The 57,671-nt window shown below is 38.6% G+C and carries 44 protein-coding genes and 3 pseudogenes (1 of these 47 running past the window's edge); 19 read left to right on the top strand and 28 right to left on the bottom strand.

Going from position 1 to position 57,671, the window contains the following annotated elements; translation table 11 throughout:
- A protein-coding gene (locus tag APS80_RS09380) for a hypothetical protein (RefSeq protein ID WP_059107999.1) crosses the window boundary here: on the top strand, positions 1 to 136 show its final stretch. The gene continues 155 nt to the left of window position 1, outside the view; only the last 136 of its 291 coding nucleotides appear in the window; its start codon lies beyond the left edge, outside the window; it ends in the stop codon at positions 134 to 136.
- Between the two features lie 299 nt (positions 137 to 435).
- Here the strand turns inward: APS80_RS09380 and APS80_RS09375 are convergent, their stop codons facing one another.
- The 6 genes and pseudogenes from APS80_RS09375 to APS80_RS09350 all read right to left on the bottom strand — a co-directional run bounded on the left by APS80_RS09375 (position 436) and on the right by APS80_RS09350 (position 7,569).
- Positions 436 to 1,410: an alpha/beta hydrolase fold domain-containing protein gene (locus APS80_RS09375; RefSeq protein ID WP_059107998.1), complete on the bottom strand. Its 975-nt coding sequence runs from the start codon at positions 1,408 to 1,410 to the stop codon at positions 436 to 438.
- A gap of 42 nt (positions 1,411 to 1,452) precedes the next feature.
- Positions 1,453 to 1,791: a thioredoxin family protein gene (locus APS80_RS09370; protein WP_059107997.1), complete on the bottom strand. Its 339-nt coding sequence runs from the start codon at positions 1,789 to 1,791 to the stop codon at positions 1,453 to 1,455.
- A 280-nt stretch (positions 1,792 to 2,071) separates the two neighbouring features.
- Entirely contained in the window at positions 2,072 to 3,055 is a 984-nt protein-coding gene (locus APS80_RS09365; protein WP_059107996.1) for a D-cysteine desulfhydrase family protein, read from the bottom strand.
- Positions 3,056 to 3,163: 108 nt separating this feature from the next.
- A complete protein-coding gene (locus APS80_RS09360) occupies positions 3,164 to 3,721 on the bottom strand; it encodes a GNAT family N-acetyltransferase (protein WP_059107995.1) in 558 nt (185 codons plus the stop codon).
- A 133-nt stretch (positions 3,722 to 3,854) separates the two neighbouring features.
- Positions 3,855 to 5,946 (bottom strand): annotated as a pseudogene (gene ptsG, locus APS80_RS09355) (glucose-specific PTS transporter subunit IIBC).
- Between the two features lie 231 nt (positions 5,947 to 6,177).
- Positions 6,178 to 7,569 carry a YfcC family protein gene (locus APS80_RS09350; protein ID WP_059107994.1) on the bottom strand — a complete coding sequence of 464 codons (1,392 nt, stop codon included), beginning with the start codon at positions 7,567 to 7,569 and terminating at the stop codon, positions 6,178 to 6,180.
- Between the two features lie 349 nt (positions 7,570 to 7,918).
- Between APS80_RS09350 and APS80_RS10880 the strand changes: the two genes are divergently transcribed.
- On the top strand, positions 7,919 to 8,074 hold the full coding sequence (locus APS80_RS10880) for a hypothetical protein (RefSeq protein ID WP_169791264.1): 156 nt from the start codon (positions 7,919 to 7,921) through the stop codon (positions 8,072 to 8,074).
- 130 nt (positions 8,075 to 8,204) lie between these two features.
- Here the strand turns inward: APS80_RS10880 and APS80_RS09345 are convergent, their stop codons facing one another.
- Positions 8,205 to 9,947 carry a pyruvate oxidase gene (locus APS80_RS09345; protein ID WP_059107993.1) on the bottom strand — a complete coding sequence of 581 codons (1,743 nt, stop codon included), beginning with the start codon at positions 9,945 to 9,947 and terminating at the stop codon, positions 8,205 to 8,207.
- Positions 9,948 to 10,262: 315 nt separating this feature from the next.
- The gene (gene cidR / locus APS80_RS09340) at positions 10,263 to 11,138 is read right to left on the bottom strand and encodes a cidABC operon transcriptional activator CidR (protein WP_059107992.1); all 876 of its coding nucleotides are present in this window, start codon (positions 11,136 to 11,138) and stop codon (positions 10,263 to 10,265) included.
- A gap of 370 nt (positions 11,139 to 11,508) precedes the next feature.
- On the opposite strand from cidR, the pseudogene APS80_RS09335 reads away from it, so the two are divergent.
- Positions 11,509 to 11,744: pseudogene (locus APS80_RS09335) on the top strand (YozE family protein).
- Between the two features lie 276 nt (positions 11,745 to 12,020).
- Here APS80_RS09335 and nhaC read toward each other — a convergent pair.
- Positions 12,021 to 13,376 carry a Na+/H+ antiporter NhaC gene (nhaC, locus tag APS80_RS09330; protein WP_059107991.1) on the bottom strand — a complete coding sequence of 452 codons (1,356 nt, stop codon included), beginning with the start codon at positions 13,374 to 13,376 and terminating at the stop codon, positions 12,021 to 12,023.
- 387 nt (positions 13,377 to 13,763) lie between these two features.
- Here nhaC and APS80_RS09325 point away from each other — a divergent pair, with 387 nt between their 5' ends.
- The gene (locus APS80_RS09325; RefSeq protein WP_059107990.1) at positions 13,764 to 14,189 is read left to right on the top strand and encodes a CHAP domain-containing protein; all 426 of its coding nucleotides are present in this window, start codon (positions 13,764 to 13,766) and stop codon (positions 14,187 to 14,189) included.
- A 186-nt stretch (positions 14,190 to 14,375) separates the two neighbouring features.
- Here the strand turns inward: APS80_RS09325 and APS80_RS09320 are convergent, their stop codons facing one another.
- Positions 14,376 to 15,650, bottom strand: a complete 1,275-nt coding sequence (locus tag APS80_RS09320; protein ID WP_059107989.1) for a hydroxymethylglutaryl-CoA reductase, degradative — start codon at positions 15,648 to 15,650, stop codon at positions 14,376 to 14,378.
- A 3-nt stretch (positions 15,651 to 15,653) separates the two neighbouring features.
- The gene (locus APS80_RS09315; protein ID WP_059107988.1) at positions 15,654 to 16,805 is read right to left on the bottom strand and encodes a thiolase family protein; all 1,152 of its coding nucleotides are present in this window, start codon (positions 16,803 to 16,805) and stop codon (positions 15,654 to 15,656) included.
- A gap of 108 nt (positions 16,806 to 16,913) precedes the next feature.
- Here APS80_RS09315 and APS80_RS09310 point away from each other — a divergent pair, with 108 nt between their 5' ends.
- Entirely contained in the window at positions 16,914 to 18,083 is a 1,170-nt protein-coding gene (locus APS80_RS09310) for a hydroxymethylglutaryl-CoA synthase (RefSeq protein WP_059107987.1), read from the top strand.
- Positions 18,084 to 18,302: 219 nt separating this feature from the next.
- Here APS80_RS09310 and APS80_RS09305 read toward each other — a convergent pair whose 3' ends face one another.
- The 4 genes from APS80_RS09305 to pruA form a co-directional block, all read right to left on the bottom strand.
- The gene (locus APS80_RS09305; protein WP_059107986.1) at positions 18,303 to 19,886 is read right to left on the bottom strand and encodes a BCCT family transporter; all 1,584 of its coding nucleotides are present in this window, start codon (positions 19,884 to 19,886) and stop codon (positions 18,303 to 18,305) included.
- Positions 19,887 to 19,976: 90 nt separating this feature from the next.
- On the bottom strand, positions 19,977 to 20,495 hold the full coding sequence (locus APS80_RS09300) for a methylated-DNA--[protein]-cysteine S-methyltransferase (protein WP_059107985.1): 519 nt from the start codon (positions 20,493 to 20,495) through the stop codon (positions 19,977 to 19,979).
- Between the two features lie 45 nt (positions 20,496 to 20,540).
- On the bottom strand, positions 20,541 to 21,008 hold the full coding sequence (locus APS80_RS09295; RefSeq protein WP_059107984.1) for a hypothetical protein: 468 nt from the start codon (positions 21,006 to 21,008) through the stop codon (positions 20,541 to 20,543).
- 209 nt (positions 21,009 to 21,217) lie between these two features.
- Positions 21,218 to 22,762: an L-glutamate gamma-semialdehyde dehydrogenase gene (gene pruA / locus APS80_RS09290; RefSeq protein WP_059107983.1), complete on the bottom strand. Its 1,545-nt coding sequence runs from the start codon at positions 22,760 to 22,762 to the stop codon at positions 21,218 to 21,220.
- 457 nt (positions 22,763 to 23,219) lie between these two features.
- On the opposite strand from pruA, the gene APS80_RS09285 reads away from it, so the two are divergent.
- From APS80_RS09285 to APS80_RS11055, 4 genes and pseudogenes are all read left to right on the top strand, one after another.
- Positions 23,220 to 24,539 carry a putative glycoside hydrolase gene (locus APS80_RS09285; RefSeq protein ID WP_059107982.1) on the top strand — a complete coding sequence of 440 codons (1,320 nt, stop codon included), beginning with the start codon at positions 23,220 to 23,222 and terminating at the stop codon, positions 24,537 to 24,539.
- 408 nt (positions 24,540 to 24,947) lie between these two features.
- Entirely contained in the window at positions 24,948 to 25,682 is a 735-nt protein-coding gene (locus tag APS80_RS09280) for a trypsin-like serine peptidase (RefSeq protein WP_059107981.1), read from the top strand.
- A gap of 415 nt (positions 25,683 to 26,097) precedes the next feature.
- Entirely contained in the window at positions 26,098 to 27,612 is a 1,515-nt protein-coding gene (locus APS80_RS09275; RefSeq protein ID WP_059107980.1) for a YSIRK-type signal peptide-containing protein, read from the top strand.
- 63 nt (positions 27,613 to 27,675) lie between these two features.
- Positions 27,676 to 27,792, top strand: a pseudogene (locus tag APS80_RS11055) (LPXTG cell wall anchor domain-containing protein); the annotation flags it as partial.
- A 262-nt stretch (positions 27,793 to 28,054) separates the two neighbouring features.
- On the opposite strand, the gene trpB reads toward APS80_RS11055, so the two are convergent.
- A complete protein-coding gene (gene trpB, locus APS80_RS09270; protein WP_059107979.1) occupies positions 28,055 to 29,266 on the bottom strand; it encodes a tryptophan synthase subunit beta in 1,212 nt (403 codons plus the stop codon).
- Between the two features lie 671 nt (positions 29,267 to 29,937).
- Positions 29,938 to 30,507, bottom strand: a complete 570-nt coding sequence (locus APS80_RS09265; protein ID WP_059107978.1) for a sugar O-acetyltransferase — start codon at positions 30,505 to 30,507, stop codon at positions 29,938 to 29,940.
- Positions 30,508 to 30,683: 176 nt separating this feature from the next.
- Between APS80_RS09265 and APS80_RS09260 the strand changes: the two genes are divergently transcribed.
- The 4 genes from APS80_RS09260 (at position 30,684) to copZ (ending at position 34,803) form a co-directional block, all read left to right on the top strand.
- Positions 30,684 to 30,890, top strand: a complete 207-nt coding sequence (locus APS80_RS09260; protein WP_059107977.1) for a hypothetical protein — start codon at positions 30,684 to 30,686, stop codon at positions 30,888 to 30,890.
- A gap of 268 nt (positions 30,891 to 31,158) precedes the next feature.
- Positions 31,159 to 31,986, top strand: a complete 828-nt coding sequence (locus APS80_RS09255) for an alpha/beta fold hydrolase (RefSeq protein WP_059107976.1) — start codon at positions 31,159 to 31,161, stop codon at positions 31,984 to 31,986.
- A gap of 191 nt (positions 31,987 to 32,177) precedes the next feature.
- The gene (locus APS80_RS09250) at positions 32,178 to 34,559 is read left to right on the top strand and encodes a heavy metal translocating P-type ATPase (protein WP_059107975.1); all 2,382 of its coding nucleotides are present in this window, start codon (positions 32,178 to 32,180) and stop codon (positions 34,557 to 34,559) included.
- 31 nt (positions 34,560 to 34,590) lie between these two features.
- A complete protein-coding gene (gene copZ, locus APS80_RS09245) occupies positions 34,591 to 34,803 on the top strand; it encodes a copper chaperone CopZ (protein ID WP_059108127.1) in 213 nt (70 codons plus the stop codon).
- A 90-nt stretch (positions 34,804 to 34,893) separates the two neighbouring features.
- On the opposite strand, the gene APS80_RS09240 is transcribed toward copZ, so the two are convergent.
- The 5 genes from APS80_RS09240 to APS80_RS09220 all read right to left on the bottom strand — a co-directional run bounded on the left by APS80_RS09240 (position 34,894) and on the right by APS80_RS09220 (position 41,338).
- On the bottom strand, positions 34,894 to 35,892 hold the full coding sequence (locus APS80_RS09240; RefSeq protein ID WP_059107974.1) for a D-lactate dehydrogenase: 999 nt from the start codon (positions 35,890 to 35,892) through the stop codon (positions 34,894 to 34,896).
- A gap of 48 nt (positions 35,893 to 35,940) precedes the next feature.
- Positions 35,941 to 37,098, bottom strand: coding sequence for an aminotransferase class I/II-fold pyridoxal phosphate-dependent enzyme (locus APS80_RS09235; RefSeq protein WP_059107973.1), 1,158 nt, complete (start codon positions 37,096 to 37,098; stop codon positions 35,941 to 35,943).
- Positions 37,099 to 37,358: 260 nt separating this feature from the next.
- Complete coding sequence (locus tag APS80_RS09230) at positions 37,359 to 38,123, bottom strand: aggregation-promoting factor C-terminal-like domain-containing protein (RefSeq protein WP_059107972.1); 765 nt, start codon at positions 38,121 to 38,123, stop codon at positions 37,359 to 37,361.
- Positions 38,124 to 38,627: 504 nt separating this feature from the next.
- Positions 38,628 to 40,061, bottom strand: coding sequence for a phosphate--AMP phosphotransferase (locus APS80_RS09225; RefSeq protein ID WP_059108126.1), 1,434 nt, complete (start codon positions 40,059 to 40,061; stop codon positions 38,628 to 38,630).
- Between the two features lie 233 nt (positions 40,062 to 40,294).
- Positions 40,295 to 41,338 (bottom strand): PTS sugar transporter subunit IIC, encoded by a 1,044-nt coding sequence (locus APS80_RS09220; protein ID WP_059107971.1) that lies wholly within the window; start codon positions 41,336 to 41,338, stop codon positions 40,295 to 40,297.
- Between the two features lie 292 nt (positions 41,339 to 41,630).
- On the opposite strand from APS80_RS09220, the gene APS80_RS09215 reads away from it, so the two are divergent.
- Positions 41,631 to 43,223 (top strand): solute:sodium symporter family transporter, encoded by a 1,593-nt coding sequence (locus APS80_RS09215; RefSeq protein WP_059107970.1) that lies wholly within the window; start codon positions 41,631 to 41,633, stop codon positions 43,221 to 43,223.
- Between the two features lie 720 nt (positions 43,224 to 43,943).
- Here the strand turns inward: APS80_RS09215 and APS80_RS09200 are convergent.
- Together APS80_RS09200 and APS80_RS09195 are read right to left on the bottom strand one after the other, a co-directional pair.
- On the bottom strand, positions 43,944 to 44,639 hold the full coding sequence (locus tag APS80_RS09200) for a hypothetical protein (protein WP_059107967.1): 696 nt from the start codon (positions 44,637 to 44,639) through the stop codon (positions 43,944 to 43,946).
- A 126-nt stretch (positions 44,640 to 44,765) separates the two neighbouring features.
- The gene (locus APS80_RS09195; protein WP_059107966.1) at positions 44,766 to 46,133 is read right to left on the bottom strand and encodes an amino acid permease; all 1,368 of its coding nucleotides are present in this window, start codon (positions 46,131 to 46,133) and stop codon (positions 44,766 to 44,768) included.
- Positions 46,134 to 46,400: 267 nt separating this feature from the next.
- On the opposite strand from APS80_RS09195, the gene APS80_RS09190 reads away from it, so the two are divergent.
- Together APS80_RS09190 and APS80_RS09185 are read left to right on the top strand one after the other, a co-directional pair.
- Positions 46,401 to 47,102, top strand: coding sequence for an SDR family NAD(P)-dependent oxidoreductase (locus APS80_RS09190; protein WP_059107965.1), 702 nt, complete (start codon positions 46,401 to 46,403; stop codon positions 47,100 to 47,102).
- 78 nt (positions 47,103 to 47,180) lie between these two features.
- Positions 47,181 to 48,029: an alpha/beta fold hydrolase gene (locus tag APS80_RS09185; protein ID WP_059107964.1), complete on the top strand. Its 849-nt coding sequence runs from the start codon at positions 47,181 to 47,183 to the stop codon at positions 48,027 to 48,029.
- A gap of 119 nt (positions 48,030 to 48,148) precedes the next feature.
- Here the strand turns inward: APS80_RS09185 and APS80_RS09180 are convergent, their stop codons facing one another.
- Positions 48,149 to 49,024, bottom strand: coding sequence for a fructosamine kinase family protein (locus APS80_RS09180; RefSeq protein ID WP_059107963.1), 876 nt, complete (start codon positions 49,022 to 49,024; stop codon positions 48,149 to 48,151).
- A 369-nt stretch (positions 49,025 to 49,393) separates the two neighbouring features.
- Between APS80_RS09180 and APS80_RS09175 the strand changes: the two genes are divergently transcribed.
- The 3 genes from APS80_RS09175 (at position 49,394) to APS80_RS09165 (ending at position 52,681) form a co-directional block, all read left to right on the top strand.
- Positions 49,394 to 50,464: a quinone-dependent dihydroorotate dehydrogenase gene (locus APS80_RS09175; RefSeq protein WP_059107962.1), complete on the top strand. Its 1,071-nt coding sequence runs from the start codon at positions 49,394 to 49,396 to the stop codon at positions 50,462 to 50,464.
- A gap of 66 nt (positions 50,465 to 50,530) precedes the next feature.
- Positions 50,531 to 50,953: a universal stress protein gene (locus tag APS80_RS09170; protein ID WP_059107961.1), complete on the top strand. Its 423-nt coding sequence runs from the start codon at positions 50,531 to 50,533 to the stop codon at positions 50,951 to 50,953.
- Between the two features lie 318 nt (positions 50,954 to 51,271).
- Complete coding sequence (locus APS80_RS09165; RefSeq protein ID WP_059107960.1) at positions 51,272 to 52,681, top strand: APC family permease; 1,410 nt, start codon at positions 51,272 to 51,274, stop codon at positions 52,679 to 52,681.
- A 495-nt stretch (positions 52,682 to 53,176) separates the two neighbouring features.
- Here APS80_RS09165 and APS80_RS09155 read toward each other — a convergent pair whose 3' ends face one another.
- From APS80_RS09155 to APS80_RS09145, 3 genes are all read right to left on the bottom strand, one after another.
- Positions 53,177 to 54,253: a YkvI family membrane protein gene (locus APS80_RS09155; protein ID WP_059107958.1), complete on the bottom strand. Its 1,077-nt coding sequence runs from the start codon at positions 54,251 to 54,253 to the stop codon at positions 53,177 to 53,179.
- A 264-nt stretch (positions 54,254 to 54,517) separates the two neighbouring features.
- Positions 54,518 to 56,143: a hypothetical protein gene (locus tag APS80_RS09150; protein WP_059107957.1), complete on the bottom strand. Its 1,626-nt coding sequence runs from the start codon at positions 56,141 to 56,143 to the stop codon at positions 54,518 to 54,520.
- Between the two features lie 268 nt (positions 56,144 to 56,411).
- A partial coding sequence (locus APS80_RS09145) for an LPXTG cell wall anchor domain-containing protein (RefSeq protein ID WP_157064351.1) occupies positions 56,412 to 57,671 on the bottom strand: 1,260 nt, incomplete at its 5' end.

Raw genomic sequence — 57,671 nt, 5'->3', positions numbered from 1 at the left:
TATCGACTCTAGAAATGACCGCGCTGATACGCCTGAGCCGAATGCAAACGAGATACACTTATTCAACTCTAAATCAAACATGCTACCTTCCACTCTTCATATCATAACACCTGCAACATTGAACAACAAACAGTAACAATCTACTCAGGATTGAAAATTTTCAACTTCATTTTTATCATATATCGTTTCAGAAAATGATTTGTCGCTCCCCTCCCCCTACACTTAAAATGAGCTACGCACCCTCACAATAATCATCTATGCATGCGTAAGTGGATCTCTCGCCAAGCATCCACATAGAATAAGCCATTCAATATGCGTTTCTCTCACACATTGAATGGCTATGAGTCACACCAAACTGTGCCTGACTCAAATTTTTATTTGTAATTCTCAAAGTATTACCATATTATTATACTTCTTTTTTATTATTTTTAAAGCCTAATGCTTATGAATAATTTGTTTGAGTTGATTTAATATACGTTTACGCTCTGGAATCGGGAAAATTGGAAATACATGGAACAAATTGTAACCGATAATAAAATCGTGTGGAATCATTTGTTCGTTGAGTTTATGAGAAAGGCGCTCTGCATCTGGGTAGAGCGTTTCTTTTGTGCCGATTATGATGGTCATATGTCCAAGATGCGTTAAATCACCATTAATTGGTGATAAACGCCAATCTTCTAATGGCCGATCTCCAGCCCATAGGTTTAAGAAGAATTTACCACCAGGTATCGCAATCATTGGATCATCACATTCATACCGTTTGGCTTCTGGGTTTGATAATGTAGCGTCGAGTAGCGGAGAAATCATCACAATATTACTCGGTTGTGGTAATTGTAATGTCTTCAAATACTGTGCAAAAGACAGCGCCATTTGTCCACCTGCAGAATCGCCCATAATCGTTAGTTGATGTGCACTTTCAACTTGACTTAATAACCGTTTATATAGCGTTTCTAATAACTCAAAGGTAGTGCGATAGTCTGCGTGTGGTACTTTCTTGTAGATAGGCATCACAATTTTAGCATCTAGGGTAGCTGCTAAATCATCGACAAATGAAAAGTGTTGATCGCGTGGATCTCTAAACCACGCGCCACCATGAATATATAACACAGTTGATTGTTGTCGATCATTTTGATTATTAATGATATAAACAGTTTGGCCTTGTACATCATAGACCTCGACTTTATGTTTAAAATGATAAGATGTGCCTTTAAACGGACCTTTGGTAGACGGGCTCACTTTATCCATCATGCGCTGCGCATTTTCAGCGGTCACAAATGTCTGTTTCACTCTCGTTACTCTGAGCATCATTTCAAAAAGAAAACTAGGATAACTTCTTTTTTCAACTACTTTAGAATATAAATAAGATGAAAGTACAGTACCTGCAGTCACAGCAGTTAATCGTTTTAACACGTTCTGTTCCTCCTAAAACTTCATTCACTCAATTGAATCGATTTATGATTCGAGCTCGCTGTGCAAGCTGTCATACATCAAACTGAGTTGATGCTCAAATGCCTGCATATCGATAAATCGGCCTTGTCGATGCATCTCTTTACCACCATAATAAATTAAATCTACAGGTACGGTGAAAATAGATAATTCTCCCGCAATGGCTTCAAGCTGTGATTGATTAATCACACCAAGTGGCACGCCATCATATTCATCTACTAAATCGGCAATCTGTGGCAGCACCGCATGACAAACACTACAGTGGTCTTTCATGACGTGAATCACAGCAAGCGGATGTATCTCTACAAATTGGTGGAAAGCTTCGATTGTTGTTAATTGTTCCATGCTTTACCCTCCTTTATGTTTGCGTCTAAATTCGTGCGCTACTGATTAGAGCGTCTGTAGTAAGACGCTTGCTATACAACGGCGCTATTTTAGATACAACGTGCATCGTGATAAGACATAGACGTTAGCCGCTTCTATAGATGTACAAACACTGGCTTCTTATGGATCGACAGTCGTTTTCGTTGCTATGTTCATTATAATAAATTAAATTGCTTTTTTCATATATTACTGATTCATATCGCTTGATGTTGACGCACCTATTTAGATTAGTGCTATTATTTTATCGGTCATTTTTACGTTGATCTAATAATCCTTCGATTCGATCTCTAATCACTTGTGTATACCCTTGTAGTCCGCCTGTATGCACAAAGAGGATACGATCATGGTGCTCATAATGACCTTTCTTGATTTCATTCACCAATCCGCGGAAAGCTTTTCCGGTATAAGTTGGGTCTAAGACAATGCCTTCGAGTTGTGCGATATCAATATAGAACTGTAATTCTTCATCCGTCGCAATACCATAACCTTCACCGATGTAATCATCCACAATGCGGAGCGTGTCAAAATCCTTTACCGTATCATCCAAATCAAGAATGATATCTTGCACCTTTCTTTCAAATGCTTGCGTACTCTGATCGACAGCATAACCAATGACCTGTGTCGCATGTTGTTCAGTATGCGCACCGTACCATAATCCCGCATAACTTCCACCAGAACCGACTGCGACATGGATAGAGTCGAAGTTGATACCTAATTGTTGTTGCTGTGTGACGATTTCATGATAAGCATCAATATAACCATGTGTACCTATCCAATCCGATGCACCTACTGGAATGAGTAAGGGATTGTGTTGTTGTGCTTTCAAATCTTCTGCTACGGCTTCCATCGCTGACTCTCGTGATTCATCTGGACCAATTAAATGTACTGCTGCACCTAGTATGCGATCTAAAAATAGATTCCCTTCAAATTCATCATACTCACCACGCAATACAAGATGACAAGGTATTTGATATTTCGCACAAACGGCTGCTGTTGCACGTGCGTGATTAGATGTGATGGCACCCGTTGTAATGACACAATCAAAGCCTTGATCGAGTGCATATTGAATCGTATATTCTAATTTACGTATTTTATTACCTGAAACTTCTGTGCCAGTATAATCATCTCGTTTAATATAGATATCTTTACCAAGTTGCTCACTTAAGTTTTCAAGTTTGTGTATAGGTGTTGGTAAATGCGCAATATTTAACTTACGTGATAACATAGCCCCTGCCTCCTTATTCTTAGTGCCATTATAGGCATTTCATTGTGTCCCCACAATCGATATCCCTTTCACTATGACCATTTTACTAAGCTTTATTTGAAAAATATATCACTTTGATGATGCTTGCCATTCTCGCTTTAATAATTCATATCGATGCATATCTCGGAGTTCGCCTCTTAAAATGTGTTCTTCTCTATCCGTATTAATGAATTTAAATCCAGCTTTCATCGCTACTCTATTGCTGCTATGATTATCAACATCACAATAAATCAAGATTTTGTTTAAATCGAGTGACGTGAAACCGAAGTCACATAAACGTTTCACACATTTAGGCACAATGCCTCTCCCCGCGTATGCCTCGTCTATCCAATAGCCAATCTCCCCTTTTTTAAATTTAGGATTGATTCCATGAAGATCGATCGTACCGACTAACATGTCGTCGTAATAAATGATGAATAATCGCCCGGTGCCTTCCACTTGTTGCGTCAACATTTCTTTGATAAATGTCACATCTTCTTCGACGGTCATATCATCATGAATAAAATCAAGATATCGTGCTAAATGTTGTTTGTTCCGTTCTTTAACTTCAAAGAGTTGTTCAGCCATGACATATTCAGGTTGTACCATAGAAATATGTTGATCTACTGAAAGTTGTACAAATGTCATCAAATCACCCGCTCTATTTTTAAATTAAAACAATATTACCACAATTCAATTAATTTACAACATGTATTTATTTTTAAATCCATAAAAATACGCGTCATTATCCGGATGATAACGACACGTATCAACTTAAATTTTATTTGACTGTAACAATCGGTTGCCCTAATTTCACTTGGCCATATTGAATGTCTGCCAATGTACGCTCATTTAAGTTTGTAAACACGAGTGGTGTTACTATACTTGGTGCATGCTCTTTAACATAGTGTAAATCGATTTGCATCAACGGTTGACCTTGCGCTACTGTTTCATTTTCCTCAACTAAGCTATCAAAGCCTTCACCTTGTAATTTCACGGTATCGATTCCGATATGGATTAACATTTCGACACCTGACTCGGATTCAAGACCAATCGCGTGTTTCGTCGGAAATACCGTCTTGACGACACCATCAAACGGTGCAACGATGGTTCCTTTTTCAGGTATGATAGCCACACCATCACCCATCATCTTCTGCGCAAACACTTGATCTGGCACTTCACTAATCGGTACGAGTTCACCTGTCGCAGGTGCGTGAATGATATCATCTGTCACTTATGCAACTTTATCCGCTTCTGCTTTGTCGACTTCAACGCTTGTATCTTCATCTTCTTCTACAATCGTTGTTTCACTCGGCTTGGTGATTTCACCACTCATGATTTTAGCCATATCGTGTTTAATTTGATCTGATTTAGGACCGAAAATAGCTTGCATGTTATTGCCGACTTCGAGCACACCTGAAGCACCGAGCTCTTTCAATCCAGACACATCAACTTTTGCTTTATCAACGACCTCTACACGTAAACGTGTGATACAAGCATCTAAATGTTTAATGTTTTCCTTACCACCCATCGCATCAAGCACATCAAATGGTAATTTCGCGACAGATGTATCGCGCACTGCCGCTTCTTTATCTTCACGACCAGGCGTTTTCAAGTTAAACTTCTTAATTGCAAAACTAAACAAGAAGTAATAAACAACTGCATAAACTAAACCAACTGGAATAACGAGTAAGGCATGTGTACGATCCCAGTTTAATAGACCATATAAAATATAATCGATAAATCCACCAGAGAATGTCATACCAATTTTCACATCAAGCAAGTGCATGACAAGGAATGATGTTCCTGCTAATAACACGTGGATGACGTAAAGAACTGGAGCGACAAATAAGAATGAGAACTCTAAAGGTTCTGTAATCCCCGTTAAGAATGATGTCAGACCTGCCGATAACATCAACCCACCAACAACTTTCTTACGCTCTGGACGTGCATAACGATAAATTGCGAAAGCGGCAGCTGGTAAACCAAACATCATAAATGGATATTTACCTGTTGTGAATGAACCTGCAGTAAATGGTACACCGTCTTTCATTTGCGCCATCCAAATACGTTGGTCTCCACGAACGATTTCTCCTGCTTGATTCACATATTGACCAAATTCAAACCAGAACGGTGCATAGAAAATGTGGTGAAGCCCAAATGGAATCAATGAACGCTCAATAATCCCAAAGATAAATGTCGTCAGTGCTAAGTTTTTATCTAATAAGAAGTTTGAAAGGCTATTTAACCCCCTCTTGAATTGGCGGCCATACGAAACTTAAAACTACCCCAGCAAGAATTGCGACTGCAGACGTTACGATAGGTACAAATCGTTTTCCTGCAAAGAATCCTAAAAATGCGGGTAACGTAATATTAAAGAATTTATTGTAACACCATGCAGCTAAAGCACCCATAATGATACCGCCAAACACACCGGTTTGAAGTGTCGGTATACCAAGGATTAAGGCATGTGCAGGTGCTCTATCCGCTTGTGATAACTCTTTAGCCCCTTGTGCATAGCTATAAATGTCATCAATCGTAATATTCATCACTTTACCCATCGTGGCATTCATGATTAAATATCCGACTAATGCGGCAAGTGCGGCTACCCCGTCACCACCTGCAAGACCGAGTGCAGTACCTACTGCAAAAAGTAACGGTAGATTATCAAAAATGATTTGACCTGAGGACTCCATAATACCTGAGATCATCACAAAAATTTGATGGTTTAACCATGGCGCAAGCTCGACGAGTTGGTCGTTGTGCATCGCATTCCCCAAGGCAAGTAGTATCCCTGCAGCTGGTAAAATGGCTACAGGTAACATCAACGCTTTCCCAATACGTTGCAACTGCCCAAAAGCTTTCTTGAACATAAAACAAAATCTTCCCTTCCTACAACTTGAAAGCATAAAAAAAGGCATGAGCAAACAAAACTACTTTTTACATAGCTTTTATGATTTGCTCATGCCTGCATAACCAGTAACACGCTTCAAGTATGGATTTTTTCTTAGTATACACTGAACCCAACTCAAGCACAATAGGAGATTGCGATGCATGTATGTTTTTTCATACACTTCAGACTTTGTCTATATTGTGCTCCCATTTTAAATGACAAGACGTGCAATGTTCATGGCTATGGCACAAATGATGACCCATAGGAGAATGATTTTCCAAGCGAATTTAATCCACTGAATGTAACTAATTTTCGCAACAGCAAGTGCCCCCATTAACACGGCTGAAGTCGGGAATAGCACATTACTGATAGAGTCACCGTATTGGAATGCGAGCACGGTGATTTGACGATTGATATCTAGCAAATCAGAAATAGGAACCATGAGTGGCATCGTCGTCAACGCTTGTCCTGATCCAGACGGGATGAAGAAATTAAGCATGAATTGCAAGATAAACATGAGGACGATCACGATGTAAGAAGGCACATCTGTGAGTAAGGTCGTCATCCCATGGACAAGGGTATCGATAATTTTCCCGTTTTCTAAAATGACGATAATCCCTTTCGCAAAGCCGACGATCATCGCACCAAAAAGGATCTCTTTCATCCCATTAATCATCGCATCGAATGTACCGTTAAAACCAAGACCTCCGATAAAGCCTGATAGCAGACCGGCGAGGATGAAGTTCGCACTCATCTGATTAAAGCTCCAACCATATGAAAAGATTCCATACACATTGAGTAAAATCGCTGCGATAATGAAGAGGAGACTGATCATTTGTCTTTTCGTAAAACGTTCTTGTTTCACCTCTTGTTGATGGTGTGCATCTTCTTTTTCTAAGTTTAGAACGACACTTCGCTCAGGATGGCGTTTAATTTTAGCAGCATACCACATTACTGAACTGATTGCCGCAATAAGGATGAATATGTAGATCACAGATCTCAGTTCCCAACCTGAGAACATCGGTATTTCGGCGACCTTTTGTGCGACACCGACTGTGAACGGATTAAGCATCCCACCGATAAAACCACTCGCAGCACCTAAGATAACCATCGCCGCACCTGTCATCGCATCATAGCCTAATGTACGTGCGATAAGGATGCCAATGGGTACAAATATGATGGTTTCTTCGGCGAGTCCTATCGAGAAACCTAAGATAGAGAAAACGAGCATCGTTAACGGAATCATCAATATTTTCATATTGCCCAATGCACGCATTGCTTTGTGGACGCCATTTTCAAAAGCTCCGGTTTGATGCACAATACCGAACGCGCCACCGACTAAGAAAATATAGAATACAATTTCTCCACCGCTTAACAAGCCTTCAGGTATTGCTCTGAAGATGTCTAAAAATGAGGCACCCTGTTGTGCCACCTCATGATAAGAACCATCCACGACGACAGTTTGCCCATCTCGTTGTTCTCGATCATATTCCCCAGCAGGTATGATGTATGTCAAAATCGCAGATACTGCAATAATACACATCAATAACGCATAGGTGTGTGGTGTTTTAAACTTAAATTTAGCTTTGTTCTTTGTTGACATGAATATCCCCTCTTTTATGTATGGTTAGGTTTGATTCAAACAAACGACGTTGTTCACCTTAACACGTGGATACGTGAAATGACGAATCTTTCCCATGATATGTTGAAAACATCCTAACCGTTATCTTAGGTATATAGCCTATTTTTCAAATCTTTATACATATTTTTCTGTAAAATTGGATAATTGCGACATTTGTGCGACTATTATTTTAATTTATTTTCGTAATGCAATATTTATTCTATTTATAATTTATATTTTGTTTGATATTATAATGCTGTCACAATATCTTTACTTTGTCCCCAGTTATTGTTATCTTTAAATTGATTTTATCGTGTTCGGAGGTGTTATCATGAAGTTTATTTCATTTTCTGCGGCTACATCTCGTGGCTTAGACAAAAAGGTGAATCGTTTTTTAGAAGATAATCCGTACATCACTATTATAGAAACGAAGTTTTCAGCTGCATACGGCGGTGTTTATGTTGGGATTTTCTATAAAGAGAAATAACATCCCACACTTCAGCTTTAAATCAGCTTGCTACCTCGCCAATTCAATATCACCGTTTCACATACAAAAAGAGCTATGAAGTCATCTTCAAATGATGACCTCATAGCTCTTATTTTTGGCTTCAACTGAATTAGAAGAAGCGTTTTGCTGCTGTAGTTAATGGTGGGATTTCGTTGTAGTCTAATTTTTTATCTTCTGTAATTGAACGATATGCCCATTTACCATAACCATAAGCTTCGTCTTTAACGATTTTACCTGGTAGTGGTGCAGCAGTTGAATCGACGTAAACATTCACGATAGTTGGTTTGTTTTCAGCTAATGCATCTTCAACCACATCGTCGATTTTGCTTGAATCTGTAAGGTTGTAACCTACACCACCACAGCTTTCAGCAAATTGAGCTAGGTCAATATCTGTAAAGTCGATGGCGTATTCTAATTCACCTGCTGATTGTTGTTCGTATTTAATGAATGATAATTGTTCATTGTTTAATACGAAGATGACCATTGGTAAGTCATATTGGATTGCAGTTGCGAAGTCTTGCATTACCATTTGGAATGCACCGTCACCTGCGATACCGATAACTTGGCGGTTAGGGTAAGCACGTTTTGCTGCAAGTGCACCTGGTAACGCACAACCCATTGTTCCTAACCAACTAGAAACGATGAATTTGTTACTTGTTGTTAGGTTTAAGTAACGTGTACTCCAAACTGTAGAAGTACCTACGTCTACAGAGAAAATTGCGTCATCTGTAGAAGCTTTATTAATCGCATCCATTAAGCGTTCTGGACGGATTGGGTTACTGTTATTTGATTTATCTTTTCTCATCCAAGCATCCCAAGTCGCTTTACGTTCTAGTGATTTATTTAAGAATTCACGTTCAGTTACGTAGTTAATTGAATCTGTAAGTAATTGAAGTGCGAGTTTGCTGTCGCCTACAATACCTACGTTGACGTCAAAGCGATGACCGATGACTTCTGGATTTGTATCGATTTGGATGGCTTTGATATTTTTCTTAGGTAGGTAGTCTACATATGGGTAGTTTGTACCAAGCAAGATGAGTAAGTCAGCTTCTTGCATTGTTTGGTAAGACGGTTTAGTACCAATTTTACCTAAGTTACCTAAGTTGTATGGATGTGAATCTGGTAAGATCCCTTTCGCTGGTAAAGTGAAGATCGCTGGAATTTTAGCTGCTTCAATAAATTCACGAACTTCATCTTTAGCGTGTTGTGTACCTTTACCGATTAACACAACGGGACGTTTACTTTTATTAATGAGTTTTGTTGCTTTTTTAATGTCACGTGGTTTTGGAGTGACACGTGCTGGTGGTGCTGTGTCAACTTTAGTGTTTGTTGTGTCTTTCACTTTGCGTGTTAATAAGTTGTTCGGCAAGATTAAGACAGAAACACCTTTTTTCTCATAAGCAGTGCGGATGGCTTCATTGACAATACCGAAAATATCTTTGTCATCTTCACTCACTTGGTGACTGTATACTGCAACACCGTCGACCATTTTTTTAATATCTGTTTCTTGGAATGCTTTTGTACCTAATGCTGTACTGTTAGATTGACCTGCTAAAATCAATTGAGGTACACCATCTAATTGTGCATCGTACATTCCGTTAAGTAAATGGATCACACCAGGGCCACCGATACTCAAAGCGACACCGATTTTACCTGTTAATTTTGTATAACTTGCTGCAGTTAAACTTGCAACTTCTTCATGACGCACATGGACGAAGTCGATACTTTCTCTTTCAGTACGTAAATTATCGACTACAGCATCGATAGAATCACCAGGGATGCCATAGATATGATCGATATCCCATACTTTTAAAGCTTTAACGAGAGCTTCATTTGCTTTAATTTTTGCCATGTTCAGAAAAACCCCTTTCATTAATTTAACCATGATATGATTACTTAGCGTGAAACGCCCTTCACTTTGAACTAGTAGTCATTGTATTGTGTAGCCACAGCCGTAGACTTGCATATTGGTATTGATATGAAACGTTCCTCAATTGCTGTCGACCTACACTTTAAGCCCTATATCATTTTTAAATCCGTATAGATTTACTACAATACTTCAGTCTAAGCTACACTCACTTATAATAAAAATATTCATTTTTAATAGCACCTATTACTTTTTTCTATGGATAAGTGCTTTTTTATATACTTTGCCCTTTTTCTCGTTTTACAAACGTACTTTCATGAAATCGATCCACTTTCTCGTCGCATGACTTAAGTATTTATCCTTGCGCCAAATGACACCGAGCTCCCAACGCATCGCTGGATCATCAATATAGACGTTCGCAAAGTTATGATCTAAAATCTTAATAATATTCTCTGGTAAAATGCTGACACCAAGATGAGCATTTAATAAGTTTTCGATAAAGTTCCATTGTGAAATCTTAGAAATGGTTTTAGGCACAAAGCCTGCATTTTTAGCCGCTTCAATAATTTTGTCATTTAAGTAAAAGTTCTCATTGAATAAAATGAAGTCCTCATCTTCTAAATCTGCCATTTTAACAACATCTTTTTGTGCCAAGGGATGTTCTTGATGCAAGATCAATCTTAAATCTTCTTGATAAAGCGGCATCGAATGAAACATCGTTTTATCTACGGGTAAGGTGGTGATTCCGATGTCGATTTCATCATTCGCGAGTTGCGCTTCGATCGTCTTACCCCCATTTTCGATAAAATTAAATGTGACCTTTGGATATTGTTGATGGAATTCACCTAAGATTTGGATGAATTTATTCATATTCATGACCGCAGATAATCCTATACTGATATGCCCTGTTTCTAAATCGAGAATGTGATTCATTTCAGTCGGCAGATTATGATAAAGTGCTAAGATTTCTTTACTTTTTTGGTAAAATATTTGTCCTGCATCTGTTAGGGAGAGTTGTCGTTTACTGCGATCAAACAGCGGCATCCCGAGCTCTTCTTCGAGATCCTTAATCGCTTTACTAATGGTAGGTTGGGCAATATAGAGGTGTTTTGATGCATTGGTCATACCGCCTTGATCTACCACTTCCACAAAATAATTCATATGTTTAATATCCACGTCACTTGCCTCCAACTTCATTCTATAACCTATCTCTCATTTATATGATAAAACGAATCATGACCCATGTCACCCTCCGATGTTAAATGAGTGCTCTTGGAGGTCACCTAACCATCTCAATTTCACCTTAATATTAAATTAATATCATAGGGGTATATAAGGGGTAATTCCACCTCTATATATTTAAAATAAATGAATACTCATTCATATATCTACGAGTATTATGACCTGATTTGTCAGGAATTGAGACAATTTCGTGATAGAAGATAGCGCTCCCATCACTTATATCAATAGGTTTCAGTGTATTTATAACACGCGAATTCAGCTGTTTTATGATATAATACAAGTGGCTCGAAATAGAGGTGATATAGTGACTTTTTTTGAATTTATGCAAGATTTTGTTGGTGATGATACACCTTTAGGTGAATTGGCTCAATACATTAACAATGATGTCAACTTCCCTAAATCTGTCTCAGACACTCGACTCATTTTGCTATATTTTCACGATATTTCAATCGAAAAAATATAGCTGTTAGTACAGTTAAACGAGCCATAGACTTATTTAGTCAATTCACTACATATAACCAATCAGCGGTAAAAGCGTAGGTTATTATCACTTCTAAATTCAAAGGGAAACGTCGCTTGTCCTTGGGCGAGTGGCTGTTTCTCTTTTGATTTTTTGTGTTCTATCATGTATCGAAGGGGTGCGTATATGCCCCTGTTTCACCCTTTGGATAGATCATAGAACGACAAAAGGAGTAGCACAGTATAGATATCGCTGTGCTACTCCTTTGATTATTAAGCCTTGTGATATGAGAGGCTAGATAGATTCATTTATTTTTTCACATTATTACAAATATTCATACTATTACCATGTGCTTTTTAAGACAATGTTGTATTTGGGCCTGTCGGTGTTTGATCCAATTTAATAATTTTAAAGCCAATAAAGCCATAGATAATGGAAATAATTGGAACTACATAGTTAAGTATCGCAAATGGTGCATACTCTGCAACGGATACCCCTAGTGTCGATGCGATAAAGACCCCGCATGTATTCCAAGGTACAAACACACTCGTTAGTGTCCCACCATCTTCTAAAGCACGTGACAGATTTTTAGGATGGAGCGCCTTTTCTTTAAAAGCTGAAGCATACATACGTGAAGGAACAATAACTGAGATATATTGTTCAGAACATGTCACATTCGTACCGAAACATGAAACAATGACAGAGGCGATTAATGTACCAGTACTTTTCGCAAACTTCAATATGACGTTAATCAATGCAGCAAGCATACCTGAATATTCGAGCACACCGCCAAAGGTCATGGCTACAAGTGTCAGTGATATCGTGTAAAACATCGATTCTAAACCACCACGATTAAATAACTCATTTACGAGTTCATTGTCCGTTTCAATCTTGTACCCTGTTTGCAGCGCTGTCATCGATTCAATGAGCGTCCCCCCCTGTACAAAGATCTGAGCGAAGAAACCGAGGATGATACCGACTGTGATGGCAGGTACAGCAGGTACTTTCATCATAACTAGGGCGATGACAATCACCGGAACGATGAGGAGCCACGGAGTGATGACAAAGTTGTCCTGTATCGCAGTTAATATGCTGTCTATCTTTCCTGTATCGACATGGTTTTTACCATAACTCTGACCGATAAAGAAGAATGAAACTAAAGCAATCACTAACCCTGGTATCGTCGTATACAGCATGTGCTGAATATGTTCGAACAACGGTACGTCTGTCAGACCGGATGCGAGGTTGGTCGTATCAGATAATGGGCTCATTTTATCCCCGAAATACGCACCACAGATGACTGCTCCTGCAACCATGCCTGGTGACATCCCCATGCTGATCCCTATCCCCATCGAGGCAACACCGACTGTAGCCATCGTCGACCAACTACTTCCAATCGCTAACGATACTATGCCACAGAGGATGATGACGACCACTAGAAAGTAACGTGGGTCGATGAGTTGAAGTCCATAATAAATCATCGTTGCTACGATACCGCTACCAATCCACGAGCCGATGATGAGTCCGACTAACATAATGATGACGACAGCGGGTAAGGCATGCCGAATCCCCTTGTACATCATTTTTTCGACTTCCTCAAAGCGATACCCATGATACATCGTTACGATGATTGCTGTTGCTGTCCCAATCATAAGTGGTATATGTGGTTCTTTTTCAAGGACGGCGACGGTATAAAGCATCGCTCCAATCATAATGGCCAACGTGAATAATACGGATTTCAGTCCAAGTGGCCGTTTTGGTTTTCTCTTTTACGCTTCTTTCATGAAAACACCCCTTTTTCTTTTATATTAATCAATTGTGTAACCGCTTTCAATCATTTGTATACATATTTATTAAACTTTATTTAAAATTATTTTCATTTACAATTTTAGTTATCTTTGAATTTATGATATTAAAATTGGACGTTTTTGCAACAATTTTAACGCCCAAATAAAAATAGGACGACATTTGCACGCTAATGTTTCAGATGGGTTACATTTCGTTGTATTAATGATGACGAATATTGTTATCTGCACCTTTTCCCTGTATGATGCTATTGATCAAATGAATCCATCGATTTAACAGAGGAGCTTTATTTCATGAAGTCATTTTTATGTCGTGTCGTCTTAGCTACCACAGTCTTATTATCTGGTACATTTACATATGAAACACTACAACAAACGCAAGTTTCCCATGCAGCTGTGAATTACTATTCGAAAAATAGTTGTGCGTGGTATGTATTTAATCGAAGAGCGCAATTAGGTAAACCTGTCTCTAATCAATGGGGCAATGCGAAACACTGGACTGCCAATGCAAAGCGTGCAGGTTATCGCGTAGGAAGAAAGCCAGCTCGTCATGCAGTGATGCAGTCACCTAAAGGGCGCTATGGCCATGTCGCTGTCGTCGAACACGTTTATAGAAACGGAAGTATCAAAGTCTCAGAATATAATTATAATCGACCATATGGTTATGGTACGCGTATTCTCAATCGTGCTATCGCAAGACAACATCACTTTATTTATTAAAGCAACTTAACCCATTTCACATAAATAAAACCACCTTAACGGGAGTGCATAGAGACGCCCATACTAACTTACATGTATATGGTGTTACCCTTCCCCCATTAAGGTGGTTCTTTCATATTGGTTTTATAATGAAATGTGTACCGGTCTGTCTTTTACAACTCACAGACACCATCTTATATAAAGTAGTTAGTTACGTAACCCTTCTAGAATACGCTTAGCTGCGGCTGTATTAGCACGTGGTTCTTGTTTCAACGCATTCGCTACTTGTGCAATTTCATCACCTTGCGCACCCACAACAATGGCAAGGGATTTATATTGTAAACTCATATGGCCTTGTTGAATACCTTCAGACACAAGCGCACGACATGCAGCGAAGTTTTGTGCTAAGCCGACTGCAGCGACCACTTCACCTAGCTCTTTCGCTGTTTCTACATGCATGAGTTCTAACGCTGCTTTAGCCATCGGTAATACTTTCGTACCTCCGCCTACTGTAGCTAACGTCATCGGCACTTCAATCGTACCAATAAGTCTTTGACGTTCACTATCATAATGCCATGTGGCTAACCCTTTATAATGACCATCTTTACTAGCATAAGCATGAGCACTCGCTTCGGTACCTCTCGTATCATTACCTGTAGCGAGTACCACTGCATGAATCCCATTCATTACACCTTTATTATGTGTAGCAGCTCGGTGGATATCGACTTGAGCAAGGTCTGAAGCACGGGCCATACGCGCAGCGACTGCTTCACCGTCTTTATCCCCTTTTGTTAGATCGGCCACATCAATTTCACCGGTTACGCTCACTACAGAGGCAGTCGCATGATTAGATAGAATACTCATCAGGATCTCTCTATCTGGCAACTCTTGGCTTAAAAATGCGGCAATGCCTTCTAATATCGTATTCAACATGTTCGCACCCATGGCATCCTGTGTATCTACGTACACTTTTAAAGAAACAAACTGTGCAGATTCAAATGTATCCACATCCATTTTACGGTAGCCGCCACCGCGTTCGATGATAGATGGATAAGCTTCATCCGCAATTTGTTTAATTTGGGGAGCTAAGTCTATGAGTTGTTGTTTTAACGCAGCTGTATCCGCAACATGGTCAAACACAACTTGACCGATCATCAATCGTTCACTAGAAACGACGTGGAAGCCGCCTGTTTTACCAACTAATTTTGCCCCGTAACCGGCAGCTGCTACAACAGAAGGTTCTTCAACCATCATCGGTACGACATAGTCTTTACCTTCAACCGTAATTTGAGGTAGTAACCCAACCGGCAAAGCACCTTGCGTGATGACATTTTCAATCAGACTATTTGCGACATCCTCATCGATTATTGCATTGTTTTCCAAAATGGCTTTGGTCTCTTCAGATAACCAGCCATGTGAGACCAGTTGCTCCAGTTTCTCTCGTCGTGGAAGATGTCGAAATGATTTATCTAATGATTGCATGGATTATTCCCCTTTCTTAACGTGTAATGCGAGACCTAAACCACCGCCGATACAACAAGTCGCAATACCAGACTGTTGTTGCTCTTGGTTCAAGATGTTAACCAATGTGGTAACAAGACGTGCACCACTTGCGCCGATAGGGTGACCGAGTGCAATCGCGCCACCATATAGATTTAATTTATCATCTGGAATACTCAAATTATTTTTCACTGCTAAACTTTGAGCTGCAAATGCTTCAGTCATTTCGATAACATCTATATCTGATAACTGTTGATTGGTTTTATCCAATAGTTGGCTTACAGCGTAATATGGCGCATAACCCATATAATCAGGTTCACAGCCCACTTCTGCGTATTCACCAAGCACACCTAAGATGTCATAACCTTGGGCTTTCGCATAATCTAATTCCATTAAAATCACTGCTGAAGCGCCGTCGTTGATACCTGACGCGTTACCGCCTGTCACGGTACCATTTTCTTTGAAGATGGTTTTTAATGTGCCTAATTTTTCAACATTACTATTAGCACGTATCCCTTCATCCGTATTCATTAATTCTCCATTCACATCTTCTAATGGCACAATTTCATTGGTGAATTTGCCTGCTTCTGTTGCTTCATGCGCTTTGTGTTGAGAGGCGTTCGCAAATTCATCTTGTGCTTCACGTGTAATGCTGTATTTTTCAGCGACCATTTCCGCTGTCACACCCATGGGTTCTTGTCTAAAGGCGTCCATTAAACCATCATGCATATGACTATCCACGGGTGTTTCTTTATCATCAAGCAATAATTGAGGCGCATTCGTCATACTTTCTGTGCCTCCGACTGCAACGACTTTCGCTTGGCCGAGTTGGATGAGTTGTTGACCTAAAATAACTGCTTTCAACCCAGAGCCACAAACTTCGTTCACCGTCATGGCTGGTGTAGTGTAAGGTAATCCTGCTGCGACACCAATTTGACGCGCTGTATTTTGTCCATTTCCTGCTTGTAAAACATTACCGAAAATGACGTTTTCAATGTCTTCTGGTTTGAGGTTGATTGCTTCCATAGCAGCAGATAAAGCATGTGTACCGAGTTCAACTGCTGAATAATTGCTCAATCTACCTTTATATCTTCCAATCGGTGTACGTTTTGCGCTAACAATTGCTATTTTATTCATATTAAAAAGTAAACTCCTTTATTGTAATTTGTAAAATTATTGTAAACATTCGTTGTATTTTGGTATGATACAGGTGCTATTCTAATAAAAAGAAAGGTAAGATACATCATGTCAATTGGTATTGATAAACTCAATTTTTACGTTCCACAGTTCTATGTAGACATGGCTAAATTAGCCAAAGCAAGAGATGTTGACCCAAATAAATTCTTAATTGGCATCGGCCAAACTGAAATGGCTGTCAGCCCAGTTAACCAAGATATTGTAGCGATGGGCGCTAATGCTGCCAAAGATATTTTAACTGAGGAAGAAAAAGAACAAATCACGATGGTGATTGTAGCCACTGAATCTGCTATCGATTCTGCAAAAGCTGCAGCCGTTCAAATCCACAACTTGCTCGGTATTCAACCGTTCGCACGTTGCTTCGAAATGAAAGAAGCTTGCTATGCAGCGACACCTGCTATTCACCTTGCTAAAGATTATCTTCAATCAAGACCGAAAGAAAAAGTGCTCGTTATCTCTAGTGATACTGCACGCTATGGAATTCAATCAGGTGGTGAACCGACTCAAGGCGCAGGAGCGATCGCGATGTTGATCTCTCATGAACCACGTATCCTTGAATTAGCAGATGACTCTGTCGCATTTACTGAAGATGTTTACGATTTCTGGAGACCAACTGGCCATAAATATCCACTCGTGGCTGGTGCGCTTTCTAAAGATGCCTACATCCACTCATTCCAAGAAAGTTGGAACGAATACGCGAAACGTTATGACCGCTCACTCAGTGACTTTGCGAGTCTATGTTTCCATGTACCTTTCACTAAAATGGGTAGAAAAGCCTTAAACTCAATTTTAACAGATGAAATTGATGATGAAACAAAAGAACGTCTTACAGAAGGTTACGATAACGCAACTTACTATAACCGTTATGTAGGGAATGTCTATACTGGATCTCTATATCTCAGCTTAATTTCACTCCTTGAAAACCATCACTTACAAGGTGGAGACACATTAGGCCTCTTCAGCTATGGCTCTGGTTCTGTGGGTGAATTCTTCAGCGCTAAAGTCGTTGAGGGCTTTGAAGAAATGCTAGATACTGAAGCACATCAAACAATGTTAAATCAACGCCGTGAAGTTTCTGTTGAAGAATATGAAACATTCTTCAAACGTTTTGACAACCTTGAACTCGATCATGACACTGATTTAGCTGGTGCGCAAAAAGGCATTTTCTACCTCGATAAAATCGAAGACGACATTCGTTATTATTCTACCTTAAATTAAGTGTTAAATCACTTGAAAATAATGTACAATTGACCACTTTTTCAGCGGGTCACATCATCCCTTTTTCAACATGCGTAAACGAATCGATGAAGTTTCTTTATGCGTTTGACATGCTTGGGACGCACATATTTTCATATCTATAAAGTACACCCCTTATCAAAATCATGATAAGGGGTGATTTTTACTGCGATCAAAGTATTGACCGCTTCAATTATTGAGTTATTTATTTTCATGTTGCTGAGGTTGTTCATCATAAGCGTGATCTACGTATTCCTGATAGCGCTTAGGATCTGGTTTAATCGTTAATCCTAAATCTTTACGCTCTCGGTTCGCATCTTTGTAAAATGCGATCATCATCAGAGCGACAACAAAGCTAAAGGGTAAGGCTGAAACCAATGCTGCAGATTGCAGTGCATTGAGTCCTGTATCGCCGCCAGCCAATAAGAGCACGTATGCAATCGCTGAAAATGCAACGCCCCATACAACTTTAACGATACCTGAAGGATTTAATGTGCCGAATGACGTTTGCATACCTAATACATACGCTGCTGAGTCACCTGATGTGACGAAGAAGCTGACGATAAGCGCAAGTGCGATAATAGATAATAAGAACCCAAATGGTAGATGATCAAATACACCAAACAATTGGGTTTCTGGCGGTAATTTAAAGATAGATTCGTGTGCTTGTCCTGTTTTAATACCTGTCGCACCAAATGTACTAAACCAGATAATACTGAAGACAACTGGTACACCTAAAACGCCGATAATAAATTCTCTGATACTGCGTCCTTTAGAAATACGTGCAATGAAGATACCGACGAACGGACTCCAGCTCATCCACCAGCCCCATGAATAGATCGTCCATTGTTGTAACCAATCCGATTTTTGCTCATTTAACGGTGCCACGTCTAAACTTTCAAATAAGAAGGTATTGAGATAAATACCTGTGCCCGTACTCATCATGTTTAGAATTAATAACGTCGGTCCAACAATAAAGATGACGAGCAGTAAGATAATCGCAAGTACCATATTGAGGTTACTGAGGTATTGAATCCCTTTACTCAAACCGCTCCATGCACTGTATAAGAAGAGGATGGTAATTAAAGCAATAATGATTCCTTGAACGAGTGCATTGTTCGGAATGCCAAATAAGTAATTGAGGCCTCCGTTGATTTGGATTGCGCCGACACCCAGCGTAACCGCGACACCAATAACTGTCGCAAACACTGATAATGTATCGACAATGTCACCCCAAAAGCCATCGACACGATCACCTAAAATCGGTCTCAATGTTTTAGAAATTAAACCATTTTCTCCTCTACGGAACTGAGAATAAGCGATGATTAATGCCACAATCCCGTAGACGGCCCATGTGTGGAAACCAAAGTCCATAAAGGCTGAACGAAAGGCTTGTCCCATGGCCTCTTTCGTTTGTGGATCTGCAGTCGGTGGTGCGAGATAATGTGAAATCGGCTCTGCAGTACCGTAGAATACAAGCCCGATTCCCATTCCTGCACTGAATAACATCGCGAGCCATGAGAGTGTATTAAACTCTGGTTGATCTGTCGGTTTACCTAATTTCAACTTACCGATTGGACTCAATAGTAAAAAGACACAGAAAGCTAAAATAACGGTAAATAGTAACATATAGTACCAACCAAATGTATCATTAATCCATGTTGAAATAATGCCTGCTACTTTGCCAAATTGTTGTGGAAATACTGCCCCTAAAATCACGAGTACAACCACGATAGAGATGGCATATATAAATACATTAGAAAATTGACGTTGATGTTTCGCCAATTGAAACGCCCCCTCAAAAAATTCAATAAGACGTTAAGTAGCATATCACACTCGTCAAATAATTCAATGTTACAAAAATAACGTGGACCATTAGTGCGGTTGATGTAAACCGCGCATGTCCACGTGTTCATAGGTTAATAATTTAATTTTATTGTCTATCCCGCCACCATAACCAGTTAGATTCCCATTGGCCCCGACCACACGATGACACGGGATGACGATGGATATAGGATTACGACCGACTGCACCACCTACTGCTTGAGCTGACATCCGGTCCTTCCCTGTTTCTTTAGCAATGCGTTTTGCAATTTCACCATAGGTCCATAATGTGCCGTATGGAATTTCCTGTAAGATACGCCATACCCGTTCTTGAAACGGGGTGCCAGAGGGTTTAACTGGTAAGTGTGTTTCAGGTTCTTGACCTGCAAAATAACGGTCTAACCAGCGGCGTGACTGTTGAAATATGGGAAGTGACGCTTGGTTTACGAATGCATCAGCTTCAGTATCTTCGTTGGTTTGATTCGGCAAGTAAAGCCCCGTTAACGCTTCACCGTCTGAAGTCAGCGTCAATCTCCCGATAGGTGCGTCATAATACGTTTGATAAAGCATTAGATCATCTCATTTTATTTTCATTACATACGCGTAAGTTGTGTCTTATTTAAAATTATAAAGGTCAATGTCTTTAGATTTCGCATATTCTAGCGCTAATAATTCAAGAATATTAATAAATGTTGGATTGCCTTTTACTTTTATAAATTGTACATTGAGCTCATAGTCAATCGCACGAATTTCTTTCGCTTCTTCAGGATCTAACCCTTTATCTTCTGCAAATGCTCTTTTAAATTTGTTCGTACTTGCATCAGATTTTAAATTGAATTGACCTAATTTTTCATATAAATCTTTTTGCGTTGGTCGGTGTCCAGTGCTATAACCCCCTGCTTGGCCAACATAGACCGGTTCATCTTCTTCATCAAAGATAACAAACACACCGTTTTTACCTAATACTTTTTCTCTGTCTTCTTTTTCGAATGATATAGCATCTTTTTCATTGTATTTAAATACCTTTTTTAAAGGCTTTTTGTAGTCTTCTAAAAGTTCTTCTATTTTCTTATCTGCTTTCACAACGATCTTCCTCTCAATATTATAGAATCAATACCCTTTACCCTGTTACGATACGTTCCAATCACTCAGTGATGAACTCTTCTATATAAAATATGTAAATAGTGATGCAGCAAGACGTTTGAGCTTTGCTACACCACTGTTAATCATCTCTATAAGGCCTGCATATAGCCTTATGATACCCCTTTTCAAAAAGTATGCTTTTATCGCTATTAAAATTGTTCAGAAGTCACTTTTTGATGTAAGAAGTTTAATAAATAATCTGGGCTACCTGTTTTTTGATCGGTACCTGACATTTTAAAGCCACCGAATGGATGATAACCGACCACTGCTGCTGTACAGCCTCTATTTAAATAGAGATTACCTACATCGAACGCTGCTTCTGCTCGGCGCCAATGACCACGGTTATTCGTAATGACTGCTCCCGTTAAACCGTAATCCGTATCATTCGCAATTCGTAACATTTCATCAAAGTCTTTTGCGCGTATAAATCCTACCACAGGACCGAAAATTTCTTCTTGCATCAACTGGTCTTTGGATTGTAGTTCTGAAAAGATCGTAGGTTCAACAAAATAACCGGTTGAGTCATCGGTACCTCCACCATAAACCAGTTGCCCTTCTTCCTTACCAATCTCGATATAGCGTTTAATTTTATCAAATTGTTTTTGATTAATCACAGGGCCCATGTCTGTATTGTTCACTGTATTACCGAGTGTTAAATTTTCAGTGAGTGAGACCACTTTATCTAGCACTTCATCATGCAGAGATTCATGGACAATAGCGCGAGAACATGCTGAACATTTTTGACCAGAAAAGCCAAATGCCGATGTGACAATCGCTTCAGCAGCTAGGTCCGTATCAGCACTTTCATCCACGATAATCGCATCTTTACCACCCATTTCTGCGATGACGCGTTTCAAGAATGCTTGTCCTTCTTGAACTACGGCTGCGCGTTCCACGATGCGTGTACCGGTTGCACGAGAACCTGTGAAAGTAATAAAGCGCGTATGCTTACTATCAACGAGCGCATCTCCAATCTCTTTAGGATCCCCAGGAACAAAGTTAATCACCCCTTGAGGGAGACCTGCTTCCTCTAAGATTTCGATTAATTTAAATGCGGTAAGCGGCGTATCTTCGGCTGGTTTTAGTAACACTGTATTCCCTACAATAACGGGTGCCACAGTGGTGCCAGTCATAATTGCAAATGGAAAGTTCCACGGCGGGATTGTTACCCCAGGGCCGATGGGTTGATAGAAATATTTATTATGTTCGCCGTTTCTATCTAATACCTCTTTGCCATTCGCTAATGCCATCATTGAACGCGCATAATATTCGATAAAATCGATGCCTTCTGCGACATCACCGACTGCTTCGTCCCACGGTTTTCCTGCTTCATAAACCATGATAGCTGCAATCTCACTTTTACGACGTCTAATCAGTGCAGCTACTCGAATGAAGAGTTGTGCACGGTCTTCATGCGACCATGTTTTCCATGTTTGAAAGGCTTCCGTTGCGGCTGAAAATGCTTTTTCGATATGTGTCAAATTTGCTTTAGAGACATGTGCAACAGTCTGTGATGTATCTGCTGGGTTAAGTGATTGAAACGTCTCATCAGTATAAATGTGTTCGCCTTGAATGACTAAAGGGACGCGTGTACCAAGTTGCTGTGCCACGTTTTCAAGTTCAGTTTGAAACAATTCGTTTTGCTTAGCGTCAGTAAAATCAATGCCTGGTTCATGAGTGTAGTGAACGACCATGGTATAACCCCCTATGTTTTAATTAGTGAAAATAAGAAGTCTGAACAAAACGGTTAACAGTGTCTCACATCGACGGCTAAGCGAAATCATGTGATACATTTCGTCGAAGTCATTCGATGTCAGTCGATAATCGTAGTTCAAACTTCGGTATGAATTTCCCATCCCTTTTCATTTTTCATTTTAAAGATAAAAATACTTAATTGCAAACACTTTCCTTTACCTTGTTAAATTATTTAAATAGTAACTATATTTAATAGTTATTTACTGTTTTGTTGTATAAATAAGCGGTGTGATTTTTATTATAAATATAGCTAATTAACGTGATAAGCTTTTGTGAACTTTCGTTGACTATAGGTAGTATCTTCTATAAACTGTAAATAATACATATTTTACAATATTTTCTATATTTTTCAGCATTTTTCAACGCAATATCACGTTATATTTTGGAGGCATATATATGAAGTTCAAACCACTCTTATCTACCTTACTTATCGGTTCGCTCGTCCTTGCTGGTTGCGGCAATCAATCTGACGATGCCTCAGATAAGGATGAAGATAGTAAAAATTCAACATCTCAACAATCAGATAAACAAGACCAAGAAAAAGATAAAGACAAACAGTATAGTAATATTTCTTACCCTAAAGATGGCGTTAAAGGGATTTACGTTGCGCCTGGTAATGTGACTGGCGACAATTTCGATGAACTCATAGATTTTATTAACGACACAGAACTTAACGCAATGGTCATCGACGTTAAAGATGACGAAGGGAACATCACGATTGATTTCCACACAGATGACAAACTCATTCAGAAAAATACGGTAGAAACCATCGATGCGAAAAAACTCATTAAAGAAATGGAAAAAAATGACATCTACCCTATTGCTCGTGTCGTAACATTCAAAGACAGTAAATTATCTGAAGAAAAACCAGAATGGTCATTTAAAGATCAAAACGGCGAAGTTTGGCAAAGTGATGGCGGGGACAGCTTCTTAAACCCATTTGAAGAAAAAGTATGGGACTATGATATGAATGTGGCAGAAGCAGCCGCAAAAGCCGGATTTAAAGATATTCAATTCGACTATGTGCGTTTCCCTGAAGGTTTTGAAAATCAAGACTCAGAATTACAATATTCTAAAGGAAAATACGAAAATAGTGATATGAGTAGTACGGATCAACGTGTGGACACTATTACTAAATTCTTAGAACAAGCTAATAAAAAATTAGATAAATACAATGTCCAAACATCGGCTGACGTCTTCGGTTATGCAGCTACAGTTGAAGAAACACCAGGTATTGGTCAAAGCTTCAACAAAATTGCTAAAAACGTAGATGCGATTTCATCTATGATTTATCCATCACACTGGAGCCCAGGTGACTTTGGTCTTGATGCACCAGACTTAGAACCATACAAAACAGTCGACAACTATTTAGATAAAGAAACAGACCTATTAGATGATTTAGGTAAAAACAAACCGAAATCACGTCCTTGGTTACAAGACTTCACAGCTTCTTACTTAGGCGAAGGTCAATACAAAGAATACAACGCACAAGAAGTTCAAGATCAAATCCAAGCACTGAAAAATCATGGTATCGATGAATTCCTACTTTGGGATGCATCAAACGAATACTCTGAAGGTGTCGATTACACACCAGAAAAACAAACCAAAGATAAAGACAGCGACAACGATAGTGAAAGCGACTCAGACAGTGATGACAACAGCAGCGATGATAGTAACAACGATGGTGGTAACGAACAAGCCGAAAATGAACAATAATGAGACAATAATGGAGACAGCATTGCACACGCAGTGCTGTCTTTTTTTATGCATATATTAGTGAACCTTTAAAACTTTCCTTTATATATAAAAGAAAAAATTATCTGTGCGCTCATTTTTATAAATGAAACGTGTCGAACTAAATTATAAGACATATATTATTATGATAACCTAATTTTGTTATTTCTTTTATTTATATTAAAATACATTGATACTACATACTCAATTTTAAAAGACTTTTTAATATATATTGGTATAGGGGACACGGAAATAGGTATACGAAATAAGAAAGGATGTTGAAAACATTAAAAAGGATGACATGTGTTACTTTATCTGCAGGTATCCTTGCTACAGGATTAGCAGTACCACAATGAAGCACAAGCAGTCGGTAGCCACTATTACAATGGTATGCACGAACCGAGCCAAAGCACAGGTTATGAAAAAGCGCGTAAAATAAGTAATAATAACATCTCAATGGAACGCTTTAAATATAATAAAAAGACAAACTATTGCGCAGTGGGTCGTGTAAGCAATCGCGACGGTTGGAAAGGTAAAGGTAAAGACAGTATGGGTACTGGCTTTATGATAGATGATCACACCTTCCTAACCAACAGTCATGTTGTAGAAGATAGTAGTGAGAAGAAAACCAAACCCAAACACGTCAAACTCCAATTGAAACGTGACGGTAAAAAAATCCCATATGAATTTCAAGCCACTAAAATTACTAAAGTCCCTTCTTATGACATCGCAGTGGTAAATACAAAAGAAAACATGCGTAAAAAAGCAAACGCCAAACCACTTAAATTAGCAAGTGATAAAAAAATCAAAAACTTAAAATATAGAAACAAACTTTATTCTGTGGGTTATCCAAAACTCAGTGGAGATAATACAAAACCTTATAAATATCATCTGTGCTATTTACAACATTCCAGTAACCAATCAGAATTGATGACCAAAGATTTCTTCCGTTCAGGAAATTCAGGTTCACCCATAATCAATAACGGCGGCGAAGTCTTTGCCCTTCGTACATACGGTTACAACCTTGACGGTAATGCTACCGATAAATATGGCAAAGCAGAACTTGCGGGCGGAGAATCTATCCAAGGTAAACCTAAGAAAACCATCCGCAATCACATGGAATAAGGTGAAAACAGTCCCATTAAAAAAGGGGGCTGTTTTTTATTACTGGTCACAAAATTTTATTTTCATATGCATTTAAATTTTAAAATTTTATATAGCTCATTTTTTATTCACAATCAATTTTGGTTATTAATCTCCCCCAAATATGCCCTTAAAATATCACTTTTTATTTATATTGGTAAAGCATATAAATTATAGTCATTAGGCGTATTACAATATTGTTTTTTTACAATTATAAAGAAACACATTTAAAATTTTTATTTACTTTTAAAAATAGCAAAAGGCCTATTTCTATTTTGTAAATACAAAGTATGAATTTTGTAAAATTTATTAATTATTGTTGCAAAAAGATTACTAAAGCGTTTTAATAATAGGTGGACGATGTTTTTAATTTTAAGAAACAGAGGGGTTTTAATTTATGGATAAGAATTTTAAACGTAACTACGGAATTAGAAAACTTAGCGTTGGCGTTGCCTCTGTTTCATTAGGTGTATTAGTTGCTTTAGGTGTTAACAACGATGCACAAGCTGCTGAAGAAAACTTAGACAGTCAAGCTCAAAACGTTCAAAATCAAGCTGAAGCCGTTCAAGGCCAAGCTCAAGATGTTCAAGTTCAAGCTGATCAACTTCCTAACTTAGACGAAGTTGCTGATCAAGCTAACGCAGTTCAAGATCAATTCGAAGCTACTGAAGCTCAAACAACTGCTGCTCAAGATCAACTAGAATCTACTCAAGAACAAGCTGAAGCTGTCCAAGGTCAAGCTGAAGCTACTCAAGAACAAATTAATAATCTTCCTAATTTAGATCAAGTGGCTAATGATATTAACGCAGTTCAAGATCAATTTGGTGATGTTGAAGCACAAACTGGTGCAGTTCAAGACCAATTAGAAGCTACTCAAGAACAAGCTGAAGCTACTCAAGGTCAAGCTCAAGACGTTCAAGGCCAAGCTGAAGCTGTTCAAGAACAAATTAATCAACTTCCTGACTTAGAAGCATTTGGTGGTCAATTAGAACAAGTTCAAGGCGAAGCTCAAAATGTTCAAGGACAAATTAGCCAACTTCCTGATTTAAATGCGCTCACAGGACAAATCCAAGATGTTCAAGCTCAAATTGCTCAACTTCCTGACTTAGAAGCACTTGCTGGTCAATTACAACAAGTTCAAGGTCAAATCGAACAACTTCCTGACTTAAACGCACTTGGCGGTGATGCTCAAGACGTTCAAAATTCAATTAATCAATTACCTGATTTAGAGGCACTTGCTGCTGACTTACAAGCAGTTGAAGGTGAAATCAACAGCCTTCCAGATTTAAACGAACTTGGTGAACAAATTAAAGCAGTTGAAGAACTAATTCACCAACTTGAAAGTGGAGGTTATTATGATCCTTCTATTGAAGGTCCAACTGTAGGTGAAGGTTCAAGTTGGAATCAAGATTTATATGATGATGGTCAAGATGTAGCTATAGGTTCAGAATTCGATCCAAATCTCATTGATGGTGTAATCGCTAAAGATTTAACTCCTAAAGAAAATGAACCTGATCCTGTTCCAGAACCACCTGCTCCTGGTGAACCTGCTCCTGGTAATCCTATTGATGGTCCACATCATCCTGGTGACGGTATGGGTGTAGGCACAGCACCAGTAGATGATCAACCACCTTATCCTCAAGATCCAGATGATCCTAACAAACCTGGTCAAGATCCAGATGATCCTAACAAACCTGGCCAAGATCCAGATGATCCAAACAAACCTGGTCAAAACAATCCTGGTGATAACGAACAAGGCGGTAACGACCAACAAGGTGGTAACGGCGTAGTTGCAGGCAATAACGAAAACGATGGCAACAATGGTAACAATGGTCAAGCTCCTACCAACAGCGGAAATGTAGAAGGTGCTAATAACGGTGAAAATGGTGTTGCAGTAAGCGAAAATGGTTAAAACACTAATGGCGAAGCAACATCAAATGCACAAGATTCTGCCAAAGCTGACAACGAAGCTAAAGAATTACCTGAAACTGGTCAAGAAGGATCAGTTATCGGTACTACAGTATTCGGTACTTTAGCATTAGGACTTGGCGCTTTACTTCTTGGTACTCGTCGTAAACAAGAAAACAAATAATCTCTTATAAAGTCTTAACAAGATCGGTTAGTCAAACAAATTATAAAACATACACTCACCCTTTAAACTAACTGCTCAAATGCATATCATATTAAACATGTGATAGACGCCCTTCAAAGGTTTTCACTGACCTTTGAGGGGCGTATTTTTTATACTACAACTCATTTTTCTCCCTCAACATATAAAAAAGAGATTCACATGTCTAACTCAACGGTTAGTCATATCAATCTCTTCTTATTATATTGATTATTTCAATCGACTTTCATTTACCTTTTTTATTCTTTTCATAGTTTCTCAACGTTTCCATATCTTTATCACCTCGGCCTGATACAGTTGCGACAATGATTTGGTCTTTGTCCATCTTAGGTGCTAATTCTAGTACGTAACTGATCGCATGTGCACTTTCTAATGCTGGGATAATCCCTTCTAACTTACTCAATGTAATCAATGCTTCTAACGCTTGTTCGTCTGTCGCTGAAGGATATTCTGCTCTACCTATATCATCATAGTAACAGTGTTCTGGCCCTGCCCCTGGATAATCTAATCCTGCAGAAATTGAATATGGTAATAATACTTCGCCTGCTTCATCTTTAATGAGTTTCATTTTCGTGCCGTGAAGAATACCTGTCTCACCTTTATTAATCGCAAGAGAGTAGCGATCTGTCTCATAACCTTCTCCAGCTGCTTCTACCCCGTACAATTTAACGTCTTCATCTTCGACAAATGGATAGAATGTACCGATTGCGTTAGAACCTCCACCGATACATGCGACAACTGCATCTGGTAAACGTCCTTCTTGTTCTTGAATTTGTGTCTTGATTTCTTTACCAATCACACTTTGGAAATCTCTCACCATTTGTGGGAATGGATGCGGTCCTAATGCTGAGCCTAGTAAATAATGTGTATCTTCTGTATGTTCCGCATAATATTTGAGTGCTTCATCCACTGCATCTGTTAATGTCGCTTGCCCTTCTTCTACTGCAACGACTTTCGCCCCTAGTAATTCCATTCTATACACGTTAAGCGCTTGTCTCTTCATGTCTTCTGCACCCATGAAGACCGTCATTTCCATATCGAAGAGTGCTGCTACAGTTGCACATGCAACCCCGTGTTGACCTGCCCCTGTTTCAGCTACCATTTTCTTCTTACCCATCCGTTTTGCAATGAGCGCTTGGCCTAACGTGTTATTAATTTTATGGGCACCCGTATGATTTAAGTCCTCTCTTTTAAGGTAAATTTTTGCGCCACCCAGTTTTTCAGTTAAACGTGCAGCATACGTTAATGGCGATTCCCTACCCACATAATTTTTTAAATAATAATTTAATTCGTCATGAAAATCTGGATCGTTTTTAAATTTTTGATACGCCTCATTAAGTTCGATAATCGCTGGTTTCAATACATCAGGTATAAATTGACCCCCGTATTCTCCATAAAACCCGTCTTCAGTTGGTTCCAAAATAATATCTTTAACCATGTCAATCATCCTTTCAATTTAAATTATTTGAATTTTTAGATATTTTTTACAAAAATATCTCTTTCTCATCTGATGTCTCACTGCGTATGTATAGATCACTCTAAGTTGTCGATACTCAAGATGTGGTATGATCTTTAATCTGAATACATTTCATAACTTTACTCAAAATTCTCGTCGTTCACATTTTAACCACCTCCACTACTGTCAAAATTAATTCCTTTATACAAAGAAACCACGCGAAAACGCTCTGCAAACACAGGACGCTTCCGCGCGGTACCACCTTGACTTAGTTAAAAACTCACTCTTATTATTCAATTGTCTCCGAGATATCCCAATTCATCCATACCTTGTATCAGTTCACATCAACCACTGACTTTCTGCTTGCTACAAACGGTATACACTACTTTAATATCAAGCACTAAAAAACACCACAATTACGCGCTGCAATAAGGACGCGTTACCGTGGTGCCACCTTAGTTAACAAATCTTGTTCACTTTTGTATATTCAACTCGCCTTAAAAGCCCAATTCACACATAATCATGTGCTAATTTGCATCACCCATTAGCTTTCTGAAACTACATCAATCATGTGCTACTACTATCTTCTAAGATTTATAGTTGTTAGTATATAAAGAATTATCCTAATTGTCAAACTCTTTTTTGAGAATTTTCTAATCCTCATCTTCTTCGAGTGATTGAACGACTTGTGCGGGTACGCCGACTGCTAACGAAAAGTCTGGAACATCTTTCGTGACCACACTCCCAGCACCTATAACCGCACCTTTTCCAATCGTCACGCCTGGTACGACTACAACATTCGCACCTAACCACACATCATCGTGAATGGTGATAGCTCTCGCTTGTTCAATCCCTGCCCGACGTTTCGATGGATTGAGTGGATGATGTGCAGTATAAAGCCCACATCTCGGCCCAATCAATACGTGGTTTCCAATCGTAATCGGTGCACAATCCATGAAATAACAATCATGATTGATAAACACACCCTCCCCAATTGAGATATTACTACCATAGTCTACTTGAAACGGTGCCAATAGCTCTAAATCTTTGGGTTCATCTCCGAACAAACGTGCCAGGATCTCATTCCGTTTTGAAGTATGACTCGGCTTGGTTTGATTGTATTCGAAGCAAAGATCTTTTGCTTTATGTCTAGCCTGTTGTAATGCAGGATCTCCAGCTGCTTGGTACCATTCGCCATGAATCATCTTTTGCCATTCTGTCATAGCTTTTCCCTCCTCATCGCACTGTTTACTTTTATTTTAAACTATTTCGGCACAAAATGAATTTAAGTCGATTACAACTAAAGTACGAAAGGAGATTTCTCCCTAGGCCTCATGCAATCTAACTTCATTCAATATACGATAGAAATATCAACAAGATCACGAAAGGAGCTTCTTATATGAAAGGCATTCTTAAAGGTATTTTCGTGGTGTTAATCGTCTTAGGTATTGTCAAAACGTTTGAAGACCATGATTTAACCCAACATTTCAGTCAAATGTATGATGAGTTTACGCAACGTCATGATGTTGCAGAGGTGAAAGATCTCAATCCAAACCTCTCCAAGATTAAAGATACAGATGAACTGTTACCAGCTGATTTCTTCTAATCGCTCAAATACAGTTTATCGTAATGAGAACTAATAAAGACATTTTTCATTTAAAGGTGAGCCCTTTGTCAAAGATGATTCGAACTGAACCGCAATGTCAAAACCGATTTTCAGTTCAATCATCTCAACACTTTTTACACTCAACTTACCCATTTTAATATGTCTCGTTATATTTAATCCTAAAATAACGTGTAATTCACCTACATTCGGGAATAATATAATTGTAATTGTTGAAAAATATTAAAGATTAAATAAATGAGGTGAGTTTATGATAGTGAATTTAGAAGGTCTAGATATCAATGTCGAAGTAAGCGGTGAAGACAATGAAGAAAGTGTGCTACTGATTCACGGATTCCCGGATTCTACAAAACTTTGGCGTGAAGTCGCACCTAAACTTGTAAGTGAAGGTTATCAAGTCATTGCGTTTGATTTACCTGGCTTTGGTGAAAGTGCCATTCCAAATGACGGCAAAACATCTCGTCTCGATAACATTTCAAATATCATCGTCGGTTTATTAAAACATCTAGAAGTTGAAGAAACACATGTCATCGGCCATGATTGGGGTTCAGTCGTAAGTTGGTACTTTACATATAACCATCCAGAATATGTAAAATCATTTACAGCTTTAAGTGTCGGCCATCCAAAAGCTTTCTTAAATAGTGGTTTCAGTCAACTACTCAGTTCTTGGTACGTGATTTTAATTCTTAATGAAGAACTCGCTGAAAACCTATTCACAGCCGATGGTTGGTCATTATTCAGAAATTTCTTCGTTGCAGATGAATGTGAAACAAACTGGATCCCTGATTTAAGTAGAGATGGCAGACTCACTGCTGGTTTTAACATTTACAGAGCGAACTTAAACCCAGATTACAATGACGACATCATGAAATCTGTAGACGAAATCACTCGTCCAGTACTTGCCATTGCAGGTGACAGTGACCCATCTCTCACAACTGAACAAGTGGATACGTCTAAAGAATATGTAAAAAATGATTTTGATGACATTACAATTGAAGATGCTGAACACTGGTTACCACTTTATCAAGTGGATGAAATCGTCCCACCTATCCTCGATTTTTTAAAAAAACATAGCTAAAGATCTAGAATACCACTACGCGATAACGACATTTATTTTCCTATCAATAGAGGCTGGAACATGCAAGTTCCAGTCTTTTTTTATGCGAAAAATGCTGAGTTCAATGATTGACTTTTATACCCTTAGGGGGTACATTGAATGTAAAGTTAACCTATAAAAATAATCTAACCTGTATTAAAGGAGGTGATGACATGTCAGAACAACAAACGACATTAGGGATTACAGGGATGACTTGTGCGGCATGTTCTACACGTATTGAAAAGCGTTTAAATAAAATGCCTACCGTAGAAGCCCAAGTCAATCTAGCAACAGAAAAAGCGACCGTTCACTATGATAAAAGTGAAACCGACCTTACAAACGTCACAGAAACGATTCAAAAGCTTGGTTACGACGTACTCACTGAAACACTCGAACTGAATGTATTTGGGATGACTTGTGCGGCATGTTCTGGACGCATCGAAAAGGTGTTAAATCGTATGCCAAGTATTAAAGAAGCGACAGTTAATCTAGCTACAGAACAAGCCACTGTCACTTATTATAGTTATGCCGTTGATGAAGCACAGATTATCGACCGTATTCGTCAACTCGGCTATGATGCGGAGCCTAAAACTGACACTCAAGATAAAACGTCACATAAAGCACAAGAACTCAAGCACAAACGTACCAAACTCATCATCTCTGCAGTGCTCACCTTGCCTTTGTTACTGACAATGGTCGTTCATCTGTTTGGCATGCATCTACCTGACTTACTCATGAATCCATTGTTCCAATTCGTCTTAGCGTCCATCGTCCAATTTGGTATTGGGGGACAATTTTATGTCGGCGCGTATAAAAGTCTTCGTAGTGGCGCTGCAAATATGGATGTATTGGTCGCATTGGGTACAAGTGCTGCTTATCTTTATAGCGTGTATGAAACAGTACGATGGCTCACTGGCATTGAAGCTTCGCCTAACCTTTATTACGAAACAAGTGCAGTATTAATTACCCTCATTTTATTTGGAAAATATTTAGAAGCTAAAGCGAAATCTAATACCACACAAGCACTTGGTTCATTACTCAATTTACAAGCAAAAGAAGCACGTGTAATACGTAACGACGCTACTGAAATGGTGCCAGTTTCACAAGTTAAGGTAGGCGACCACATATTAATCAAACCAGGTGAAAAAATTCCTGTTGATGGAAAGATTGTTGAGGGACAAACGACGATAGATGAATCGATGTTAACGGGTGAGTCATTACCCGTTGGAAAAGAAAAATCTGATCAAGTCATAGGCGCAACGATCAATCAACACGGTTCCATCACAATACAAGCTACTCAAGTCGGAAAAGATACTACTCTAGCCGGTATTGTCAAAGTCGTTGAAGCTGCGCAAGGGTCTAAGGCTCCCATACAACGTATAGCCGATCATATTTCGAACTATTTCGTTCCTATCGTTGTAGGCTTAGCGTTGTTAACCTTCCTGATCTGGTTGTTACTCGTCGATCCTGGCGCTTTTGAACCCGCACTGGATGCAGGTATTTCTGTTCTTGTCATCGCTTGCCCGTGTGCACTCGGTTTAGCGACACCCACATCAATTATGGTAGGAACGGGTCAAGCAGCAGAACATGGCATCCTGTTCAAAGGCGGCGAGTTCATTGAAACGGCAGGTAAGGTCGATACGGTCGTCTTAGATAAAACAGGGACACTCACCCATGGTAAACCTGAAGTCACTGATTATGATGGCTCTCATGAGCTACTACAACTTATCGCAAGTATTGAATATTATTCTGAACATCCGCTTGCGAACGCCATAGTGAACCATGCTGAAGCTCAAAATATGTCACGTACGAAAGTAGACGATTTCAACGTGTTGCCTGGACTTGGTATCCAAGCAGCTGTAGAAGGTCATGAAGTATTAATCGGAAATCGCCAATTACTCACACAATATGGTGTGAGCTTCAGCCATGCTGAGTCCCATCTACAACAATTAGAAGCTGAGGGTAAAACTGCGATGTTGATTGCTATCGATCATCAGTATCAAGCTACACTCGCTGTCGCAGATACGATTAAATCATCTGCTAAAGCAACGATTGAGACATTGCATCAACAACATCTGAATGTCATCATGTTAACCGGAGATAACGCACGTACAGGTGAAGCGATTGCGCAACAATTAGGCATCGACCGTGTCATTGCGCACGTTTTACCTGATCAAAAAGCCGCAGAAATCCAACAGTTACAACAACAAGGTCATCGTGTAGCGATGATTGGAGATGGGATCAACGATGCACCAGCACTCGTTCAAGCAGACATTGGTATTGCAATCGGTACTGGCGCAGATATCGCTATCGAAGCAGCCGACATCACCATTTTAGGTAACGATTTAACACTACTTACTAAGGCGCTTACCGCAAGTAAGAAAACGATTCGCAATATCCATCAAAATTTAGGCTGGGCACTCGGATATAACGTGGCTGGCATTCCGATCGCCGCATTCGGCTTACTCGCACCTTGGGTAGCCGGAGCTGCAATGGCATTTAGTTCAGTCAGTGTCGTCGCAAATGCGTTGCGCTTAAAACGCATGAAGTTATAATTAAATTAAAGACTCAGGAGGAGGAATTATGATGACAAATCAAGTGATACAAGTAGACGGGATGAGTTGTGAACATTGTAAAAGTGCTGTAGAAAACGCATTAACCGCTTTATCAGGAGTGGATCAAGCAGAAGTCAATCTCGAAGCAGGCAATGTGACTGTAGACTATGATTCTGAAAAAGTAACCACTAATGACATGAAAGATGCGATTGAGGATCAAGGATACGACGTGCCTCAACTTTAAGACTTTAAGTCTCTTATTTATTTCAATTTCATAAATCGCATAAAAGTGCCGGAGCATGATTAAACGCTCCGGCATTTTTTATTGATTGTCTCAGTTTACACGTAATTCTGTATCTCCAGTCTGAATGACATCTAATGTTGCGTCTAACGCATAGACGATGAGATTTTCAACGGCTGCATCTGTATAGAATGCAATATGAGGTGAGACAATCACATCTTCACGATCAATCAATTGTTGTAATAAATCATCTTGAAAATCTGTATTGCGTTGATCACTTGGATAGAGACCTTTTTCCCCCTCATATGTGTCTAACGCTGCACCTAAAAGACGACCATTATCCAAATATTTAAGTAATGCTTTCGTATCTGTGACAGATCCACGTGCACAGTTTACAAACACCGCATCTTGTTTAAAGTGAGAGAATACATTTTCATCGAATAAATAATTTGTCTCAGCACCACCAGGCACATGAACGGTCACAATATCTGCTTCTTCCACCGCTTCAATCAACGTATCTTTGTACGTCACTACCCCATCTAAACGTTCATTTTCAACAATATCATAAGCCACGACTTTAGAACCAAAGCCTTTCGCGAAAATGTCAGCTACGATAGAACCAATGCGCCCAGTGCCCACGACTGCGACTGTTAGATCTTTGATTGAACGTGACAAGATAGACGGTTCCCATCTAAAATCATGTTCTGCCGTTTTACGTTGCACTGCATTAAAATGACGCACAACGTTAATCGCTTGGCCTACTGTATATTCAGCAATGGAATTAGGTGAATAAGAAGGTACATTGGAAATAATCACATCATATTTTGATGCTAAATCTAAATCATACATATCAAATCCGGCACTACGCTGCGCAATTTGTTTAATGCCGTATTGATTTAATTTTTTAAAGACGATTTCATCTAATGGCAATTGTTGAGAAACAGAAACCCCATCAAACCCTTCCACTTGATCAACTGTATGATTTGTCAGTAACGCATTGGTTAACGAAACTTCGACATCATGCGTCTCTGCCCACTGTTTAATAAACGGTTTATCCTCTTCTCGAACGCCAAATAATTTTATTGATACCATGATATCAACCCCTTGATTGAATTTAACTCAATAATTGTTTCTTACCACTTAGTGATAGAGCGAGGAGAGTGATTGAAAACGTTTAGCAGCTGTTTCAAGCGCTTCATCATCTAAGGCTAAAGAGATACGCACATAATTCCGCCCATTCTCACCAAACGGCAGACCTGGCGCGACCAATATCGATTGTTCTCGTAATAGATAGTCGACGAAGGTTTCACCATCCATAGACGGCGGCGTAGGAACCCATAAAAAGATACCACCCGTCATCGGTTCATAAGGAATATCAGCCTCGTCTAACAACGATGTGAAACGATCTCGACGGCGTTTAAATGTACGACCTTGCTCATCTAAAAAGTCATCATAGTGATTGAGTGCATACGTTGCTGCATCCTGTAATGCACCAAACATGCCGGCATGTGTATGAGAATGGTATTTCTTCATCGCTGCGATGATCTCTTTATTACCAACTGCAAACCCTACTCTAAATCCAGACATATTATATCCTTTAGAGAGAGAGAATATCTCGATTGCAACATCCTTTGCTCCAGACGATTGTAAAATGCTCGGATTCTTCGCATCTAATCCAAATGCACTATATGCAAAATCATGTACAATCTTCGTCTGTGTACCTTTAAAACGTTCAATGGCTTCGTCAAACGTCTCTTGTGTTGCGACTGAACCTGTCGGGTTATTCGGATAAGTAAGGTATACGAGTTTGGTATCGTTTAATACGTTTTGATCTACGCGATCCCAATCAGGAAGGTAATGTGGTGGCTTTAACTCAAGAGGTACAGGTTTTGCATCCGCTAACATTACACCTGCTAAATAATCTGTATAACCTGGGTCAGGTAATAACACGGTTTCCCCTGGATTTACGATACATGAAGGCAACGCGACGAGTCCATTTTTCGTCCCATATAGAATGCAGACTTCTTCATCCTTATCGAGCGTGACATGATACTGGCGTTGATAAAAGTCTACAATGGCTTGTTTAAAGCTATCTTTGCCATGGAATGCACCATATTTTTGGTTTTCTGGCTCTCGTATTGCATCAGCCATGGTTTCTACAATGCCGCTCGGTGTTTCTCCGTCTGGAATACCCACTGCCATATTGATGAGCGGTAACGGACCATGTTCCACCTTTCTCCCCATCGTCTTCCCAAAATAACTCTCCGGAATTGCTGCAAGTCTATCTGAAATAACCAACTCAAATCACACCCCTAAACACATTTATCCAGATTTACATATCCTCTCTATTGGCTACGGTCTCTATTTAACTCTATCTCCATGTTAAATGATGCTAACCATCTAGTTGTGTCTTCCTCTAACATATAATTGAATTATATTTATATTATCAGAAAATTCCAACATGTCAAAATATCATTTCATTTAAATAAAAAGAGGTTAAAACCTATCAAAGGCTTTAACCTCTCAAAAACAATATAATTCGCGTTATGGTTACCGGCTTACCACCAACCGTGGTTAGCGCGGAAAGCAATTGCTGCATCAACTGAACCATAACGTTGTTGTACATAGTTTAGCATACCTTTAGTTTGATTTGCTACTGAACCAGTTCCCCAAGATTCCATTGTTTGACCTAAACCTCTGTAACCAGCAGGGTTAACTGCATTTGGATTACCACCTGATTCAGGTAAAACGATTGCGTTCCACATTGCTTCGTTACCACCAGCAGCTAAGAATTGAGATTTAACAGAACCGCCAGTTGAAGCTGGTGCTGAAGTTTGTGCTACTGAGTAACTTCTTGTTGCTGGAGCAGCAGTTTGTGTTGTTGAGTAATTTCTAGATGAAGTATATGAAGATGTAGATTCAGGTTGTGTTGGAGCTGATACTGCTTCTACATTGTAATTGCTAGATTGTTGTTGTCCTTGAACATCAGCTGCAGTGTTTTCATAAGAAACAGTTGAAGCAGCTGTGCTTACATCTGCAACATCATTTGATGCAGAACCTACATAGTACCATTGCCATTCCCAGCTGTGGCCATCAGAAGTAAAGTTATAAGCGTTACCATTGTATACAAAGTGGATATCATAAGCGCCTTCTTGAATTGGTGCTGCATTTAATTCTGAAGGGTGGTTTTGAGCTAAGTCAGCTAAATGTGCATAGTCCACATTTTGTTCAGAAGCTTGTGCTTCGTTGCCGTCAGTTGCTAATGAGTATCCTGTTACGCCTAATGCTACTGCTAATGATGAAGCTAAGATTGATTTTTTCATAATAAAAATTCCTCCATTAAGTTCAGTGATCATATTTATACGTTACTTTATATTCAAATTTGCAAACTACAAAAAACTTTTATATTGACTGATCTATGTTGTTGATCGTGTTCTCTTTTTTCGACAAACATAATATAGCACATTTTTTGTACAGTAATATTACTCTTCCTTTACAATTCTTTACAGTTAAAATTCTATTTTGTAATAAAGATATCGTTTTGTTTCATTCTGTAACATGTTATTCATAGCGCTTTATCACAATAAAATCGAATTTTATAAGATATAACACTGATTTGTCAGTTCTTAAAATGGATTATTTTATACTTTGAAATATTACATGCCATTTTTCTGTAATCGTTTTGTAATAATTGAATTCGTACAAAAAGATTATTCAATAGAGGTTCATTTGACAATGATCATAGTTATTTTACATAAAAAAGGTGAAATAACTACTAACCGTATAGGTAAATCGTTATTTCACTCATTGTTTGGACTGTTATTTAATTAAGATTGATGTGTCACACCCCATAATGCCGCTTCACATTGTTTAATAATATGTTGTAAGGCCATGATGCGGGCTGTCTTTTTATGGTCAGCAGGAATGACGAGCCATGGCGCATTTTCGGTATGTGTTTTTTCAATCATGTCTTCACTTGCTTCTAGGTAAAGCGACCATTTTTCTCGATTACGCCAATCTTCATCTGTAATCTTCCATTGTTTATCTTTATTTTGTTCTCTGTCTTCAAAACGTTTCAGTTGTTCATCTTTATCGAGTGTAAGGAAGAATTTCAAGATGATGGCACCTTCTTCAGTCCACATTTTTTCGAACTGATTGATTTCATCGTAAGCGCGTTGCCACTCTTGTTGGGTAGCAAATCCTTCCACACGTTCCACTAAGACGCGACCGTACCAACTGCGGTCAAAGATTGCGATATGTCCGCTCTTCGGCATGTCATGGGCAAAACGCCATAAGTAATGATGATTTAACTCAACATCGGTCGGTGCACTCACCGCGTGAACTTCATAACCCGTCGGATCTAACTTTTCCCTCACGCGCTTAATGTTACCTCCCTTACCTGCTGCATCCATACCTTCATAGACGAGCACTAACGGAATCTTTCTTTCATATAGCGCAAACTGGATTTCCAACATACGTTGTTGTAATTGTGCGAGTGTCGTTTTGTAGTCCGATTTTTTAACTTTCGTCACTTCTCGGTTAAAATAATCCGTTTCAAAGTCAGATGTGAACTGTCCATCTCTTTGATCCTTACGTGCTTCATGGCGTTGAATTGCGCGTTCTAAACGGTCGATGAGATGTTCATACATTTGTTTCATGGCATCTTCACGTTGTGTATAATCAATCGTTTGCCATTCACCTTTTTGAGCGTGCTTCAATATGTCTTTCATTTCTGCTGAGTATACTTCAGGTGGAATCAACGCTTCATATTCTTGTGCCTTCCACCTCGTGAGTGGATTATCTTTCGTCTGACGAATATGAGCTTGTCGTTTTTCTTCACTAATTTCAATGTAGAATTTAATGATTTCGTAACCATCTTTATCCAACATATGTTCAAAATCATTAATCTGTTGTTTCAGCGTGTCATAACTATTTAACTGTTCACGCTTTAATTCATGTGCTTTGTAATCAATATACTGTGCATACCAACTTCTAAAGTATACATTGATTGCACCTTTCGCTGGGATGGTTGACCAATAGTGCTGTAAAAATGTGTAACGTAAATCCGCTTCAGATGGCGGTTTTGTAGCGATAAATGATGTGTATTTCGCGTCTAATGTCAATAATAACTCATTAGCCAGACGCGTTTTCCCTGAAGCAGGGACGCCTTCAAATACGACCATGATTGGGATGTGAAGCTGATGTGTTTTCCGTGTGAGCGCTGCTACCTTTAATGCAAGTTGTTCTAGTTCTTTAGCCATTACAATCACCTCTGTTACGCTTATTATAGCAAGAAACCGGCCTAACACAATCTCATTTGCATCTTTTTTATAAAATTTATATTCCATACAACTCACCTTTATAATTATACATTTCTGTATGTTATAAACGATAGCTTATTTTCTTCATATATGACATCACTTTTTGATGAAATAAATAAACATACCCGTACACCATCGTGTTGATGTGCGGGTATGTGAGTTTAGCCCATATCTTATGCTAAAAACTTAAAGATTTTATTATCGTATATTTTCAAGACGCGCATTAATAATGTATTCACGAGATAGCCTGTGATAAATGGTACGACAAAGAACGCGACGAAAATCAATAACAATGACATCCAGAATGAGGTATCCATAAAGCGAAACGCATTGATCGGTCCGACGAGCCCTATGATTCCAAATCCTGCAGATTCTTTCGTACCGCTAATCCCTATCAAACTACCGAAAAAGCCAGTGACCGCTGCTGTGATCACTATCGGTAACAAAATAATCGGATAGCGTAACATGTTCGGCATCATCATTTTTACGCCACCTAAGAAGATGGTAATCGGTACGCCGATACGATTCACTGTCACAGTACCTGCAACGAGTACCGCTTCACAGGCCACAATCCCAAGTGACGCGGAACCTGCAGCGAGGCCCGCAATACCAATGGCGAGTGAAATCGCTACGGTTGATAACGGAGAAATAATAATCATGCTATAAACCATCGCTATAAGGATAGACATGAGGACCGGTTGTAATTCTGTAAACGAGTTGATCATATTGCCAATGCCAGTTGTAATTAGGCGCACGTAAGGTAATGTAAATACACCAATCAACCCTGAAACACCACCGATAATCGTTGGTAATACAATAATACTCATACTACCAAAACGATCTCCAGCTAATAAAATTAGCGCTACTGCAATACAGGCAGTCAACACAGTATTGATGATATCGCCGATACCTACAAGTTGCCAGGCGCCATCTTTAAATTGGGCTGCCCCACTCCCAACAAAGGCTGCACTGGTCACGACTGCCACTGCGAGTGGTGCTAAATTAAACTTATACGCGATCAATGCGCCGATCAATAGTGGCACAGTAAATTGAATCCCTTGTGTGACATATAACAAGGTCTGAAAAATTGAAAAGTGTGGGACTAATGCTTTAAATAATTCCCCTAATATCGCATTCGGTATCAAGCCTGCTACAATGGCAATAGCGATTCCCGATAGTACGTTGTTGATAAATTCTCTTGGACTGACTCTCTCCATAATTATTCCTCCTAAAAAAGTACAAAAGATAGTTATTAATATAGCACAAATTCACAATTTTCTGAATATTTAAAGTTATATTTTTATGTTCTATTTTATACTTATTGAGGAAAGAATAAATATGTAATATAGCGTATTTCAATCAAAGCTTATTAAAATATAAAGAACTGATACTATCAATTTACACCGTAACTAAATGATACGGGGTTAGGAATGTGGACACATATCATCCTGACCTCCTTTTTTAGTCATTTGACGAGTCGTATTTTTAGTTAAAGGAGCGCGAAATACATTGATTTGGTTATCAATTTTTCTATTTTTATTTGTCGTCATAGGTGTATCCGTATATGCCTATATCCGTGCAAAACGTGTAAATACAGATAGTGCAAGTGGGTTCTTCATGGGAGGAAGGTCCCTCACAGGTTTCACCATAGCTTCAACAATCATCATGACAAACTTATCTACGGAACAAATCGTAGGACAAAACGGACAAAGTTATGTTGTTGGTATGGAAGTCATGGCGTGGGAAGTCACTGCAGCCATTGCAGTTGTCCTTCTCGCTTGGGTATTCTTACCTAAATATTTACGTTATGGTGTATCAACTGTATCAGAATTTCTAGAAATACGTTATGATACGTTTACTCAACGTATGATATCAATACTATTCATAGTAACTTATGTGATTTCATTCTTACCTGTTGTACTTTACTCAGGTTCACTCGTTTTTAATAAAATGTTCCACATAGGTGAATATTTAAATGTCAGTGACAAAACAGCTGTCATCATCATCGCTGGTGTCATTGGTATCTTTGGTATTATTTACTTGTACATAGGCGGATTATCATTAAGTGCCTACAGTGATACGTTATATGGTATCGCGTTAATTGTGGGAGGACTTGCGATCACCTTACTCGGACTTGGTCATCTCGGTGATGGTCACGTTTTACAAGGGATTGACCACGTCGTCCAAAATACACCTGAGAAGTTAAATGCATTCGGTAAAATAGATTCTGATGTTGTACCATGGCCAACACTATTTTTCGGTATGCTATTCAATAACTTATTCTTCTGGTGTGCGAACCAAATGATTGTGCAAAAAGCACTCGCTGCTAAAAACTTAAAAGAATCACAAAAAGGTGCCATTTATCTAAGTTTATTCAAAGTCTTTGGCCCAATTTTCACAGTTATCCCTGGTATCATCGCATTCAATATGTTTGGTGGCAACCTCAGCAACTCTGATAATGCTTTCCCAACCCTATTGAACGAAGTATTACCTGGATGGGCTTACGGCTTATTTGGAGCAGTCATCTTTGGTGCGATCTTAAGTTCATTTGTAGGTTCATTAAACAGTACAACAACACTCTTTACGATGGACTTATACAAACCATTATTTGCGAAAAATAGAAGTGATAAACACATCGCAATTGTAGGGCATATTGCTACTGTAGTAATTGGTGTGATTGTTGTTTGTCTTGCACCTGTCATTTCACTTTTCCCAAGTGGTCTTTACGCAGTCGTACAAGAATTTAATGGCTTGTACAGTATTCCACTCATCGTATTGATACTTGTTGGTTTCTTTGCAAAACGCACATCAAGTTTAGGTGCAAAAGTAACATTAGTCGCACATATCGTGCTATACATCTTACTTAACATCTTCTTACCAGATGTTCATTACCTATACTTCTTCAGTGTGTTATTCTTTGTCGACTTAGCGATCATCTTACTTTTCAACCATTTCAAACCTTCCAATACGTTCGATATCCACTCCAACTACGCTAAAGTGGATATGACACCTTGGAAATATCGCTATGTCACAGGTATTATTGTGTTAATCTTAGTCGTTATTTGCTATATCATCTTCTCACCGATCGGTATCGCAAAATAACAATATATATGCACGCTTGTTCAGTGACCTCGGGGGTTATTGAGCAGGCGTGCTTTTTATATGGAATCAATTATTAAATATAAATTTTTTGTTAATTTTAATAGGAATTACATATTTATAAATTATTTAATGTTAAGCTATAGTTAAACAATCAAATTCAAAATGGAGGCGCTTATGAATTTTTTAGTTACGCAGACAACATTTTCTTTTTCCACGATGATTGTCACCGTGCTGAATATATTATTGTTCGTTCTCGCAATCTATCTCATTTATCGTGCCATTAAACACTTTAATACAGTCGAACGTATCGATAAACATCTAGCTCAACTCATTAAAATACAGCAACGTGAAAACAACGGCACCAGGGACAAGAAAGGATGCAACAAGAGACAAGTACAACGAAGACCAATCGGCGCAAAAATGAATCGTAATATGCATGGCTGTCATAGCTTCATTTTCAGCATAAAAAGAGAGACCTTATTTCAGGTCTCCCTTTTTATTTGATTGATTATCTTTTAAAACAAACATGTTGAGAAATAATAACAGCAGCGGTGGAAAGATAAAAAATAATGAAAATAACCCAATCACAAACGGTAATGTGAGACAAGCTAACACGATACCAAATGTAGATAGTAAAATGTAGTTATTATTTTTTGAGCGAATCAACCACAATGCCTCCTCTTTCTATAGCGGATACAACGTTTTAGTCACGTTGCATTGTTACTGTTCATTGTCTCCTTGTTGTTTAGAAAAGAATTCATCGATTTTATTTTTAATTTCGCCGAGTTTGCTATTCACATCTTCTAAGATTTGGTCCATCTTAGAATCATCATTATTTTCTTTAGCTTCATCGGCTTGATTGAGCTTATTCACTGCATCTTGATATTCTTCAGCAATATTTTGTGCATAATCAGAGTTAACTTGGTTTTTCAAATGATCGACTTCGCCTTGTACTTGACTGATCAGTTGTTCACTATTGTCCTGATTATCTTTGATACTCGCTTTAGCTTCATCAATTTTCTCTTGAATTACGCCTTCTTTTTCTTTAATCAAATCATCTGACATCGCTTGTTGCTGATTATTTTGTTGTTGCGTATCATTTTTCTGTTGTTGATTTGCCGCTTCATTCGTATTTGAAGGCTCATCGTTCATACACGACTTCAGCCCAAAAATCAGTGCGATAACAAATAATATTAAAGCTAAAATGCCAAGGAAGTTTTTCCAATTTCTATTTCTTCTATTCTCCTCTTCTAACATGCGCATGTGTTCTCTTTCATGTGCACGTATTTCATCGTATCTCATGTAGTCATTGTCATGTCGATACGCTTCATCATATTCATATGCATCGTCACGATGTCGTTCACTTCTACGTAAAGGCAGACGATGCGGTCGTGACCTTTTATCATGTTCTGTCATTTCATCTCTCCTCTTTCTCAGTGACATTTTTCTAGATCATACCATTTTATTAACATTCGCCATAGCACCACTGCGTATTTAGAATACATTTTCCAAAGCACTCAGTAATAAGAACTATCTTAGCCGTTAAGACTGCGCTTCTTTTTGTAAATGTTTGTTATATGAACGATACATGAGTAATAAGCTAACTAACCATACAGGTGCGAAAATGACGCCGATACGTGTTGAAGGACTATATAACAACACGAGGAAAATAAAGACAAAGAACGCAATGATCGCAACTGAGACCGCACGGCCACCTGGTAGTTTAAATTGACTTTGTTCGTGTAAATCTTTGTGATGTTTTGTATAACGATAGTACGCGATAACTATGAGTGTCCATAAGCAAATGTTTAATACCGTAGAAACGGTTGAAATATAGACGAATACACGTGTCGCATCCGGAATAATGTAATTTAATAATACCGCAAATAATAATAGTCCAGAAGACGCGAGTAATGCGTTAAGTGGCACACCACGGCGGTTCGTTAATTTGAATAATGGTGGCGCTTGTTGACGGTCTGCAAGCCCATATAGCGTACGACTATTTGAGAAGATACCACTATTACAAGCTGATGCTGCCGCTGTTAAGACAACAAAGTTGATAATGCCCGCAGCAAACGGGATACCTACTAATGCAAATAATCTTACGAACGGACTTTCATCTGGATCTAATTGATGCCAAGGAATTATTGAAATCATCACCGCAATGGCACCTACATAAAACACAAGAATTCTAAATGGTAAATTGTTGATCGCTTGTGGAATCGTTTTTCTTGGATTTTTTGTTTCCCCAGCGGTAATCCCTATCAGTTCAATCCCTATGAATGAGAAGATCGCCATTTGGAATGACATCAAGAATCCTGAAATACCATTTGGGAATAAACCACCGTGACTATAAATATGTTTGACAGAGGCTGTACCATACGGTGTTTTAAACGCCATCGCAATAAGCACAATACCGACAACGATAAGTGCAACAATTGTCGCGATTTTGATGATTGCAAACCAGAATTCTAACTCACCAAATATTTTCGTACTCAATAAATTAAGTGACATGAGCAATAACACACAGGCAAGTGAAGACAGCCAGTTTGGTATATTCGGGAACCAGAATGACACGTACTTCGCTACCGCTGTGACTTCCGCCATCCCTGAGATAATCCATGTGAGCCAGTATGTCCAACCTGTGAAGAATCCAGCAAATGGTCCCACATATTCATTAGTAATATCGGCAAAGGAGTTAAACTTTAAATTTGATAGCAACATTTCTCCCATTGCACGCATAAATAAAAACATGACTAAACCGACAATAATATATGTAAGTAATATAGACGGACCAGCAAGATGAATGGTTTGTCCAGCACCTAAAAAGAGTCCAGTCCCGATTGCACCACCGAGGGCAATCAATTGGACATGTCTATTACTTAACTCACGTTTTAAATCATTAACCATAAAACGTCCCCTTTAAATCTAACTTCTTTAACTTATTATTAAGTATACCCATTCCTTCATATATGTAATAATATACTATTATCCTGCTAAATATTCTATATTTTTCGAAAAATAATTGTGAAAATTTTGATATTAATACAGGGTTATCCAATATCTTATATATGTGCTATCAATATGGTACGCATCTCCTTAAGCATATTCATCGATAAAATGGGTAAATATAATCAAATCTTTAGTTTGAGTTTTACATTTTAAGGAGGAAGACAAATGAGAGTCGCACTCATCACTGGGGGCAACAAAGGATTAGGTTATGAAACCGCTCGCCAGCTCAAAGAACAAGGATATAAAGTTTATATCGGTTCACGAGATACAGCACGTGGGGCACAGGCTGCTGAAGCGCTTGATGTCACTTCTATTCAACTCGACGTCACCGATGAAGACTCCATTAAACAAGCAGCAGAGGCCATACAGGCAGAAGAAGGTCGTTTAGATATTTTAATTAATAATGCAGGAATTTCTGGAAGTATGAAACCACCTGAAGCGATTACTGCTGAGGTTATGCAGCAAGTGTATGACACGAATGTATTCGGTATCGTGAGAATGATGCATCATTTTGTCCCATTATTAGAACAATCCTCACAACCTGTTGTCGTGAACGTCAGTAGCGGACTTGGCTCATTTGGCATGGTAACAAACCCTGATACGGAAGAATATCAAGTTAATTCACTCGCCTACTGTTCTTCTAAATCAGCTGTGACAATGTTGACCGTTCAATACGCGAAACGTTTAACACACATGCAAATCAATGCGGCTGATCCAGGTTCAACTAATACAGATTTAGTAGGTGATTTCAGCAACCAAGCTAAACCAGCAACTGAAGGCGTGGTGCCGATTGTTAAGCTTGCCACTATTGATAAAGAAGGGCCAACTGGTACATTTATCAACGCTGATGGTCCAATGCCTTGGTAATAATAATAACGCAGTTTAGAGACACTTTTGGTGCATACATTGATATGTATAAACAAGAACATAAGGAGGTCCTTGTGAATGGAAAGTATTGAATTACAAGGTGCTAATGTCAAATATCATAAAATAGATGAAGGTCCGATTTTAATCTGCATTCCTGGCGCGAATGGTACGGGCGATATTTTCATGCCACTCGCTCAACAACTTGCTGATCAGTTTACTATCATAGCAGTAGATCGTCGTGGCTATGGCGAAAGTGAATTAACTACGCCGTTACCTGATTCTGTATCCGACCCACATGATGCTTACCGAGTTAAACGTGATGCAAAAGATATCGCTGAAATTGCACAAGCTGAAAGTGATCAACCGGTTTACGTTTTAGGTTCTAGTTCTGGTGCTATCGTTGCGATGCATGTACTTAAAGACTATCCAGAAGTGGTTAAACGCATTGTCTTTCACGAACCGCCTATCAATACATTTTTACCTGATCAAGCTTACTGGGCTGATAAAAATAATGAAATCGTTGATATTGCACTCAATGACAGCATGCCAGCAGCAATGGAAGTCTTCGGTAAGACCTTAAATATTGCTGAAATTGATAAAGAAGCCATGTCCAATCCATCAAATATGGGCGAAGGTGTCGAAGCTGAAAAACGTTTAAATGAAATGCTCAATTGGTTTAAATACGAAATCAGACAATATACAACGTCTGATATTACAATTGATGACTTCAATCCTTATTTAGAGCGTATCACTTTACTCAACGGTACGGATTCACGTGGTTCATTCCCACAAAGTGTAAATGCGTATATTTCAGACCAAACAGGGTTAACAATTACTGACATTCCAGGCGGTCATTTAGGTTACGTTCAAAAACCTGAAGGCTTCGCACATGTATTAGCAGATGTACTGAATAAGGCTGACAATTAATTTCTTCACTATATGAATATAAAAAAAGTGGGATGACGAAATCAATGTGAATGATTTGATTTCGCTCCCACTTTTTTTGTCTAAAATGTAGTTTTTGAGTGACAATGTCCACGAAAACATCACAATGATGATTCATTCGCTTGTGTTAAAATGCGGTCCATCGCACGATCGACTTGACGTGCATAGATACTACCAAATTTTAATAAATGGAACATAAGTAAGTATAATCGATAGAACTCTAATCTTAATGAAGCTCCATTAGCTAATGGATATTGGCGGTCATATTCATCATAAAAGTCTTGGTTGAACGCGCCAAATCCAAGGGTGACACCTATATCAAATTCACGATCACCATAAAATGGCGCTGGATCAAACAATGCAGGACTCCCATCAGTTAAGAACATATGATTGCCGCCCCACATATCTCCATGGACTAATGATGGTTTACTTTCATGTTCAGCTAAAGCTTTTACCATGACTTCACGTACCGCATCGTATTGTCGTGCGTCTTCAGTTGTCCATAATCCCTGCTCAACAATCCTATCACGTAAGACATCCATGCGTTGATTAATAAAGAGTTGTGACCAGGAGTCAGTCCAATCATTATCAAAGTTTATATCTTTCCCACTATGTGGATAGTCAAAACCGAACTGTCCATCAGGTTGTTTCATTTGATGTAAACGTGCCATTAATTTAGCTAAATCACGTTGGTCTCCGCGTCCACCTTCTTCAAGATAAGTGATTAATAAGTACGCATCGCCATCAATCTGACCATTAGCAATGACCCGTGGCGCCAGAATATCTGCTTCTTCAAATGCGTTTAATCCTGCTTGTTCTGCTGCATAAAAATCTGCCTCTTGATTGCGTTGTACAAGTAGAAAATATGGCTCATCATCGGTGATCACTTTGAACGCTTCATTGACATCGCCCCCACTGGCCGGGCGAATGTCTTTGATGTGATCGACCGGGAGTTCTTCTTTCCATTGATCTTTCATTCTTATCACTCCTATGAACGATGTTGCTTATATTATTGCCGATTTCGCTCACCCTTAATCAATATATTTCCAAGGAAATTTGTGTCACTTATTTAAATTTGCAGGGATACATCTATGAAAGCATTTCTGAAAATGATAATCTATTAGTGATAATATGAAATAAATAATGAATCATACGAGATTCAATATGCATAAGCAATTGCTATCAAACTCACGTGATTTCTCACGTTTCATTTTCCTAAAATGAACAAGAAGTCCCGTGCAAAAGGACGATGTAGATCAGTGATATACCGCTTCATTGTCGTAGCTTCATACTGCTACACCGTCTACGTTAACCTAATAAACTATTTATAAATGGAGCGACAAACGATGTATAAATTAATTAAACCTTTGTTATTTCAAATGGATCCAGAAGAAGCACACGGTAAAACCATCGATGCTTTGAAAATCTGCCAAAAATATCCTTTATCACTCTCTATGGTGTGCCGGATATTCACTTATGAAAACCCTGTGTTGAGTCAACGTATCCACGGCATCACGTTTAACAATCCAGTGGGCCTTGCTGCTGGATTCGACAAATCATGTGAAGTACCTAAAGCGCTTGAAATGGCTGGCTTTGGTTCACTTGAATTAGGAGGCATCACACCGCTACCACAACCTGGGAACGTTAAACCGCGTATGTATCGACTACCAGAAGATGATGCGATTATTAACCGCATGGGCTTTAACAATATAGGTATGAATAAAGCACTCAGCAATTTACGCAAATTTAGCTATAATTTACCCGTCGGCATTAATGTCGGTGTGAACAAAATCACTTCCTATGACGAACGCTACACAGACTATATTAAAGTCATCGATACATTTAAACACGATGCAGCATTCTTTACCATTAACATCAGTTCACCGAATACCGCTAATTTGCAGAACTTCCACAATAAAGATGAATTTGCGTCATTAAGCCAAGCGATTGAAGACTACAAATCACAACACAACTTGAATACACCTATTTTCATAAAATTAACGTCTGATATTGAGCTTGAAGACTTTAAACAAATTTTAGAGCCGATTACACAGACGTTTGACGGCCTTATTTTAGCGAACACAACGCAAAAACGTGAAAATTTAAATTCTCCAAATCGCGAACAAAGTGGCGGCTTAAGTGGTCGCCCGTTATTCGAACGTAATCTAGAACTTGTGAAATGGGCTTACCAACAAACAAAAGGCAAAATGTTAATCATAGCCACTGGTGGTATCTTCACGACAGACGATGTCATCGCAATGATGCGTAACGGTGCCTCACTCGTGCAAATTTATAGTGCGTTGATTTATCAAGGCCCTGGTTTAACAAAATCACTTAATAAAGGGTTAGCTCAATACCTAAAAGAAAATGGCTACGAACATATCTCTGACATCATCGGCTTAGACGCGATTCAATAATTAATAAGTTAAATTATCATTACTCGCAATATTTTAGGATATAATAAGAGTGAAGAGGTGATTAATATGTATAATAATATTTTACTTGCATATGATTTTGATAATTCATTTCATAACGTGCCAAAAGAACTTGCCAATTTAACTGCGAATAACACGCAAGCGACTGTCACAATACTCAATGTCATTCCTGAAATCGATTTACAAAAATCTGTGCGTTATGATAACAAACACTACGAAGAACTCGTTGAAGAAAAAGCTGACCAACTTCGCCCCTTTGTTAAAGAGCTTGAAGATATTGGTTTAGAAGTGAACATCCGCTTCACTGCTGGTTCTATCAAGCAAGGTATCTTAAAAGAAATTGAAGATAATGGTTATGATATTATCGTCATGAGTAATAAACGTCCTAAACCAGGATTGAAAGATGTGTTAGGCAATGTCACACATAAAATCGCAAACGCCGCACCAATCCCAGTATTGATCATCAAATAACGCAGCTTTACATGAAATTTATAGAAAGTGACGTCTGCACAAAATAACGAAAAAATGAAGGCTTTTGTCCCTCGAAAAATGAAAAATAAGAAGCGAGATTGACATGATATCCTACGTCGATCTCGCTTTTTTGTATGCGTGCTTTTTCTTTAATTCAATTCTAGCACGCTTTGTACACATTATATTCAAAAAGTTACAAAATTTTATATTAATTTTTAGAATTATCTAACTATTACACCTCGTTATGTGGTATGATAATTTTTATCTAATGATACAACATATTATAAAAGTTGTATCCAAAATTTGGAGTGATGATTAATGAGTAACTTTTTCCAAAAGATCTTACGAAGGGAAGATCCCCGTGTTTATCAAGATAAAGATTCACATTTAATGCGTACATTGCGCGTACGTGATGTGATGGCACTCGGTATAGGGACATTTGTTTCAACATCTATCTTTACATTACCTGGTATCGTTGCCGCGACACATACAGGGCCTGCCGTCGCACTGTCGTTCTTATTCGCTGCGATCGTCGCAGGGCTCGTGTCATTTGCCTATGCTGAAATGGCGTCTGCTATGCCATTTGCGGGTTCAGCTTATTCCTGGATCAACGTTGTCTTCGGTGAGCTTTTCGGGTGGGTAGCCGGTTGGGCTCTCCTCGCTGAATACTTTATCGCAACCGCCTTTGTAGCGTCAGGATTCTCTGCTAACCTACGTGGGTTAATTTCACCTTTAGGCATCAAACTGCCGGACGCATTATCCAATACATTCGGCAATCAAGGTGGCATCATCGATATCGTTGCTGCTATCGTTATCTTACTTACAGCTCTATTATTATCCTTTGGCTTATCAGAAGCAGCACGTATTGAAAATATCTTAGTTGTCTTGAAAGTGTTAGCAATCGGTTTATTTATTGTCGTAGGGCTTACAGTGATTAAACTCGACAACTACGTTCCATTTATTCCTGAATATAAAATGACAGACGCAGGTGCATTTGGTGGTTGGCAAGGTATTTATGCTGGGGTCTCTATGATTTTCTTGGCTTATATCGGTTTTGACTCTATTGCAGCGAATTCAGCAGAAGCAATTAATCCTCAACGCACGATGCCACGTGGTATCCTCGGTTCACTGCTCGTAGCGGTCGCCCTTGTACTCGTTGGTATGTTCCACTACTCTGAATATGCGAATAACGCAGAGCCAGTAGGATGGGCTTTACGTGAAAGCGGATTTGATGTCGTAGCAGTGATTGTACAAGCCATTTCAGTGATCGGTATGTTTACAGCGTTAATCGGTATGATGCTCGCAGGTTCACGTTTACTTTATTCATTCGGCCGTGATGGTTTGTTACCTTCTTGGTTAGGAAAATTAAACGACAAACACTTACCAAACCGTGCATTAGTGACGATTACAACAATCGCAGTGATTATTGGGTCAATGTTCCCATTTGAATTCTTAGCACAATTAATTTCAGCAGGTACGTTAATCGCCTTTATGTTCGTATCGATTGGTGTGTTAGCATTACGTCGTCGTGAAGGTAAAGACATTCCAGTACCAGCATTTAAAATGCCACTCTTCCCAGTGTTACCAATCCTTGGATTTATCAGTGTAATCTTTGTATTCTGGGGATTAAGTACAGAAGCTAAAATCTATACTGCTTTTTGGTTCTTATTCGGTTTAATCATTTACTTTGTATATGGATTACACCATTCTAAGAAACATTTGCGATAATGAATAAAAAGAGACCAAACATGAGTTGTTTTAACTCGCGTTTGGTCTCTTTAATATGTCTTTATTGTTTAGTGACTGAACGATTGAGGTATCTCTTTAATGATTTCTGTTGTTCTTGGCATTTTCCTTTAAAAAATTTGCTACTAGGAGCGCTGCAATAATTATTAAAATGATACTAATCAACGCGATGATATAGCCATTTGGACTGGCAGAACTTATGTAAAGTATTAAACCAATCAATATTAAAACAAGCATCGTAGTCAATGTAATTGAAACATTCGACTTCATTAAATCCTCCCCTTTTTTAAAACAACTTAACCTTAAATAATTTTAATTTTTAAGTTTAGCATTTTATTCTTACACTTATATGTATATCACAGATTGTTAAATTATAAAAATATCTTATAAAATGCTATATTTTTAAATTTCTGTATCACACAAATAAAAAGCATGCTAAGCGATTATTTTCACTTAACATGCTTTTATAAATTTTTCTTAGGCGCGGGTACTTTTACTTAATTTCAGCTTAATCGGTGCATACACAAGTAAGATCATGAGGAGTAAGCCCATGTATCCAATAATTGGATAAAGCGTAGACATTAAGTCTGTAAATCCAACAAAACTGATGATAAAGCCTACAAAGATAACCGCTGCATAAACGAGTTTGAATGAAGTTGTTCCGGCTGTCGTAAATCGTGTCGCAAACGCGTAAAACATACCCAAACATGTATTGAAGATCATGAGATAAACAACGATTGCCATGATGAAACCGAGAATCGGAGACAATTCATTGACAATACCTAACATAGGTAGTGGTAAATCGCCGACAACTGAAATTTTAGAAAATATAGCTAAATGGCTGAGCATAATCATTAAACCTAACACAAAGCCACCCACTAATCCGCCGATTGCTGCGACTTTGCCATCTTTTTCATTACCGCCCATCACAAAGGTCATTGATGCACCGAGGCCTACATTAAGAGAAACATAGTTCACGCTTGCTAAGAACCAGTTAGACAATGCAGATTGATGTCCACGTGCGATGTGGTCCATATCAGAAAATGAACCTTTCATCGTAAAGACACAATATACGGCCACTAGAAGGATGAAGATGATAAGTAACGGCGTAATATTACCGATGACTTTAACCACACCATCAATTTTCAACATTCCCGCTAGCAACACGAGCACTGCCATTAACAATGTACCGACAAATGGTGGAATCCCAAATTGTTGTTCTAAACTTGAGCCACCGCCAGCTAACATTACGACACCAAATCCAAAGACTGTGATGATGAGAATCACGTCCACAATCCAAGCGATTCCTTTACCGAAAGGATTGTCTCCCGTAATTTGATGGATGACGTCATTATGCCCCGTCGCTTTAAATTGATAACCTAACCACATCATCATCATACCGACATACGCGAATAATACTGTGGCTACAAATGCTGCAATAATACCTAATGTGCCAAAACTCGTAAAATACTGTAAAATTTCTTGTCCAGACGCGAAACCTGCCCCGACAATGAGCCCGATAAACGCACTCGCAATTAATAAAATTCGTTTCATGAAATTGCCAATCCTTTCATCTCTTATGACTAAAATGCCCATATAAAAATTTATTCGATCCGCAACTAAAACATTTAGCAATGATCAAATACTTGCACTTAATTTATACTAAAAGTATTCTGTAACTCAATAGGAAATTGTACATTTTAAGTGCATTTTATTAAAGTAAGCGCTTACAAAAAGTATTATACGATATTTTTTAATTATAAGAAAGCAAGGGAGCAAAATTTTATTATTTGTTCCCTTGCACAATTGGTTTTTATTTTATTTTGATTCGCCTTTAAATGCGTTTTGATATTGTACATAACCTGAAAGATAGTGTTCAATATCATCGATACGTACACGATAACCATGGTGTTTAATAAAGAACGCACCTAAGATACGTTTCGGATTTTTGAAGTACATCGCAATTTCCGGATAGAAATAACCCGTACGTTGATAGTCCGCACGTAAATGCAATGTTTCCATGAAATAGTCTTCATTTATGAGAGATTCCACTAAGTCTTCGTGTCCCGTTTCTTTTGCTTTTTGAATTAATTTGTATGTCGCCATTAACATTTCTAAGAATGTTGGAAATGTGGTTTCACGGTTATGAATATAATCTAAGTATCCTGAAACATTTTGAATACCAAATTTGAAATAACGTTCATCATCTTCATATTTTACTAATTCATTTGTACAATAACCGAGCCAGTGGTCGTGATATTTCCAATAATCTTCAGCAATGAATTTTTCGAATAATTGTTTAACTGTTTTTAGCCATAATGGATCTTTATCTACTTGGTATAAACGGAGTAATGCGAGCGCAGCTTCCCCATCATAATAGACAATTCTAAATGTTTCTTTCACAGATAAATCAGGATAATTTAAAACGTGTGTGGTTTTACCTGATTCTGCATCAATCATGTTTAAAATTCCTTTTGCCACATGTTGTGCAGCTTTTAGATATTTCGATTCATCAGGATGATGTTTTAAATATTCCACGACCGCAAAAATAAATGATGCGTTTTGTCCAAGTTTTATTTCATTCACGTCATTTGTGTCATCAAAGACATAACCTGCACCATCTTTTTCATAAATATGTTGATCAATCACATAATCAATTGCTGGCGCTACTGCAGAAGTATCCTCTCCTAAGTACGCTAAGCCTTCTATTAACGCATAAGCAGATGAGCTATGTCTCAACATATTATAGTTACTAATTTTTTTATCAAAATGTGGGAAATAGCCGTAGATAAATCGTCCATTTTCTTGAATTTCATTTTTTAAATGATGCACACTTGTCGTAATGAGTTTATCAATTTCGCTATGTAAATCCTCAACTTTACGCAGTGTTTTTCTATAACCACGTTCGCCTAACGTATGCACACCCTCTTCATCGCTAATATAGGACTGAGTGTAAAATTTGGTAACGTTTTTGCCTTCATAAGTGTCATGTTTATACGCTACTTTATGAGACGTATATTTTCTTAGATAATTATTAATATTAGCTTCAGAGAGCATCATTCCGCCATTTTGCTTATCTGGTCGAACAAAAGCATTCGCATTAATTTCTTCAGGTAAAAAAGTTAAATTCCAATTATCATCAAATGCAAGACCAAAATCGATATAATTGCGTCTTGTTTCTATCAATTGGCGTTTTATATCGTGAAATGGCACAGAATCAGTTTCAGTCACAATGTCCAGTTTTATCCATTTAGGATAGGACCCCGTTTTCTTTCTAAAATTTTGACATTGTTTAATCACATTTCTTTCTAAGTTACGTAAAGTTTTCAATAACTTCACAGTCGCTTTGATATTTTCCTTACCTAAACTTAGAAAAACGTAAGTCGCATCCTCTAATTCTGTCGCTGTTTCTATTAATTGCTTGATATTCGATTCTATAGTCATTGTTTACCTCCAAAATTTGAAAAAGCTTAAATATCAATATTCTCATTGTGTTTACTAACTATTATATCAAACATTTATACAAATTGTATTTTACACTGTTAATTTTGTGAATATCATTTTTAAAAGAAGCTTGAACATCAACTTTATCGTTAAAAATATTTAATTGTAAATGAAGAAAATAAGAGTTGTACTACGTTTACTGAGGAGGATAATTTTTATTATAAAAAACTAGACAGCAGAAAAATCTGCTGCCTAGAAATTAAATGTATTATGATTCATCCTCTTTTTTACGTTTGTATGCTAGGAGAAGTGCACCTAAACCTGCAAGTAAGCCACCGTATAAAGCGCCATTGTGTGATTGACTCTCACCTGTTTCTGGTAACTGTGTCATTGTTTGCATTGATGAATGACTGTGTGCTTTTGATTTCATTTGTTTAGAATCATTTGAAATCATCTCTGGCTCCATTGCAGTAGTTGTATGACGATCCATGTTTGAATGCATTGTATGATCACCATCTGTAGCTTTAACTGGTTGTTGGTTACCCGTCATGCCACCATCTTTATCGTGATTTGTATTCATATTTGGCGAGTTCACCTTATTCATATTTCCATCATTACCAGATGTCATATTTTCTTTAGGCATATCTTTCATGTCTTTAGGTTCTTCTGGATTAGGTTTATGCTCAGAACCTGATGAATCACCTTTATTTGGTTCGTTATCTGGGACTGGCGTCATGCCATTATCTGGTGTTTCACCTTTATCTGTCTCTTTGCCTGGGTCTGGAGTCATACCATTATCAGGAGTCTCACCTTTATCTGGCTCTTTTCCTGGGTCTGGGGTCATGCCATTATCCGGTGTTTCACCTTTGTCTGGTTCGCTACCTGGATCTGGTGTCTCTCCATTGTTCGGTGTCTCGCCTTTGTCAGGCTCATTGTCTGGATCTGTATTCGTGCCATTGTCTGGCGTTTCACCTTTGTCTGGTTCTTTGCCTGGATTAGGTGTCATTCCATTATCAGGCGTTTCACCTTTATCCGGATCTTTGTTTGGATCTGGTGTCTCTCCATTGTTCGGTGTTTCACCTTTGTCTGGTTCGCTACCCGGATTTGGCGTCATACCACTATCTGGTGTTTCACCTTTATCCGGATCTTTGCCTGGGCCTGGCGTCATACCATTATCAGGAGTCTCACCTTTATCTGGCTCTTTGCCTGGGTCTGGCGTCATACCATTATCCGATGTTTCACCTTTGTCCGGATCTTTGCCTGGACCTGGTGTCATGCCGTTATCTGGTGTTTCACCTTTGTCTGGTTCTTTGCGTGGATCTGGAGTAGTGCCATTATCTGGTGTTTCGCCTTTGTCTGGTCCTTTACCTGGGTCTGGCGTCATGCCATCATCTGGTGTTCCACCTTTGTCCGGTTCGTTGCCTGGATCTGGCGTCATGCCATCATCTGGTGTTCCACCTTTGTCCGGTTCGTTGCCTGGATCTGGTGTCATGCCGTTATCTGGTGTTTCATCTTTATCTGGCTCTTT

It is taken from the genome of Staphylococcus auricularis, from assembly GCF_001500315.1.
In the GTDB taxonomy this organism is placed as follows: domain Bacteria; phylum Bacillota; class Bacilli; order Staphylococcales; family Staphylococcaceae; genus Staphylococcus; species Staphylococcus auricularis.
Note: the sequence above shows the minus strand (reverse complement) of the source record. Positions and strands in the feature narration are given on the sequence as shown.

Excerpts from the sequence above, each read along its gene's own strand:
- APS80_RS09370 (WP_059107997.1), bottom strand. The coding sequence starts at position 1,791 with ATGGAACAATTAACAACAATCGAAGCTTTCCACCAATTTGTAGAGATA.
- APS80_RS09365 (WP_059107996.1), bottom strand. The coding sequence starts at position 3,055 with ATGTTATCACGTAAGTTAAATATTGCGCATTTACCAACACCTATACAC.
- APS80_RS09360 (WP_059107995.1), bottom strand. The coding sequence starts at position 3,721 with ATGACATTTGTACAACTTTCAGTAGATCAACATATTTCTATGGTACAA.
- APS80_RS09350 (WP_059107994.1), bottom strand. The coding sequence starts at position 7,569 with ATGTCAACAAAGAACAAAGCTAAATTTAAGTTTAAAACACCACACACC.
- APS80_RS10880 (WP_169791264.1), top strand. The coding sequence starts at position 7,919 with ATGAAGTTTATTTCATTTTCTGCGGCTACATCTCGTGGCTTAGACAAA.
- APS80_RS09345 (WP_059107993.1), bottom strand. The coding sequence starts at position 9,947 with ATGGCAAAAATTAAAGCAAATGAAGCTCTCGTTAAAGCTTTAAAAGTA.
- nhaC (WP_059107991.1), bottom strand. The coding sequence starts at position 13,376 with ATGATTGGAGCGATGCTTTATACCGTCGCCGTCCTTGAAAAAGAACCA.
- APS80_RS09325 (WP_059107990.1), top strand. The coding sequence starts at position 13,764 with ATGAAGTCATTTTTATGTCGTGTCGTCTTAGCTACCACAGTCTTATTA.
- APS80_RS09320 (WP_059107989.1), bottom strand. The coding sequence starts at position 15,650 with ATGCAATCATTAGATAAATCATTTCGACATCTTCCACGACGAGAGAAA.
- APS80_RS09315 (WP_059107988.1), bottom strand. The coding sequence starts at position 16,805 with ATGAATAAAATAGCAATTGTTAGCGCAAAACGTACACCGATTGGAAGA.
- APS80_RS09310 (WP_059107987.1), top strand. The coding sequence starts at position 16,914 with ATGTCAATTGGTATTGATAAACTCAATTTTTACGTTCCACAGTTCTAT.
- APS80_RS09300 (WP_059107985.1), bottom strand. The coding sequence starts at position 20,495 with ATGCTTTATCAAACGTATTATGACGCACCTATCGGGAGATTGACGCTG.
- pruA (WP_059107983.1), bottom strand. The coding sequence starts at position 22,762 with ATGGTCGTTCACTACACTCATGAACCAGGCATTGATTTTACTGACGCT.
- APS80_RS09285 (WP_059107982.1), top strand. The coding sequence starts at position 23,220 with ATGAAGTTCAAACCACTCTTATCTACCTTACTTATCGGTTCGCTCGTC.
- APS80_RS09280 (WP_059107981.1), top strand. The coding sequence starts at position 24,948 with ATGCACGAACCGAGCCAAAGCACAGGTTATGAAAAAGCGCGTAAAATA.
- APS80_RS09275 (WP_059107980.1), top strand. The coding sequence starts at position 26,098 with ATGGATAAGAATTTTAAACGTAACTACGGAATTAGAAAACTTAGCGTT.
- trpB (WP_059107979.1), bottom strand. The coding sequence starts at position 29,266 with ATGGTTAAAGATATTATTTTGGAACCAACTGAAGACGGGTTTTATGGA.
- APS80_RS09265 (WP_059107978.1), bottom strand. The coding sequence starts at position 30,507 with ATGACAGAATGGCAAAAGATGATTCATGGCGAATGGTACCAAGCAGCT.
- APS80_RS09260 (WP_059107977.1), top strand. The coding sequence starts at position 30,684 with ATGAAAGGCATTCTTAAAGGTATTTTCGTGGTGTTAATCGTCTTAGGT.
- APS80_RS09255 (WP_059107976.1), top strand. The coding sequence starts at position 31,159 with ATGATAGTGAATTTAGAAGGTCTAGATATCAATGTCGAAGTAAGCGGT.
- APS80_RS09250 (WP_059107975.1), top strand. The coding sequence starts at position 32,178 with ATGTCAGAACAACAAACGACATTAGGGATTACAGGGATGACTTGTGCG.
- copZ (WP_059108127.1), top strand. The coding sequence starts at position 34,591 with ATGACAAATCAAGTGATACAAGTAGACGGGATGAGTTGTGAACATTGT.
- APS80_RS09240 (WP_059107974.1), bottom strand. The coding sequence starts at position 35,892 with ATGGTATCAATAAAATTATTTGGCGTTCGAGAAGAGGATAAACCGTTT.
- APS80_RS09230 (WP_059107972.1), bottom strand. The coding sequence starts at position 38,123 with ATGAAAAAATCAATCTTAGCTTCATCATTAGCAGTAGCATTAGGCGTA.
- APS80_RS09225 (WP_059108126.1), bottom strand. The coding sequence starts at position 40,061 with ATGGCTAAAGAACTAGAACAACTTGCATTAAAGGTAGCAGCGCTCACA.
- APS80_RS09220 (WP_059107971.1), bottom strand. The coding sequence starts at position 41,338 with ATGGAGAGAGTCAGTCCAAGAGAATTTATCAACAACGTACTATCGGGA.
- APS80_RS09200 (WP_059107967.1), bottom strand. The coding sequence starts at position 44,639 with ATGACAGAACATGATAAAAGGTCACGACCGCATCGTCTGCCTTTACGT.
- APS80_RS09195 (WP_059107966.1), bottom strand. The coding sequence starts at position 46,133 with ATGGTTAATGATTTAAAACGTGAGTTAAGTAATAGACATGTCCAATTG.
- APS80_RS09190 (WP_059107965.1), top strand. The coding sequence starts at position 46,401 with ATGAGAGTCGCACTCATCACTGGGGGCAACAAAGGATTAGGTTATGAA.
- APS80_RS09185 (WP_059107964.1), top strand. The coding sequence starts at position 47,181 with ATGGAAAGTATTGAATTACAAGGTGCTAATGTCAAATATCATAAAATA.
- APS80_RS09180 (WP_059107963.1), bottom strand. The coding sequence starts at position 49,024 with ATGAAAGATCAATGGAAAGAAGAACTCCCGGTCGATCACATCAAAGAC.
- APS80_RS09175 (WP_059107962.1), top strand. The coding sequence starts at position 49,394 with ATGTATAAATTAATTAAACCTTTGTTATTTCAAATGGATCCAGAAGAA.
- APS80_RS09170 (WP_059107961.1), top strand. The coding sequence starts at position 50,531 with ATGTATAATAATATTTTACTTGCATATGATTTTGATAATTCATTTCAT.
- APS80_RS09165 (WP_059107960.1), top strand. The coding sequence starts at position 51,272 with ATGAGTAACTTTTTCCAAAAGATCTTACGAAGGGAAGATCCCCGTGTT.
- APS80_RS09155 (WP_059107958.1), bottom strand. The coding sequence starts at position 54,253 with ATGAAACGAATTTTATTAATTGCGAGTGCGTTTATCGGGCTCATTGTC.
- APS80_RS09150 (WP_059107957.1), bottom strand. The coding sequence starts at position 56,143 with ATGACTATAGAATCGAATATCAAGCAATTAATAGAAACAGCGACAGAA.